This window comes from Pantoea sp. X-Soil-YNGN-844 (genome assembly GCF_059730595.1).
In genome coordinates this window covers 346,030-403,700 of sequence record NZ_AP036007.1, presented here as the reverse complement: position 1 = coordinate 403,700, position 57,671 = coordinate 346,030, and the positions used below count along the sequence as shown (strand labels likewise).

Sequence of the window (57,671 nt, the reverse complement as noted above, 5' to 3'; positions counted from 1 at the left end):
CAGCTGTGGCAAGCCGATCGCGCGTAATATCTGATCGATGGGGCCAAACGCCGGGTTATAGAGCCAGCGCCACACCACGCCCAGTACCGCCATCGGCATAATGTAGGGCAGGAAAAAGAGAATGCGCAGCACGCTGCGTTCGCTGTTGTTGCGCGTGTCATAGAGAAAGCTGCAGAGCAGCAGGCCGACGCCAATCGGCAACAGGGTATAGAACAGCATCAGGATGGCGTTGTTGCCCAGCGCAATCCAGAACACCGGATCGCTGAACATCCGCAGATAGTTGCTGATGCCGCTAAACACCGGCAGCGAGGTGCCGTCCCATTCGGTAAAACTGATGCCCAGCGAGGCCAGCAGCGGGAACAGCAGAAACACCGCATAGACCAGCACCGCAGGCAGAACATAGAGAAAATTACGCCAGCTGCTTAAATTCAACATAACCCTACTCGTGGTTCAGAACGATGCTCAGGCCCGGCTGTGCGCCGGGCCTCCGGCTTAATGCTTCAGGGTTTTCAGGTAACGCTGATAGTTGTTATCAAAATTCACCACCATCTGATCGGCAGTCTGACGACCCGCCAGCAGCAGCTGGACGTTCTGATTCAGCTCGGCATTCATGGTCGGCGTGGCCCAGTCTACATAGTGACCTAAGCCATCATAGTCATTGAGCGTCAGCCAGACCTGATACGCCTCTGCCAGCAGCGGATTATCCGCCGGCATTTTGGCCGCTTTGTTGGTGCTGGCCGGCAGGAAGCCCACTTTCAGCCAGCGGTTCGCCATGGCATCCGAGACCATATAGTTGATGAACTTTGCCGCGCCCTCCTGCTGATCTTTGCCTTTGGCGGTGCTGGTAATCGAGAACGCCAGATCGGTTCCGCCTACCATCAGTGGCTGCTTCACGCCGTCACCGGCAGGCATCGCAGCGAAGTGAATATCCTTGTTGTCTTTAAACTGGCCGAGATACCAGGTGCCACTGACCAGGAACGCCGCCTGGCCGTTCTGGAACAGCGTCGCCGCATCGTCGTGACCAATGCCCTGGAAACCCGGGAAGAAGTACCCTTTGTCGGTCCAGCTTTTCATCATGGTGGCGGCATTGACCAGCTTGCTGTCTTTGAATGTGCCACCCACATCGTAAATCAGATTATCCAGCGTCTTGCGGTCGTGGCTCTCAATCTGCGCCTGCCACAGGGTGCTGAGCAGCTGCTGGCCCATATTGCCATCGAGCAGGCCCAGCATCATCGGTGCGGTGCCCTGCTGTTTCAGTTTCACCATGGCACTTTCCAGCTCGGCCAGCGTTTTTGGCACCGCGATGCCCGCTTTATCCATCAGCGCTTTGTTGTAATAGAGGCCGACCATTTCGCCCAGGCTGGCGACGCCGTAAAGCTTGCCGCTGCCGAACTCGCCGCTGTCTGACCAGCGGTTACGTTTCAGAATCGAGTCCGGAAAGCGGGTGGTCCAGCCGTAGCTGGCGGCATAGCCGTCGAGTGGCAGCAGCAGCTTATCTTTAACCAGCGACCCCATATCACCGCCGCCCTGATTGACCTGGGCGATCTGCGGGCCATCACCGGCAGTCAGTGCCAGCTTCAGCGGAATACGGGTATCTTCAAAGGAGTGAACCGAACGGTTAATCACGATGCCGGGATTCTGCTGTGAGAACTCTTTAATCCCTTCATCCACCGCGGCAGTCTGCTCCGGGTAGTTGTAGATATCCCACTCATTCAGAGTAACAGCGGCGTGAGCGGCATGAGAAACGCTGCCCGCCAGCAGGCCCGCTGCCAGCAGCCGACCCACATTGCGAATTCGGAACGAACGAACGGAGGAAACAGACATTATGCTCACCTTCTTCAGACCAGGATCGGCATCCTTTCATCTCACCGCCTGACATCCTGCAGGCTGCAGCCGCACACAAATGCACTCACTCATACTTACTTTAATAGAAAAATAAAGTCAAACAGCCTGCATTGGGAATTGCAACGCTGTGAGCACGCGCAAATAAACAGCGACATAGCGCGAAATTCAGCACACCGCGCTGGCTCTCACACGATTAACCGTGGCGGCACGTCGCCAGCCGCTTTTTCTTCAGCAGGAGATACCTCTACGATAATCGCAAAATAACGTCCTGATAAAACATATGAAAATCCTATCACGCTCACACTTTTCTCTTTTGGACAGTCTTAAAACATCGGCCAGCCGCCGCGCTGCGGGCGTGTTGGCGATCACAGTTGTGCATCCTGACGCCGGTAAACGTTGCCGAACCGCCCATGTTAGTGCGATAAGGTAATTATTCTATCTTGAAAACTAAGTCCACTTTCATTAACGTAACTTTCATCTGCGGATCTGTTCAATCCCTGACCGGTTCCCTCACTCACGAGAATTCACCATGGCGAATCAAGGTGTCATTCGTCCGGCCACGCCGGCGGACTACCCGGCGCTCTACCGCATCTGCCTGGAAACAGCCGATGCGGGCGGCGATGCCCGCACGCTCTACTCCGATCCTGACTATCCCGGCCAGCGTTTTGCCGTCCCCTATGCGCGCTTCGCGCCTGACTTTGCTTTTGTGCTGGAGCGGGACGGTGAGGTGCAGGGGTATGTCGTTGCAACACCGGATACCCGCGCGTTCGAAGCACAGCTTCAGGCCGAATGGTGGCCGCAGCTGCAGGAGAAATATCGCGACCGCAGCGCCAGCGCCCCGCTCGACAGCAAGGTGCTCGACGCGATACGCCATCCCGATCAGGCGGCTGACCCCCTGGTGACGCAGTGGCCCGCGCATCTGCATATCAACCTGCTGCCGGCAGCACAGAAAGGCGGCTGGGGTCGCCGGATGATTGAGCATGAACTGGCGGCGCTGCGCGCTGCTGGTGTCAGCGGTGTCCATCTTGGCGTGAGCCTGCAGAACGAGCAGGTCTGTGCCTTCTATGCGCGCATGGGGTTTACCCCCATCCTGCGCAGCAATGCCATCTACATGGGCCAGTTACTCTGAGTGAGGTAGCCGATGACCAGCCTGCGCTTGCAGAATGTGAAGAAGTCGTATGAACACGTTAATGTCATTCATGGCATCGATCTGACCATCAACAGCGGTGAATTTGTGGTGTTTGTCGGGCCATCCGGCTGCGGTAAATCGACGCTATTGCGGATGATCGCCGGGCTGGAAGAGATCAGCAGCGGACAGTTGCTGATTGAGGAGCAGGACATGACGCAGCAGCCCGCCACCGAGCGCGGCATCGCGATGGTGTTTCAGTCTTATGCGCTCTACCCCAACATGACGGTGCGCGGCAATCTGGCCTATCCGCTGGAGGTGATGAAAAAGTCCAAAGCGGAGATCAATGAGGCGATCACGCAGACGGCAGCCCGTCTGCATCTCACCGAACTGCTCGATCGCCTGCCGCGCGCGCTTTCGGGCGGACAACGGCAGCGCGTGGCGATTGGCCGGGCGATTATCCGTCATCCGCGCATCTTCCTGTTCGATGAGCCACTCTCTAACCTCGATGCCGAGCTGCGTCTGCAGATGCGGATTGAGATCGCCCGGCTGCACGCCTCGCTCGGTAACACGATGATTTATGTGACCCACGATCAGCTGGAGGCGATGACGCTGGCTGACCGCATTGTGGTGCTGCGTCAGGGCCGCATTGAGCAGGTCGGCGCGCCGCTGACGCTCTATCACGACCCGGATAATCTGTTTGTCGCTGGCTTTATCGGCTCGCCAAAGATGAATTTCCTGCGGGCGGAGATCAGCGCCACCGGCGAAGGTGAAGTGCAATTGCGGGTGCCGGAACTGAAGATTGAGGGGCTGGTGCTGAAAATCGCCGCCGACTGCCGCGAGGGCCAGACCGTGACGCTGGGCATTCGTCCTGAGCATTTCCAGCCTGCCGCGCAGACGCCGCAGGCACAGCGCTTTCACGGCGAGCTGGCTTATGGCGAGATGCTGGGCCACACCAACTATATCTACCTGGATATCGGACGTGAACAGATGCTGGTGGTGGAAGAGCGCGAGGCGACTACGCGCGATCTGGGCACGCAGGTTGAACTGGGCTTTTCTGTCGCACACTGCCTGCTGTTTGATGAGCAGGGAATGCGCCTGCGCTAAGAGAAATGCAGAAACAAAAACGGGCGCCGCGGCGTCCGTTTTTATTCGAGGGTTAACTCAGGTGACCGGCTCTTCGTTGGCCTGCGCCGCCAGCAGATCCAGCAGCCGGTTGACGGCAAAACCCGCCGCGCCCAGCGCCCACATCCGGTTCGATTCCGTCAGGAACTGCAACGGCGTCATGTGCGGCGTCAGTTTGAGCCGGTAAGCCTGGAAGCTCTGGGTGATGTGATCGAGCAGAATGCGTGAGGCCATGTGCGGCTCCATCGCCAGATAAACCACATCCGGGTCGTAGGCCACAGACAGGTTCGCCAGCGAAATCCCCAGCTCGCGCCCCGCCTCTTCCAGCACCGCCAGCACCTCAGGCGTGGGCCGCTGGTCCAGCGCTTGCAGCGTGAGGCTCTCCACCGGTTCCTGCTCCGCCAGCTGCTGCAGAATGGCGCGCGATGAGGCGACATCCTCCAGCAGACGCAGCGAGCCGTCGCCCACCAGCCCGTTGCCAATCTCCCCTGCCTTGCCGTGACGACCGCGGTAGAGCTGACGATTCAGGATGATGCCCGCCCCGATCCCTTTGCCGTAGGTCGCGATCACCGCCGACTGGGCGTTGCCGAGCTGACCAAACACCAGCGCCGCCATTGCCATAGCGTTGGCGTCGTTCTCGATAAAGACCGGCAGCGAGAAGCGTTCTTCCAGCAGGCGTGCAATCGGGACGTTATCCCAGTCGAGCACTTTAGAGCGGATGCAGTAGCCATTTTCGGCATCGACCAGGCCCGACAGCGCCAGGCCTATCGCCCCGACCCGCCTCTCCTCCACGCCGCGCAGGAACTTCGCCAGCGCATCGCCCAGCTGGCGCGGTGTCAGCGTACCTTTCGGCATCTGCTGTTCGCCCAGCAGGTTGCCGCTGAGATCGGTCATGACGATCAGGTTACGTTCCGCATTGAGCTGAATGCCAATCACGCTGGCGCGATCGGGATTGAGGCCCAGCAGAGTTTTTGGCCGCCCCATCGACACGCGACGCAGCCCCAGCTCCTGCACAATCTCCTGCGCCAGCAGCCGATTAGTGGCCTGCGACACGGTCGACATGCTCAGTCCGCTACGAACTTTCAGGTCTGACTGGCTGATCGGCGCATTTTCAACAATCAACCGCAGAATGCGCGCGGTTACGTTGGGAGCGGTCATAAATTCCTCGGGTTATCTGGCTGAGAAAGCTCAGCCAGTTTCAGATCGGTAATCGGACAGAGGTCAGCTGCTGCGCCAGTATCAGCGCCCCGCTCAGGGCATCGCCCTGTGGCGTCACCAGCCGGGCCTGGATATCGTCGTCCAGCCAGCGCTGAATTGGCGTCGCCAGGCCACCCATCAGCGCCACCCGTCCGCTGCTCAGCGCAATCAGACGGCGTACCATCATGCCGATATCGGCGGCGGTCTGATGCAGCAGATCCTGTGCGTGACGATCGCCCGCGTCGGCGGCTGCGAAAATCTGTGGCACCACGCGCGCCCAGTCAGCTGGCGTCGCGGAGCGCGTCCAGAGCAGCATCGTTTCCGGGCTGTCACCGAACTGTGCCATCAGCTGCCGGGAAAAGGCGGTCGGCGGGATAATCGCCTCATGGGCCAGCAGCGCCAGACGCAGCGCACGGCGGCCCAGTTCCGCACCCGATCCCTGATCGGACAGGGCAAAGCCCCAGCCGCCAAGCAGCGTAAAGCGTTCGCCATCCCAGGCCGCGCCCTGACTGCCGGTGCCGATGATAAAGACGGCGCCAGGAGCGCCAGCATGCGCGCCCGCACAGGCGATCTCCACATCACTGACCACCTGTAACGCGGCGCAGGCGGGCTGCCAGCTGGCGAGCCGCGCCTGCACCGAAGCGACATTGGCACCCGCTAATCCGGCCACCAGCGTAGTCTGCGCCAGCGCCTCCGGCGCTAATCCCGCCAGTGACAATACCTGGTCAATCAGCTGTCCGGCGCAGGTCAGCGCCGCGTCATAGTCTGACCAGACGTTGGCAGGCCCGCCGGTGGCTTCCGCCAGCACGCGGCCCTGCAGATCGGTTAACCGCGCGCGACACTGTGTACCGCCGCCATCAATGCCAAGAAGATAGTGTGGTTGCACGCGCTTCCTTCCCGATTTTGGGTTATAGCCATAATGAGCGAACGATAGGATAAAAAAACTTAAATCGCAATAACAAATAAATATGGCAAAAATATATTGACGTTTTTTGTTTATTTTACATTAAGATAACAAAATGTACGCCGCAAAACGCGCAGCGTGTTATTGACATTAGTTTTTCTGTCGTAATAAGTTGGTGGTCAGATTATCAACAGGCGCGCCCGATCACAGGCGGGCTATGCATTATCCGATTTCAGGAGCAGGGGTTTAACATGAAAGTAGGCATTATCGGTCTCGGCTTTCGTCTGTCCCACGTGATCAAAGAGTTCAGCAACGCCGACGACGCCTTCTCGGTAGTGGGGTATTACGATCCGGCCCCGGCCGGACTGCCTAATCTGCACAGCTTTGGTATCGCGCCCGGCCAGGCCTTTGCATCCATCGACGCGCTGCTGGAACACGGCGGCATGGATGTGGTGCTGGTTGGTTCCCCCAACTTCCTGCATCTGGAGCATGTAGGTCAGGCGCTGGCGGCGGGCTACACCGTATTTACCGAAAAGCCGGTAGTGATCAATGAAGCGCAGACCATGGAGATGGCGAAGCTGGTGCGTCAGTATGGCGAGGCACGCATTCTGGTCGGCCTGGTGCTGCGCTACTCCCCGCTCTATCACGATCTGCTGGCGGCACGCGATGCCGGGCAATTAGGTGAAATCACCTCGATTGAGGCGACAGAACATATCAAGCCTTACCACGGCGCCTTCTTCCAGCGCGACTGGCGGCGTCTGGAGAAGTATGCCGGCCCTTACATTCTGGAGAAGTGCTGCCACGACATCGACCTCTATCAGGGCCTGTTACAGCAGCGTCCGATCCGCGTTGCCAGCTTTGGTGGCCGTAAATCCTTTACGCCTGCTCATGCGCCGCAGGGGGCGATCACCGCTGAGTCAGCGCTCTATCACGAGAAGCCCAGCGGCTGGTCAGGCACCGATGCGGTCTTCGACAGCGACGCCGATATAGTCGACTACCAGACCGCCCTGATTGAGTACGAAGGCGGGGCGACGCTCGCCTTCCACGCCAACCTGAACGTGCCGGATGAGTTCCGCCGTTTCTGCGTCATGGGCACCGACGGCATGGCCGAGGGCGACTTCGTACGAAACTACTTCCGCGTACACAACGCACGCAGCGGTGAGAAAGAGGTCGACACCGCCTACAGCGGCAATGCGTATGATGGCCACTACGGCGCAGATGCGCTGATGGCAGAAGAGATCGTTAAACATATTAAACAGGGAACACCGCTGAAAGTTTCAGTTGTGGACGCGCTGGAAGCGGGCCTCACCGCCATAAAAATCGATGAGGCGCGCAAAACCCGCAGCGTAGTGGACATGCGTGAAAGCTGGCTAACATTTGACGCCAACCTGGGAAAAACCGGGGCCTGATGGTCCCAGCCTGCGGGTCAGACTCCCCCTCTGACTCCGGGTTTTGAATGGCAGTATGACTGGTAACTTCCTGTACTGGCCTTCGGGCCAGTTACATTATTGATGTTGATCGCCACCTTAATAGCTCTTCCCAAATCTCAAACACCACTCTGAAGGTTCAGGCCGCTTACATTCTTAAGGCGATGGGAGCATACGCCTGTAGCAAAGCATAGCGGGCCAGGGATGGCCCGCGCTGAGCTTGCCAGGGATGGCGTTTTTGCGTCTTTGCGAAAGGCGTATGTTCCCTGAGCGCGCACCGTAGCCCATAACCACACAAATCCCCTCAGCCAATCCAATCAGCCCCAACACCACTCCTAAACCGGATCCCCCTCATTCTCCAGCTTCTGACGCCGCCGAAGATGCGGAAACAGCTTCATCCACAACGCCACCACAATCAGCGTACCGATGCCGCCAATTGCTGCCGCGGGTGCCGCTCCCATCCAGGCTGCCAGCAATCCCGACTCAAACTCGCCCAGCTGATTCGACGTATTGATAAAAATAGCGTTAACCGCATTCACCCGTCCGCGCATGGCATCCGGCGTATCCAGCTGCACCAGCGCACCCCGGATCACCATACTCACCATATCAAAGCCGCCCAGCGCACAGAGCGCAATCAGCGACAGCCACAGCTGCGTGGACAGCGCGAATACCAGCGTGGCCACGCCAAAGCCCGCTACTGAGCCAAACATAATCATCCCGACATGCTTGTCCAGCTTGTGACGGCTCAGCCAGATGCCCACCAGCAATGCGCCTACCGAGGGCGCACCGCGCAGCATCCCTAACCCCCACGGCCCGGTATGCAGAATATCTTTGGCAAAAATCGGCAGCAGTGCCGTTGCGCCACCGAGCAGCACCGCAAACAGATCGAGCGAAATCACCCCAAGCACATCTTTGCGCTCACGGATAAAGTGAATCCCGGCAAACAGATTCTTCATATTCATCGGCAGACGGGTCTGCACCGGACGCTCATAACGCAGCAGACTCACCAGCGTCAGCGAAATCAGATAAAACAGCCCGGAAACGCCATACACAACATGCGGCCCGGCAACATACAGCAAGCCGCCCATCGTCGGCCCGACAATCACCGCCGCCTGGCCCCCTACCGAGTTCATCGCCATCGCGCGCGCCAGAATCGAGGGCGGCACCAGCGACGGCAACATTGAGGACATCGCGGGCCACTCCAGCGCCTTCGCCACCGCAATCATAAACACCAGCCCCCACAGCGCAGTCTTATCGGCGGTATGCAATAAGGTAAGCACCACTAATGCCACCAGTGCAGCAAATTCCACCAGTTGCCCCAGCAGCACAATGCGCCGCCGGTCATATTGATCCGCAAGATGACCGGCAGGTAGCGCCAGCAATACCGACGGAAGAAACTGCATCAGGCCAATCATCCCTAACGCCATTGCGCTGTTGGTCAGCGCATAGATCTGCCAGCTGATTGCCACCGAGAACATCTGAAAACCAAATGATGAGCAGGTACGCGCCAGCCAGAACGCGACAAATGTCCGATGTCGCCACAGCGATTCTTCCGCTGTTGATGCCATAAATCCCATGTCTTATCCCAAATCAGGTGAGGAAGCCCGCATCGTTGCGCGGTGTTATTGGTGTGGTGATTGATGATGTTAAATTAACAGACCGGATGAGACCTGAATGGCTGCGGCTCCAGCCCTGGCTCTCTGCCCAACAAAACGCATACCTGTCCGGCACAGGCACGTCCGACCTCTCCTGACTATTACCAGCCTATTGGTCCCGACTATTGAATATATTCCAGCATATCATCAGACGCCAAAGGAATTATGATCGTTTTGCTAATGAGTTTATTTACCTTCTCAGGTAATAAAAGGATGATTTGCATTAAAGAGATGATCTATATTTATTCACGCGTTTAAAAAAATGCGACTTTTTATATGATTAATTATCAACAAATCCTTTTTTATTGCATTTCATAGAGATAATGAGAAACAGTTTATATAACCCCTATGTTACTGAACCTATCCATCACGTTAGGCGTAATGTCTCTGGCATTTGCTATAGCGTGCCTTATCTTCAACAAAACCAGGAAATCGGCAATACACTTAATACAAACAACATTATTTCATTGCACAATCAAATCGCCACTGAAGCAGCATTAATGATTATTCCAATCGATGATATGCGATTACGGGGAATGATTGCTGTACCGGATGCTTATTCACATTTACAGAATGCGCGTATCCGGATTGGAATCAATTATTCCAGTTTAGCGGCACACTATGCGCCACTACTTGAATTAACTAAGAAATTTGATTTCTGGCTTTATGATTTTGCGCCGCCGGGAGCAGACTGGCGACTACTGGAATCTTTTCCTTTTTCAGGGATTGTTTTAAACGAAGCGTTCTTTAATGACAATTATGAAAAATTTACCTTTCCCTTTTTCATGGCGACATTTCGTGAAAAAGGGGCAGAGGTCATCGTACGAAGTCATACGCCGACTTTAACGGCTGAGCAGTTTGCTGAGATAAATATCAGCGGCTGGCAACAGCAACGCTCGGACGGCGATCTTATTAGCTGCTGATTCACAAATCCTGCCTTCCGGCGTTAAGGGCACACGGCGGTGCGCTTAACGTCCTTTAATCCCCCATAAAATGTCGTATTATTCCGGTTGTTAAGCGATTTAAGCCAAAAAAATCAAATCTCGATCTGATTTTGCTATAACATTTAACACAAAGGGATCGTCTGTCTTAACGGAAGAGATACTTCAGAACACCCTAATCATTTGTACTTGATAACTGGAAACAGCCTATCTGGTTGTTTTCGTGTGTTTTATGGCAACGAAACGAGGTCGATATTATGGGGAAAAACTCCTCATCATTTGGCGTAATTCGTTTCCTGACAGTGCTGTTCGCAGTACTGACGGGCGCGTTTATGCTGATTGGCGGTGGCTGGTTAGCCGCCATTGGTGGTTCCTGGTATTACGTTTTCGGCGGTGTGGTGATGCTTATCACCGCTTATCTGCTTTCCCGTCGTAAAAGCACCGCGCTGGTTCTCTATGCGCTGCTGTTGATCGCCACCCTGATCTGGGGTGTATGGGAAGTGGGTACGGACTTCTGGGCACTGGCACCGCGCACCGATGTGCTGGTGATCTTTGGTGTCTGGCTGATCCTGCCGTTTGTTTATCGCAGTGTTAACGCGGGCAGTAAAGCCGCGCTAGGTACGATGGCTGTGGCGCTGGTTGCCAGTGCTATCGTGCTGGCCTATGCGGTGTTTAACGACCCGCAGGTGATAAACGGTTCAGTGCCAGAAACCGCTGACAACGCCCCGCAGGCTGCGCCGCTGAGCAACATCCCGGATGCTGACTGGCCCGCTTATGCGCGCGATCAGCAGGGAACTCGTTTCTCGCCGCTGAAGCAGATCAATCACCAGAACGTGAAAGAGTTGCAGGTTGCCTGGCAGTTCCAGACGGGCGACATGAAAACCCCTAACGATCCGGGTGAAATCACCGACGAAGTTACCCCGATTAAAATCCGCGATACGCTTTACCTCTGCTCGCCACACCAGATCCTGTTTGCGCTGGATGCGGCCACCGGTAAGCAGAAGTGGAAATTTGATCCGGGCATGAAGGTTAACCCAACCTTCCAGCACGTGACCTGCCGTGGAGTTTCTTATCACGAAGTACCGGCAGCCGCCGATGCGGCAAACACACAGCCTGCGCTTTGCTCACGTCGTATCTATCTGCCTGTCAACGATGGCCGTCTGTTTGCGCTGGACGCAGAGACCGGCGAACGTTGCCCGTCATTTGGCGTTAACGGTGAGCTGGATCTGCAGCACAAACAGCCTGTTACCACTGCGGGTATGTATGAGCCGACCTCTCCACCAGTCATTACCAACACCACCATCGTCATGGCCGGTGCAGTAACCGATAACTTCTCAACCCGCGAGCCGTCAGGCGTGATTCGTGGTTTTGATGTGAATACCGGCAAACTGCTGTGGGTGTTTGATCCAGGCGCGAAAGACCCGAATGCCATTCCGGCTGATGAACACACCTTTACCATGAATTCACCGAACTCATGGGCACCGGCCGTTTACGATCCGAAACTGGATACCGTTTATCTGCCAATGGGTGTGACCACACCGGATATCTGGGGCGGTAACCGCACACCAGAGCAGGAGCGTTATGCGAGCAGCGTGCTGGCTCTGAACGCCACCACCGGTAAGCTGGTCTGGTCATATCAGACCGTTCATCACGACCTGTGGGATATGGATCTGCCGTCGCAGCCAACGCTGGCTGACATCACCGATAAAGATGGCAACACCGTACCGGTGGTTTATGCGCCAGCGAAAACCGGCAACATCTTTGTCCTGGATCGCCGTACCGGCAAGCCAGTGGTCCCTGCGCCAGAAACGCCAGTGCCACAGGGTGCTGCCAAAGGCGACCACGTTGCCGCCACTCAGCCCTACTCTGAGCTGACCTTCCGTCCGAAGCAGAACCTGACGGACAAGGATATGTGGGGCGCAACGATGTTTGACCAGCTGGTGTGCCGCGTGATCTTCAAGCGCCTGAGCTATGAAGGTCCGTTCACTCCGCCATCTGAGCAGGGTACGCTGGTGTTCCCGGGTAACCTCGGTATGTTCGAATGGGGTGGTATTGCCGTCGATCCACATCGTCAGATTGCGATTGCTAACCCAATGGCGCTGCCGTTTGTCTCGAAGCTGGTTCCACGTGGCCCGGGCAACCCGATTGAGCCGCCGAAAGGCGCAGAGGGTGGTTCAGGTACGGAAACCGGTATTCAGCCACAGTATGGCGTGCCGTATGGCGTCGAGCTGAATCCGTTCCTGTCACCGTTTGGTCTGCCATGTAAACAGCCTGCCTGGGGTTACATCTCCGCGGTGGATCTGAAGACCAACGACGTGGTCTGGAAACAGCGTATCGGTACCGTTCGCGATAGCGCACCGGTTCCGTTGCCGTTCAAAATGGGTATGCCGATGCTGGGTGGTCCTATCACCACTGCCGGTAAGGTGTTCTTCATTGGTGCGACAGCAGATAACTACCTGCGTGCGTTCAGCACCGATACCGGCGAGCTGTTATGGCAGGCGCGTCTGCCAGCAGGCGGCCAGGCGACCCCAATGACCTATGAAGTGAATGGCAAGCAGTACGTTGTCATCGCAGCAGGCGGTCACGGTTCGTTTGGTACTAAGCTGGGCGATTATGTGATTGCCTACGCCCTGCCAGACCAGAAGTAATTCACGACGCTGTGAATAAACTAAGGCGGACTCCGGTCCGCCTTTTTTGATCGCGTTATTTACGCATCCCGCGCCAGTTGAGCCAGGCGCAAAACAGCATCACTGCGCAGGTCGCCAGAAACACTGGCCGCATCCCGAATGTCCCACCCACCAGTCCACCAAAAAGCGGACCGCTGACCTGGCCGATATACTGCGCCGACGTCGAATACCCCAGCATCCGCCCGACCTGTGAACCCGGCACGTTATGGCGGATTATCGCCGTAATGCACGGCATCAATCCGCCCAGCGCCATCCCCATCAGAAAACGCAGCAGCACCAGTTGCCAGGCCGCTGTGATAAACGCCTGGGGAATCAGCAGCAGTCCGCTGACCACTAATCCGCCGGTCAGAACCCGCCAGTGCCCTACCCGATCGGCCAGACGACCCAGCCGGGGTGCCGCCAGCACCGTACCCAGCGCCGCCGCAGACATCACCAGTCCGGCGATCATCGTGATTTGATGGTCGCCCTGCACGAACTCGCCCACGTAGAGCGTGATGATCGGCTCAATCGACATGCTGGCGAAGATCAGCAACATGCCAGAGAGCCACATCAGCCGCACCAGGGTGTGATTCACCGGCTTGCCTGCGGACTGCGCTTGCTGGCTGGCACGCGACCACGCGGCAGCACGCGGCTGCTCTTTAAGTAAAAAGGTGGTGGCGAGGAAGGCGAGAAAGATTACCGCCCCGGTCAGCCAGAACGTCTGACGGATGCCGATCAGCGGTGGTAACACTCCACCCAGCAGCGGCCCGACCACGTTGCCCGCCATAATGCCGGAGGACAATACGCCCAGCGCCCAGCCCGTCTGCGCTTTTGGCGTCTGCGCCGCCACCAGAATGGTCGATCCCGATGCGTAGCCACCCAGCAGCCCGGCCAGCAACCGCAGCGCCACCAGCTGCCACGGCGCGGTCGCCATGCCAATCAGCGACATCGCAATCGCCATTCCCAGGCTGGCCCGGATCAGCATCAGCTTACGACCATAGCGGTCAGCTAGCCTGCCCCACAGCGGCGCAGTCAGCGCGGCGCTGAAAAAGGTCGCGCCATAGGCCAGCCCGGACCAGCGGGCAATAGCGGCGGGTTGCTCAACGCCGAGTTGCTGCACATAGAGCGGCAGAAACGGCAGCAGCAGCGTCATCGCCACGATGGTGGTAAAAGAGCCGACGACGCAGACCGCTAAGTTACGTCGCCAGTGCTGAAACTCTGCCGTTTCAGGTGACTGTTGCATGGGGATATCCGTTGAATGATCAGGGATACAGGCTAACCGGAGTCGCAGAGTAACAACAGTCGTGGCGGAATAGTTACTCTGTGGCGCTGATTGTTGTCAGCAGGCAACAGTCAGCCCGGATTGAGCGCCGTAATCAGGGCATCGCACAGCAGTGTCACCGGCGACGCCGGTTCAGGCGTGTTGTGCAGCAGCAGATAGCTTTGCAGACGATCCATCTGCCACTCCGGCAGCAGTTGCTGAATATCACCGCGTGCCATCGCCTCCTGCGCCATGTAGGAGGGAAGATAAGCGATGCCGCTGCCTGCCAGTGCGGCATTGAGCAGCGCCATACTGTTATTGGCGCGAAAGCGGCTGCGCACGTCTAGTGCCAGCCGCTGTTTATCACGGCGGAATGGCAGCGCAGCGGTGTGCGCCGGACCGTGAAACATCAGCAGGTCATGGCGCGGCAGCATCTCAGGATGCGTAATGGCGGGTCGCTGCGCCAGGTAAGCCGGCGCGGCATAGAGTCCCCACTCGATATCGCTCAGCACCCGGAAATTGCCCTGCTGCGGCGAGCGGGATCGGATCACAATCGCCAGATCCACCTGATCGTCCAGCCGATCGTAATTGCGATCGGTCAGATCGAGATCGACGTTGATATGCAGATGGCGGCGCAGGAAACGATTGAGAACGGGAACCACGCACTGGCAGCCAAAGGTGACGGGCGCCTGCAGCCTGACATGCCCAGTGGGCTGCTGATGCACCTGCTGCACAAACGCCTCGGCACGCTGCACTTCAGCCAGCATCCGCACACAGTAGGGATAATAAGCCTGGCCTAGCTCAGTCAGTGCCAGCCGCCGGGTGGTGCGCTGTAGCAACCGGATACCGAGCCGCAGCTCCAGACGGGCAATTTCCCGGCTGACGTGAGATTTGGACAGGCCAAGCGCGCGTGCCGCCTCGCTGAAACTCTGTAATTCCACAACCCGTGCAAATACCAGCATGGCGGTTAAGTTCGCGCCATTTTCCATGTTTCCCGACTCCAGCAGTAAAAGGGGCTGGCAACAAACTAACACGTTCGGTCGGGTTCACTGTGGCTGACGGGCAAAAAAGGCGAGGCGAAGTTCAGGAGGAGATCGGCGCAGAACGCGGGCTGACCTTCCCGTCTGCATCTGTGACGGGAAGGTCTTATCAGGCATCAGCTGGCCATCGCCAGAGGGAACAGCAGCCGATCCGGCTCGACGCGACGCTGACGGCGCAACTGGCCTGGCGTCATCATAAAGTAGTTTTTAAAGGTGCGGGTATAGGCCTGCTGGGTATCGAAGCCGTAGTTCATCGCTACCTGCAGTATCGCTTCGTTGCTGCTTAGCAGACTGAGTGCAGACTCGGTTAAGCGACGCTGACGGATATATTCTGCCAGTGAAAAGCCGGTGTGCTGGCGAAACAGGCGTTGCAGATGCCAGCGCGAATAGCCCGAGCGGCGTGCCACCTCATCCAGATGCAGATCGTGTCCTAAGTTGTTCTCAATCCAGTCCAGCAAACTCCGAATAAACTCGCGCTGATTCATGGTTCCTCCTGTTGATGCTGATGTGCAGTGGAGTCACTCTACCCGCTAAAATTTATCCCTTAATTAGCAGAAAATTAGCGCAGAATTAGCAAGGGAGAGAATGGGCGAGGCCAGCGGGCTTTGGGGGAATCAATCGTGCGATTGTTGATAAAAAAGAGGCAAAAATAAAAATTTTACGTCAGGGGTGATGAGGGCGATCCGGAGCAGCAGTCTGTACACTATGAGGCGAACCACTGTGTTCAGCATGTGTCACCATTACCACAGTTAAACTCTTTACATTTCACGACAAAATGTATTTCTCGTTTTACTGGTTTAGTTAAATTTAAAGGGGCCTAAGCCCCTTGCGGTATAAAATGGATTTTATCTGAAGCGTCTTATCCTGGGGATCATTGATATTAGAAAACAGATCACTCCTGCTTCGAAAAGAGTAAAAGAAGAACCCAGTCAATAAATTTAACAATACTAATCGCAGTACAAATCATGATTAAGAATTCTGACATTCCCTTGGGCGCAGCATACCAATGTTCAAACATCACGTTAGCCCCACTCAACAATGAGAACGAAATAAGAATTCCGACAAATATTGATATACACCTAATGATATTTTTTTTCATTATAACTACCAGTTACATTCAGAGCCACTGCTGCAATTAGATGAACCACTGCCGCCACCATTTCCATTACCATTGGTGAAACAACCGCCACTGAATGCACCGCCAATCACCCCAACAGCAAGGCCAGGCACTCCCCCCCAAACTCCGGCTATCATTCCACCAATAATTCCGTTATTGCAGGAAATGACGTCAGGATGATTAGGGTTGAATGCTACGCCGCCTGAGTGTCCACTCGATGTACTTCCATGCTGACTTTGTTTAGCTGACGCTCCAGCATAGGCAGGGTCATATGCACCGCTTGCACCTGTAACGAAAAGACATTGATTATTTTCTAAGATTTTCATTTAACAAATTCCTTCTGTTTTTTTATCTTTAGCAATCTCTATTGCCAGCACTTTTATATCAATTGAGCTTTTTATGAGCAACTACTTATTATCCTTAATGAAATTTAGAAAAAAACAATTAATATCAAATAGATTCACGGATATAAAAGGTTTTTTTGAGTTCCTTCCTGTCTAATTACCTTGCCAGAATATTAATATTTATGTGCTTTTGTGACATCGAGCACAATTCGTTCGCAGAGTTAATTTTCATTGCATAGTTTTAACATTTTTGCGCTGAGTTTGATTATCGAAAACTAAGTCCGTATTTAATAAAAATCATTTTAATGTAATTGTGTCATTAAATAACTCCTGCAGATTCTGGATAGTGTTTACTTAATAATGAAAACATCAAAATTTCATCCTGAAACATGTGGTTTTGCCCTCGTTTAATTTGGTAAATGCGGGTAGGGTTCTGATTGAGCACTGTAGATGCAGCCAACGCCGCCACAGTGCCAGGTATGAAGACTGCAATCCGCCAGAATAATTCGTGCTGTGCCAGGGCGGCCAGACGCAGCCGTCCCAGAGAGCTGACAAAAGTCAGTGACCTGGACGGTAAGTCGCAGCCAACGCCGCCACAGCACGAAGTATGACGGCGGAAGGATAATTCTGGCCTAACAATTGGTGAGTAAACTCTCTCTTATCTTTATGAAGGAGATCAGCCATGCGCGTGTTACTGGTTGAAGATGATGAAATGATCGGCGCGAACCTGCAACAGGCACTGCAGGGCGCGGGCTGGTCAGTAGATTGGGTGCGCGATGGCGTTTATGCCCAGAATGCCTGGAGCGAAGGCGGCTACAGCTGCGTGCTGCTCGATCTCGGCTTACCGCGCGATGACGGTCTGCAGGTTCTGCGCCGGGCGCGCGGGCGCGGCGACGCGACGCCGGTGCTGATTCTTACCGCACGCGACACCGTGGCGCAGCGGATACAGGGACTCGACAGCGGTGCGGACGACTACCTGCTTAAACCGTTCGATCTCCAGGAAGTCATGGCCCGGATGCGTGCCATTACGCGACGCAGCCACGGCGCAGCAGACTCGGTGCTGGGCAGCGGCGATGTCCAGCTGGATATGATGACCCGCGAGGTACTCTACAAAGGCCAGCGCGAGCAGCTGACGGCGCGGGAATATGCCCTGCTCTACGCGCTGCTGGAGCGGCCGGGCGCTATTCTGTCGCGCGAACAGCTGGAAAACCGTATCTACGGCTGGGGCGATGAGGTCAGCAGCAATGCAGTAGATGTGCTGATCCACGGCATGCGTCGCAAGCTCGACAACGACGTGATCCGTAACGTGCGCGGGCTGGGCTGGCGGGTTCCGGCAATATGAAACCTTTCCGCTTTATGCGCTCACTGCGCAACAAACTTCTCTCTACGCTGCTGGTTATTCACCTGCTGATGATCGGCGGCGTCACATGGTATTTCTTCAGCTGTTACGGCGATATGGTCGGTACCATGAAGGACGATCAGCTGGCAAAAATCGCTGATGCCTGGTCCACTAATAAACAGATGCCCGCCCTGATGCCGATGCTCATTGCGCCGGACAAAGCAAAAAGCGCCTTTGTGGTTCAGCTCTGGGACGATCAGGGCCAGTTGCGGGCCAGCTCATGGCCGGAGTTACAGGCTCCGCTGCAAAATCAGCGCGGATATCACGATGTGCATGTGGGTCAGTGCGACGACTGTGAATGGCGTATTTTTACCCGGCCAGGCATGCCCGGCAGTGAGATTAAAACCATCCAGGTGATGCACAACCTCAGCTACATGAAAGCCTCGATGGTTAAGCGGGCGCTGTCGGCGATCATTCCGATGATCCTGATGATGCCACTGTCGCTGCTGGTGATCTGGCTGGTAGTGCGCAAGATCACGCGCGATCTGCAGGTCGCTTCACGTCAGATTGCGGCACAGGAAACTCATCATCCACACAATGTCTCACCGGAGGGCTTACCGGATGAGATCCTGCCGCTGGTAGCCGCTTACAACTCGCTGCTGAGTAAGCTGCGTGACGCCTGGTCGTCGCAGCGTCAGTTCCTGGAAGATGCCGCCCATGAGCTGCGTACGCCGGTAACAGCGGTGACGTTACAGCTGGAAAACCTGCGTCAGCATATTCAGCCGGGTGAAGCGAGCCGTCAGTTCAGCCAGCTGGAAGCGGGCGTCACGCGCACCCGTCACCTGGTCACGCAGTTACTCAATGTCTCACGTCAGGATGACCAGAGCGTGGTGTCCAGCGTGGAGCATATCGAACTGGAAAATCTGCTGAAAGAGAGTATTGAGCAGCTGATGGTGGTGGCGGATAAGCGCGGCATCGATATCGGCTTTAATGGCTCCACGCAGTATCGCCTGCAGGCCAGCCGTTCCGAATTGCGCAGCCTGTTCGACAACCTGATTGGTAACGCTATGTTGCACACGCCGGAAGGCAGCCTGGTTGATGTGCTGCTGCATCGGGTCGCGGGCAAAACGGTGGTCGATATTGTCGATAACGGACCGGGCATGCCGGAATCCTTTATCGAACGCGCGTTCGACCGTTTTACCCGTTCGCCTGACGTCAAAGCCCAGGGCAGCGGGCTGGGACTCTCCATTGTGCGTAATGTCGCAGAGAAACATCAGATACATGTCGCCCTTTCCAATTGCCTGACACCACAGGGTGCTGTTTGTGGTTTGCAGGTTCGCGTCACCTTTCCCTGATCCCGCGCGTTTGATCACGAACCAGACAACGTAAACGGTTGCCTGGTTCCGTTCGATCCTGGTCATTATTGTGAAGTGCATCACATTTTAGCGGAATTGTAATGCAACACTTTTTGACAAACGTGAGCAAAATCTATTTTCTATCGATCTGTTACAGGCACGCTACGCGGGCTGAAGAACTGGCTGTTTTTTGCTGAATACCTCACTCCCCTCCAGGGACCGACTTCTCTCTGACTGCGTCTGCTGTGCGGCGGTCAAAAGCATGTGGCTGATGATAATGAAATTTAAAACGTTGATAGCAGGTGCCGTGCTGGCATGTTCATTGAGTGGTGCTGCGCAGGCTGCTGAAAGCGATCCGCAGTACCTCTCCGACTGGTGGCATCAGAGCGTTAACGTGGTAGGCAGCTACCACACGCGTTTCGGACCGCAGTTTAACAACGACGTTTATCTGGAATATGAAGCGTTTGCGAAGAAAGACTGGTTCGATTTCTACGGCTATCTGGACGTGCCTAACTTCTTCGGCGTGGGCAACAGCAATGCCAACGGCGTCTTCGACCACGGTTCACCGATGTTTATGGAGATTGAGCCGCGCTTCTCTATCGACAAACTGACCGGCACCAGCCTGGCCTTTGGTCCGTTCAAAGAGTGGTATTTCGCTAACAACTACATCTACGACATGGGCCGCAACAGCGATAACCGCCAGAACACCTGGTATATGGGTCTGGGCACCGATATCGATACGCACAGCGATGTCGGCCTGTCGCTGAACGTCTATGCCAAATATCAGTGGGAAAACTATGGCGCGGCGAACGAAAACAGCTGGGATGGCTATCGCTTCAAGGTGAAATACTTCGTGCCTATCACCCAGCTGTGGGGCGGTAATCTGGGCTATGTGGGCTTCACCAACTTCGACTGGGGTTCCGATCTCAACGAGAAAGGCGGTTCATCACGCACCAGCAACTCCATCGCCTCCAGCCACATTCTGTCACTGGGTTACGATCACTGGCACTTCTCTGCGGTGGCACGTTACTTCCACAACGGCGGACAGTGGGCGGATGGTCAGGAGCTGAACTTCGGCAAAGGCCCGTTTGAAGTGAAATCGACTGGCTGGGGTTACTACCTGGTAGCGGGTTACAACTTCTGATAAAGATAACGGGCGGCTGAAAAAAACGCCCGTCACGCAGGAAAGCTGGCCTGGAGCGTTATCTCCTCCAGGCCAGCTTTTGAGAGGCAGTGTTAGCAACTCAGTCCTGCATCTTATCTTCGGTTATTCCTGTGGCTTCTCAACGTTAATGCGCCACGGGATGTTGAACTTATCGATAAACATCGCGAATCCGTTCGACCAGAACGTCTCCTGCCACTCCGTTGTCACCTTCCCGCCTGCCGACAATTTCTCAAACCAGGCTTTCCCCTCTTCGACATCATTGGTAGAAAGACTGACCGCGTAACCGGCATGTTCAGACGCGGGCGGCTGCTCGGTGTTGCCGTCGCTGAGCATTAGCTCACCGTCACCGATACGCAGCTGGGCATGCATGATCTTTTCTGGCGGCTGCGGTGCAGCAGACTGATCGCCGACCTGCTCACCCTGATCCGGCATATCACCAAATTTCATTTTAGAGAGCAGCTCTCCCCCGGTCGCCTGCAGGTAAAAGTCGATAGCCTCTTCACAACGGCCATAGAGAAACAGATAAGGACTGACTTGCATCGTAACCTCTATTTGTCGGGTGGATTTTTTACAGTACCCCTATAGTGTAGACGATCGACTTTACTCCCTGAATTTACTGGCAATAACGCCGAAAGAGTTGCGCCATATAACTGCTCATCGGCGTCAGCGCGGTGTCTTTGCGCTGGATCAGATAGAAGATGGCTTTCGGCAAGGGCTCGTCGAGCGTCAGCGCCACCAGCGACCGTCCCAGAATGGGATCGTCAATCACGTCGACCGACAGAATACTGATGAAATCGCTTTGCGCCACCAGGCTCGTGCAGGCCATAAAGGTTTCACAGGTCACCACGATTTTGGGTGCCATGCCGCGCTCGCCAAACAAATCGTGCAGCAGCCGGTAGTAACTCCCTTTTGGCGTTGGCATCGTCCAGTCCGCCTGCTGTAACGCCGCCAGAGAACGGGCCTTTTCCAGCGGGTGGCCTTTGCGCACCACCACTTTGTACTCGCGCTCCATCACCCGTTCATACATCAGCTCCTGATCGAGATGGCTCTGATCGTAAGTATTGATGGTGAAATCGAGCGCCCCCTGACGCAGTTCGTGCACCATCGACACCAGCTGTCCTTCGACAATGCGTACCTTAACCAGCGGGTATTCGCGATGAAACTGGTTTATCACCTGCGGCATGATGGTGCGTGCCACGCTGCCCCCCACGCCGATGTTTACCTGACCGCCACCCAGTCCCAGCCGCTGCTGGATATCTTCTTCTGCGACCCGCAGCTCTGCCAGCACCAGGCTGGCATGACGAAAAAAGTTATCACCGATATCGGTTAACACTACGCCCTGCTGACGGCGGATAAACAACTTTGCGCCCAGCTCTCGCTCCAGTTCCTGAATCGCTTTGGTTAACGCCGGTTGCGACAGCCCGGACAGCCGGCTTGCCGCCCGGATACTGCCCTGTCTTGCCACGTCAGTGAAGGCGCGCAGCTGATGAAGTTTGAGATTGGCAGACATAGTTTTGCGATAACCGTTGTTTATCAGTCACAAGATATTCGCATCTTATGCCGCCCAGTACCATTGTGTAGATTCGACGCAGTGCATAAAAAATCAACAATGAGGAGAGAGCCGATGAAATCCCTTTCAGACCGCATCAGCGCCCTGCTGCCACAGCTGCAACAGTGGCGTCGCGACTTCCATCACTACGCCGAATCGGGCTGGCTGGAGTTCCGCACCGCGACGTTAGTCGCAGAAGAACTGCATAAGCTCGGTTATCAACTGAAGCTGGGCCGTGAGGTCGTAGATGCCGATGCGCGGATGGGCTTGCCCGACGAAGCCATACTGAAGCAGCAGGAGGCGCGTGCGTTGCAACAGGGCGCGCTGCCGCAGTGGATCAGTCACTTCTCCGGTGGATTCTGCGGCATCGTGGCGACGCTTGAGACCGGCCGTCCCGGTCCGGTGATGGGCTTCCGGGTCGATATGGATGCACTGGATCTCAATGAAAGCCAGGCAGCCGATCATCTGCCGCAGCGCGAAGGGTTTGCCTCCTGTAACGCCGGGATGATGCACGCCTGCGGCCACGATGGTCATACCACCATTGGGCTGGGCCTCGCCTCAGTGCTGATGGCGATGAAAGATCAGCTCAGCGGCACGATTAAACTGATCTTCCAGCCCGCCGAAGAGGGCGTGCGCGGCGCAAAAGCGATGGTCGCCGCGGGCGTGGTCGATGACGTTGATCGTTTCACCGCAATTCACATCGGTACAGGCGTGCCGGCAGGTGAAGTGGTGTGCGGCAGCGACAGCTTCCTGGCTACCACCAAGCTGGATGTTCACTTTACCGGCGTCGGTGCCCATGCGGGCGGTCGCCCTGAAGAGGGTCGCAATGCTCTGCTGGCCGCCGCACAAGCGACGCTGGCGCTGCATGGCTTAACCCAGCACAGCGGCGGCGTGGCGCGGGTCAACGTGGGCGTTTTGCAGGCGGGAACCGGACGCAACGTGGTAGCCGACTGCGCCCTGCTGAAAGTCGAAACCCGTGGCGTGACCAATCAGGTTAATGACGATATTTATCAGCAGGCGCTGCGGGTGATTGCCGGTGCGGCGGCGATGTATGGCGTTGAGCAGCGGGTCTCGCTGATGGGGGCCGCGCGCAGCTGTACCCCGACGCAGCCGTGGGTCGACTTCATCCACCAGCAGGCGGACGCACTCGGTATGTTCGACTCGGTCGTCGATCGTAAAGCGCAGGCAGCAGGTTCGGAAGATGCGACCTACATGATGGAGCGGGTAAAACAGCGCGGCGGCCAGGCCTCTTACGTTATTTTCGGCTGTGCGCTGGCGGCGGGTCACCACAATGCGAAATTCGACTTTAATGAGCGGGTGATGCCGGACGCCATCACGCTGCTGGCAACCCTGGCGCTGAACCAGGCGCAGTTTGGGGGCTCATGATGATAGAAGACTTTATTGCCGACTATATCAATCGTCATCAGCTTCGTTTCAGCACGCTCAGCGACGCCATCTGGGACACGCCTGAGACCCGCTTCGCCGAGACCCGTTCCTCTGCTCTGCTGGCTGATGCGCTGCAGGAAGAGGATTTCACAGTAGAGCGCGGCGTGGGGGGCATCGACACCGCCTTTATCGCCAGCACGGGCAGCGGCAGGCCGGTGATTGCCATCCTCGGCGAGTTTGATGCGCTGGCCGGTCTGAGCCAGCAGTCGGGCTGCGCCCGGCCACAACCGCTGGAAGCCAACGGCAACGGCCATGGCTGCGGTCACAACCTGCTCGGTACGGCAGGTGTTGCTGCAGCCTGCGCCGTGAAAGCGTGGATGGAACAGCATCACACGGGCGGCACGGTTCGCTTTTATGGCTGTCCTGGCGAAGAGGGCGGCTCGGGCAAAACCTTTATGGTGCGCGAAGGGCTGTTTGACGACGTCGATGCCGCCGTGACCTGGCATCCTGAAGGTTTCAGCGGGATGTTTAATCTGCGGACGCTTGCCAATATACAGGCTGCCTTCAGCTTCAAAGGTGTCGCCGCTCACGCCGCCAACTCACCCCATCTAGGCCGCAGCGCACTGGATGCCGTCACGCTGATGAATACCGGGGCCAACTTCCTGCGCGAGCATATCGTGCAGGAGGCGCGTCTGCATTACGCCATCACCAACAGCGGCGGCGTCTCACCGAATGTGGTGCAGGCCGATGCAGAAGTGCTCTACCTGATTCGCGCCCCGGAACTGCCTCAGGCGCAGGCGATCTATGAGAGAGTCATCAATATCGCCAGGGGCGCAGCGCTGATGACCGATACCACGCTGACCGTGCGTTTTGACAAAGCCTGTTCGGACTACGTGCCTAACCGCGCGCTGGAAGCGGTGATGGAGCGTTATTTGCATCAGTTTGGTTTGCCCGACTACAGCGACGAAGAGCGCGCGTTTGCGGCCGAACTGCGTGCCACCCTGACCGATGACGATCTGCGCAATGCCCGGCTCAATGTCGCCCGCACTGGTGGCGAAGCCGGTCATGCCTGGGCTGAACAGCTGGGCGATAAGCTGTTTATGGATGAGGTCGCGCCCTATGCGGTCACGCGCGAGCTGCTCTACGGCTCCACCGATGTCGGCGATGTCAGCTGGGTGACGCCGACCGCACAGTGCTTTGCGCCCTGCTTTACCTTCGGTACACCGCTGCACACCTGGCAACTGGTGGCGCAGGGTCGCACCAGTATCGGGCATAAGGGGATGTTTCTGGCGGGCAAAGTGATGGCGGCCACGGTGTTAACGCTGTTAACAGAACCGCAGGCACTGGCTGGCTGCAGGGCCGAGTTCGAACGGGTACGTGGCGCGCAGCCTTATATCTGTCCGATCCCGGCGGGGATCACACCCACAAAACTGGCCGAATGAGCCAACGGCCGTGTCTCTGACGCGGACCATTATAAAAATATTGCAAACACTTCCCTGATTCAGCGGAGCCGGAACTGAACTCACCGTCTGTCGTCTACCACGACCGGCGTCAGATCGGACCTCCGCCGATAAGGGGAATACAAGACGAGAACCAATACCATGGAAGCAACCTCCGGGAACCGCAGCCCTGGCCGGCTTTTCAGCTGGATCGAGCGCGTGGGCAATAAAGTGCCCAACCCTTTTTTACTGTTTGTCTATTTGATTGTTGTTCTGATGGTGGCGACCGCCGTTATCAGCGCGCTGGACCTGGCGGTAAAAAACCCCAGCAACGGCGAACTTGTCCGGGTGAACAACCTGCTGAGCGTTGCAGGCATTCAGTGGATACTGCCCAATATCATTAAGAACTTCAGCAGCTTTACCCCACTGGGATCGATTCTGGCGCTGGTGATTGGTGCCGGACTGGCAGAAAAGGTCGGCCTGTTACAGTCGCTGATGGTAAAGATGGCATCGCGCGTCAGCCGCCGCTATGCCAGCTACATGGTTCTGTTTATCGCCTTCTTCAGCCATATCTCCTCGGATGCCGCGCTGGTAGTGATGCCGCCGTTGGGGGCGCTGATCTTCCTGGCGGTAGGGCGTCATCCGGTGGCGGGCCTGCTGGCCGCGATTGCCGGTGTGGCTTCTGGCTTTACCGCCAACCTGCTGATTGTCACCACCGATGTGCTGCTCTCGGGGATCAGCACCGAGGCGGCTAAAGCGGTCAGCGACACAGTGCACGTCAGCGTCATCGATAACTGGTTCTTTATGGCTACCTCGGTGATTGTACTGACGATTGTGGGTGCGCTGCTGACCGACAAATTTGTCGAGCCGCGCCTGCCAGAGTGGCAGGGCAATGGTGAGAAGCTGGCGGCACTGACGCCGCTGGAGAACCGCGGCCTGCGGGCCGCCGGGATCGCCGCATTACTGTTTATCGCCGTGATGGCGCTGCTGGTGGTGCCGGAAAATGCGCCGCTGCGTAACCCCGCTACCGGCGCCATTATTCCCTCGCCGTTTATTCAGGGCATCGTACCGATCATCATTCTGTTCTTCTTTGTGGTCGCCATTGCTTACGGCGTGGTCACCCGGCAGATCCGCCGTCCGGATGATATCCCGCAGCTGCTGGTCGATCCGATGAAGGGCATGGCGGGCTTTATCGTGATGGTCTTTCCGCTCTCGCAGTTCGTGGCGTTCTTTAACTGGAGCAACATGGGCAAGTTCATGGCAATCGGGCTGACCGACGTGCTGGAGAGCGCAGGCGTCAGCGGTGCGCCCGCGTTTCTCGGCCTGATGTTCCTGTCGGCGTTTCTCTGCATGTTTATCGCCAGCGGCTCAGCAATCTGGTCGATTCTCGCCCCGGTCTTCGTGCCGATGTTTATGCTGCTCGGCTTCCATCCCGCCTTTGCCCAGATGATTTTCCGCATCGCCGACTCCGCCGTGCTGCCGCTGGCACCGATGTCGCCGTTTCTGCCGCTGTTCCTGGCCTTTTTGCAGCGCTACCAGAAAGATGCGCAGCTCGGGACCTATTACGTGCTGATCTTCCCCTATCCGCTGGTGTTCTTTATCAGCTGGATAGCACTGCTGGTCGCCTGGTACTGGCTGGGACTGCCGATTGGACCCGGCGTCTGGCCGCAACTGCCTTAAAGTAACGTGCCACCGATGCGGGCATTATCGGTGGCGCTTTCTCTCTTTTCCGGCTGGGGGATATCGGGGCGTGAGTTGAGTGCCCCGATAGTCTTCACATCGGCCACCGCATAGTGGGTAACACGACCAGGCACCCGGACGCCGCTTTTGATCTCAACAGCTTCTTCCAGCGATGCTTTCAGCTCGTTAAAAAAACTCACGTTAACCTCATCTTTCTGTAATTGGGTCTGCTTCTTCAGCTCAGCTTTTTCCGCGTCCGTGAAGAAGGTGTCACAAAGCGGGCCTATGCTAACGCAGGAACGTCATTTGCCTCCATGCGGGCCTGCAATCGTGTGACCGAAATGAGAGACAGCGCTGAGTTTGCAGGCAGATGCTGGCCTGGCCGCCGCTGTCGGGGTGCCCGCCACGAATGGCAAAACCTGCAATGTATCTTGCTAAATCGTCAGCAACGACGCTCTCGGCATTGGCAGATGAATTGATTATTCTGCTATCTCTTCGCTTGCTAACGGTATAAGCCTCTGACCGGCTGCGAGTCGTGTCCACACTGCCTGAGGTTCACGCTGATATGACCACCACTTCTACCAGCCTGCCGCCGATGCACGCTTTATCGGCGGCCCGTAACAGCTTAGCCGCACGCGTTGATGCGCTGCCCTCCTCTGCCGGATTATGGCGCTTTATCACGCTGCTGGCGCTGGGCGGTTTTTTTGAACTGTATGACCTGTTTGAAACCGGGTATATCAGCACCGGCCTGCTGTCGGCGGGCGTATTTCACACGGGCGCGGCGGGCGTGCTGGGTTTCTCCGATCAGGCGGCATTCGCCTCGGCCACCTTCCTGGGTCTGTTTTTCGGTGCCAGCCTGCTCGCCCCCTACGCTGACCGCTTTGGCCGCCGCCTGACCTTTATGTGCGCGCTGCTCTGGTACGGGCTGTTTTCACTGCTGATGGCGTTCCAGCAGAGCGCGGAGATGATCATTCTGTTCCGCTTTCTGGTAGGGATCGGGCTGGGCGTCGAGCTGGTGACCATCGATACTTATCTGTCGGAATGGGTGCCGAGCCATCTGCGCAGCCGCGCTTTTGCCTTCTCCTTTTTCGTGCAATTTTTGTCGGTGCCTGCGGTGGCGCTGATGTCCTGGTGGCTGATTCCGCAAACGCTGTTCAGTCTGGAAGGCTGGCGCTGGGTAGTGATCGCGGGCGCGGTCTGTTCGCTGGTGATCTGGCTGGTGCGCAGAAATCTGCCGGAGTCGGCGCGCTGGCTGGCGCAGCAGGGTCGTCATCAGGAAGCGAATCAGGTGTTGTCCGCGATGGAGCAGCGCTGTGGCATCTCGCCCGGTCCTGCTGTTCAGGCCGATGACGCGGCGGCGCAGCTGCCAAAACAGGGGCGTTTCAGTGAGATCTGGTCACCCGCTTACCGCAAGCGCACCCTGATGCTGGTAGTGATGAACTTCTTCCAGGCGATTGGCTTTTTCGGCTTTGGTAACTGGCTGCCTGCACTGCTGTCAGGACGTGGTGCCACGGTGACGCACAGCCTGCTCTATGCTTTCTTCATCACACTGGCCTATCCGCTGGGATCGCTGATCTGCAGCCGCTACGCTGATAAAATGGAGAATAAGTGGCAGATCGTCCTGTCGTCGCTGATGACGGTGGTGTTCGGTACGCTCTTTGCCTTCCAGACGCAGCCGGTATTGCTGATTATGTGCGGCTTCCTGATCACCTGGTCAAATGCCTGGCTGACCTTCAGCTTCCACGCTTATCAGACCGAGATCTTCCCCACCCACATTCGGGCGCGGGCGGTCGGCTTCTGCTACTCCTTCAGCCGTCTCTCAACGGTCTTCAGCAGTATTCTCATCGGGGTGATATTGCAGTACGCCGGAACGCCAGGTGTGATTACCTTTATCGTGCTGAGCATGGTGATGGTGATACTGTCAGTAGGGATTTACGGGCCAAAAACGCGCGGAATCGATCTGGAGAATATTTAAAAGAAAAGGCCGTCATCCTGATGATGACGGCCTCTATTACTGCCGGTTATTTGCCTTCCAGTACGTTGATATCTGCACTGCCCAGCCGATCTTTCTCATCTTTACGCAGCGCCGCGACCTGTTTCGCGCTGACCTGCTCTGTCGCCTTGTTGCCCCAGCTGTTACGCACGAAGTTCACGACGTCCGCCACCTGCTGATCATTCAGACGCCAGCCGAATGCCGGCATGGTAATGGTCGACGGCGCGCCATTGACGCCAGGCAACTGTCCGCCCACCAGCACGATATGGATCAGTGAGGTCGGGTCATCCGCCAAGATGACCGGATTGCCGCGCAGCGCCGGATAGAAGCGTTTATAGCCGCTGCCATCGGTTTTATGGCACGCCGCACAGCTGTCGACGTAGGTCGCTGCACCGGTCTGGCTGTCATCGCCACGCCACAGCGCTTTTGCCGTGGCATCATCCACGCTGAATCCCGCCTGATGCGGGTCTTTTGCGCCCAGTGACTTCAGATAACGTGCAATGGCGGTGATATCGGCTTCGCTCAGATGCTGCAGACTGTGTTCCACCACGTCGGTCATGCCACCGAACGCAGCGGTCTGATCGTTGCGGCCATAACGCAGGAACTGACGCAGGTCCTCTTCGCTCCAGCGACCCAGCCCGTCACGGTTGTCACCGCGCAGATTACTGGCAGTCCAGCCATCAATGGGTGCGCTGCTGCCCGCCAGATAGTCGTTGCCCTCCTCGTTGGTCAGCGCCTTCTCCTGCATGGTAATGCTGCGCGGCGTGTGACAGGCCCCGCAGTGTCCCAATCCTTCAACCAGATAACGACCCCGTGCCAGCACCGGATCTTCCTGAGCGGCAGGCTGGAAGGCTTTTACATCGGGCGCAAAAATTCCGCGCCAGATCGCCAGCGGCCAGCGCATCGACAGCGGCCAGGGAATGTCGCTCTCCCGGTTGGGCTGGCCGACAGGCGCAACGCCATGCATGAAGTAAGCGTAAAGCGCCTTCATGTCCTCATCGCTGACCACCGCGTAGGAGGGGAATGGCATTGCCGGATAGAGCGTATCGCCATTTTTCGCCACGCCGTGACGCACCGCTTTCTGGAAGTCGTCGTAGCTGTATTCGCCAATGCCGGTGTCGCGATCGGGCGTGATGTTGGTGGAGTAGATGGTGCCAATCGGTGTCGCCATCGGCAGACCACCGGCAAACACCGCGCCGCCTTTGCTGGTGTGGCAGGCCACACAGTCACCGGCGCGCGCCAGATATTCACCCCGTTTAACCAGATCGTCCTGACTGCTGTCCGCCAGGGCGGCGAACGACAGGGAGCCGAGAATCAGAGCCAGAATGCCATTTTTCATCGCCATCTCCTTATGCCTGCACCAGTGGGCCGGGGTTTTTCAGGTAGTGTTCGCGAATCGCTTTGGCTGACCAGTAGGTCAGTGCCGCCACCATGCCGGTCGGGTTATAACCCAGTCCCTGCGGGAAGGCGGATGCGCCTGGTACAAACACATTTGGCACGTCCCAGCTTTGCAGATAACGGTTCACCGCACTGGTTTTAGGATCGTTTCCCATGATCGCCCCGCCACTGATGTGGGTGGTCTGATACACCGTCGAGTCAAAATGGGTGCCCGGCTTTTTCGCGCCGCCGATGAGCATCTTCGGATTCATCGCTTCCGCGATATTGCGCATCTTTCCGACCATAAACTGCGCCATTTTGATGTCGTTATCCTGCCAGTCAAAGGTCATGCGCAGCAGCGGCTGCCCATAGGCATCTTTGTAGTTGGGATCGAGATCGAGGTAGTTGGCGCGATAGGACTGATGTGCACCGTGCGCATCCATCGACAGATGGTGGGTGTAGGTATCCGCCACCGCCGCTTTCCATTTGCTGCCCCAGTTAGGTGTACCCGCTGGCACCGGCAGGCCAGAGATCGGTTTAGTGCCCGCCTGGTTAACCCAGAATGGCGAACCGCCGACAAAGCCCAGCGGTCCGTGGTCGAAGTTGTCTGCGTTGAAATCATCAACCGCTACGCCCGCACCACCCGCGCCGATAAACGGATTAGTGGTCGTGTTTTTGTCAAACAACGCCTTGAGGGTTGAGAGATTCTGATAGGCGAAGTTGCGGCCTACGGTGCCTTCGTTGGTGATCGGGTTGTAGGGTTTACCAATGCCTGACAGCAGCATCAGATGCACATTGTGGAACTGGAAAGCGGAAAGGATCACCAGATCAGCAGGCTGAACCTGCTCACGACCCTGACCATCCACATAGGTCACGCCAGTTGCGCGCGTTTTGTCATCGCTGAGATTGACCCGCAGTACATAAGAATTGTTCCGCAGCTCAAACTTCGGCTCCTGACGCAGCGCGGGCAGGATGTTGACGTTAGGCGACGCTTTGGAATACATGTAACAGGCGTAGCCGCTGCAGTAACCGCAGAAATTGCACGGCCCCATCTGCGCGCCATAGGTGTTGGTGTAAGGACCCGAAGTATTGGCGGACGGCAGATCGTAAGGGTGATAACCAACCGACTCGGCCGCCTGAGCAAACAGCTGTGACGAATAGGTGCGCTTCTGCGCGGGCAGCGGGAAGTTATCGGAGCGATCCGGCGCAAACGGGTTGCCGCCTTTATCTTTGCCGACCACTTTCCCCTTGATGCTCCAGGCGCTGCCGGAGGTGCCAAAGACTTTTTCTGCTTTGTCGAAAAACGGCTCCAGCTCATCGTAGCTGACGCCAAAATCCTGAATCGTCATGCCTTCCGGGATGAAGTTCTTGCCGTAGCGCTCTTCGTAATGGCTGCGCATCCGCAGTTCAACCGGATCGACACGAAAATGGACGCCGGACCAGTGCAGGCCCGCGCCGCCAGTACCGGTGCCGGGCAGAAACGCCGCCAGCTGGCGATAGGGAACGGCCGTCTGCGAAGCGTCATGACGAATGGTCACGGTGCTTTTCGACAGATCCTGGAACAGCTTTTTGCGGATGTTATAGGTCAGCTCATCAATTGACTGCGGATAAGAGCCATCAGGATAGGTGTCGCGATGCGGTCCGCGCTCCAGCGCCAGCACGTTAAGGCCCGCTTCGGTCAGCTCTTTCGCCATAATTGCGCCTGCCCAGCCGAAGCCGACAATCACCGCATCCACTTTTTTCATTTCGTTAGCCATACTTAGCTTCTCTCCCCGCGAATCGACACTGACGGGAACGGATACCGTTCGCCGCGCTCTACCCAGTCCATAAAGTCGGCGCGTGCGCCAGGGAAGTTGATCAGTTTCCAGCCGACCATGCCCTGATTTCCGCCGTGGATGGGATCGCTGAAGAAGCCTTCGCGGGTGTTCTGCAGCAGGAAACTGAAGAAGACTTTTGATGGCAGCTGACTGAATTCAGCGCTGCCACTTTCCATTGCCTGCAACAGGGCATCCTGCTGCTCGCCACTGATCTGGGCGAACACCTTGCCGTGCTGCTTTTTACTGTAGCTGTCGGCATCGGCCAGCCCGAGACGATAGATCTGCTGAGGTACCAGCGGCAGCTGATAGCCCAGCTCTTTCGGCAGATCGGCATTAAACGGCCCCTGCATATACCAGTTCGAACCCGTGGCATACGGCGTGTTCATCTGACGATCGATAAACTCCGGCACGCCGGCTTCCAGCGCACCCGGCCCGCGTTCATCGCTGGGGATCAGGCGAGCTACGGCGGCAGTAATAAAGGCAAACTCTTCGGCGGTAAACCAGGCTGGCTGGTAGTCACGCGCCTGCTGTGGACCCGCTGGGGTTTCAGCCGCCTGCGCAGCGAGCGGCAGGGAGAGCGCGCCCATCGCTGTGGAACCTACCGCCATTGCAGGCGCAAGGGTAATCGTCTTCAGCAAAAAATCCCTGCGTGAATGACCTTTTTTTTGTTCTGACATGACATTGCCTCATTCCCGCTATCGTGAGCGGTATGAAAAAGTAGAGGGTTGCGTTGTAATGGTTTTTATAAGCAAATTCAGGGTGACAGATTTTTGTTACCGGTAACAAAGCACCATATTGTAACACTGCCATTCACAAAGATTTAGTTCCACGAAACAAAACCGCACAATTTCATTAACATCTATCACCGTCCTGTCATGAGCAGAAACAACAGACTACAGACAGCGACCCGCCAAAAACGTTATAACAGGCAACACACAACAGCGGAGTGCCTATGTTTAAGTCTTTTTTTCCGCGGCCAGCGCTGTTTTTCAGCTCTGCGGCTGTCTGGAGCTTAGTAGCGATTTTTGCCTGGTTCGGCTTTGCCAGCGATTTGCCTGCTCATTTTTGGCCTGCTTTTCAGGCTGCGATAAAGCAGCCTTTGCCTACAACAGTGATGCGCTTCATTGCACCAGGTGAGTTATGGTTTTATGCCTATTACTGGATAATGGTTGCCCTGTTCGCACTAGCCTGGCGAGTGATTGATAACCATCCCTGGCAGCGTTGGTCAGTGTGGGGCTCTGCGCTAATTATTTTTGTTACCTGGTTTGGGGTTCAGGTCGGCGTAGCAATTAACGCCTGGTATCAACCCTTTTACGACTTGATCCAAAAGGCAATAACAAAAGCCGGTTCTGTATCAATTAGCCAGCTCTATTCTGAAATTGTGGGCGTAGCAGGCATTGTTATGGTTGCTGTGACTATTGGCGTAATAAATGCCTTTTTTATTAGCCACTGGGTATTCCGCTGGCGTACCGCGATGAATAATTATTATATGCACCACTGGCAGCGATTACGTCATATTGAAGGCGCAGCGCAGCGTGTGCAGGAAGATACGATGCGCTTTGCTCTCACACTGGAGGGATGGGGAGTCAGTTTCATACAGGCTATCATGACGCTCATCGCTTTTTTGCCAGTACTGGTTCAGCTGTCACACCATGTAAAAAGCGTACCGATTCTTGGCGCCATACCTTATGCATTGGTCATTGCCGCCGTTGTCTGGTCTGTACTGGGAACAGGACTGTTAGCAGTAGTCGGATTAAAATTACCAGGCCTGGAGTTTCGTAACCAGCGAGTAGAAGCAGCTTATCGTAAAGAACTGGTTTACGGCGAAGACAATGCTGACCGCGCTACACCGCCGACGGTAAGAGTGCTTTTTGACAACGTCAGACTGAATTACTTTCGTCTCTATTTTCATTATCTGTACTTCAATATCGCCAGAATGTTCTATTTACAGATAGATAATCTCTTTGGCCTGGTCATGTTGTTCCCATCAATCGCCGCAGGAACGATAACACTGGGTCTGCTCAATCAAATTAGCAACGTGTTCGATCAGGTTCGCGGTTCTTTCCAGTATCTGATCACCTCGTGGTCAACGCTGGTTGAACTGATGTCGATTTACAAGCGTCTGCGCAGCTTTGAGCAGATTCTGGATGATGTTCCGCACGATGAGATGATGCGCGAAGCGTCGGAAGAGGTGTAACGACTTAAGAATGGCGGCACGGATCGATTGCCACCCCACTCTCCTCAGCCACGGATCATCCCGCAAAGAACCTGCAGGACTCCTGTAACAGCAGAGATGTGCTGCTCCTGGCCCGCGAAAGCGGGCTTTTTTTAATGCTTAAATCAGCTGTCATGCGTGTTCTCTGGCTTGAATTTATAAGCTGTAGCTTATAATCTGTACCCTGTATCACGGAATATATACAAGGAAGTATGTCATGTGGACCGTACTCCTGAGCCCGCGCTTTGAAAGCTGGCTAAGTGAGCAGGAAGAAGCCCTGCAGGAAAAAATGTTAGCGGATCTGGGAAAGTTAAAAGTATACGGCCCTGATTTGCCTCGCCCTTATGCTGATACTCTCAAGGGCTCGCAGTACAGGAATATGAAAGAACTCCGCGTACAGTTTTCAGGAAAGCCAATTCGGGCATTTTATGCATTTGACCCTGTCCGCCAGGCTATTGTGTTATGTGCCGGAGATAAGAGTCATGACAAACGTTTTTATATCCGAATGATACGCATCGCTGACGATGAATTTTCAGCCTGGCTGGCTGAACAGGAGAAGGGAAATAATTAATGAGAACCCTGGATGATGTTATCGCCGACTTCTCCCCTGAGAGTCAGGCGCGAATCAAAAAAATGTCTGATGAAATGATTCTGGAAGTCGGGCTTCAGATGATTCGCGAAGAGCTTCAGTTATCACAAAAGACGCTCGCCGAGGCCATGGGCGTGCGTCAGCCTGCCGTTGCTCAGATTGAGCAACGCGGAAATGAGATTAAGGTTGCCACGCTGAAACGCTATGTCGAAGCAATGGGCGGAAAACTCAGTCTTGATGTGGAACTTCCGACCGGAAAAAGAGTGGCCTTTCGCATCTGAACCCTCAAAACGGCGAAAGCGATTCTGTTTAAATAAAAAAGCCACTCGTCAGAGTGGCTTTCTCGTTTACAACGACCGGATGTAAAACAGCTTCAACACAGTAGTGTTCGGGACGTCACGCCTTACAGTACAATACGCATCACGCTGTCAGGATTATTTGGCGGTTCCTTGCGCGAGCCGGGCTGTTTTACGCTGACGTACAGCACCTTACCATCCGCCGAGAGCGCCAGGCTGTTAGGCAATGCCGGGGTTTTTACCGTGCGCTTCACCTTATAGCTACTGGCGTCGATGATGCTGACTTCACCGGCTTTGCGGTGGGTAACATAAAGCTCATCACGCTGCGCATTGAACAACACCGCCAGCGATTCAGGCACATCAATCCGCTGAATTACCTGCTGATTACGCAGATCCACAACCAGCACCTGCGCCTGCTTTGAATCTGTCAGGAAAGCGCGCTGACCACCGGTATCCAGCGCAAGGTTCAGGAAGAAGTGCTCTTTATCGCCGTCAATCTTCTGCTTCTTCTCAACCGCATTTGTACGCGCATTAATCGTGACCAGTTCGCCATCGGCATTGGTGACGTAGACCTTTTGCGCATCGGCATCCACAGCCAGACCGGTGCCCATTTTGCCGGTATTCGGAATGGTGCTGACAAGCTTCATCGTGCTGCCATCCACCACCCAGACCACGCTCTGCGGTCCCAGTCCGGTGATATAAACCCGGTTAGTTTTCGTATCAACCGCCACCTGACGCGGCTGCAGCGGACGCACGGTCTCACTGCGCGGACGGCTATCCAGCACCAGCGTATTCAGTACCTTACCGCTACTGGCATCGATAGCGGTGACCGAACCGTTTACGGTATTACCAATATAAAGCAGGTTGGTTTGTGGATTGATTGCCGCACCAAAGGATTTCAGCTCAGTGTTGATTGCCTGCTGTACCGCCAGCGTAGACGGGTCGAGACGGAAAACCGTACCGCCGTTACCGCTGCTGTTCTGCGCTGTCGCCACAAACAGCGCGTTGTCTTTCGGGCTGACCACCAGTTCATAAACACCTTTACCCACGGACTGATTAAGATCCGCCGCCTGCGCTGCCAGCCATCCTGAGGCAGAGAACAGGGCCGTAGCCAGTAACAGCGGACGCAGGGTCCGGCGCGTAATGGTAATCGCTTTCATAACTTCTCCAGAGTTAATCCACTGCAGACGCAGTGATAAGAAAGCCCGACATTGCAACCAGAAAGGCCTGTCGCACAGGCTGATGTACGTTTTTTTGAGAATGATAATTATTTATGAAGAAAAGGGACAGGATTATTCGCGGAGAAACGAAGCCAGGACGCCCGGAGGCGTCCTGTCAGCACAAGAGGGTAAAGCGTTTTATTTCAGCAGCTCAGCGGTCATGTGAACGCCGTTGTTGGTGTAAGCTTCAGTGATTTTATATGAAGCACCAGCTTCCTGCGCCTGTGCAGCAATTTTCGCTTCTGCACCATCCAGCGTAGAGTCGATAGCGGTCACAGATTGCGCGAAGCTGGCGAATGGCAGAACAGAAAGCGCGATAACAGCTGCAAAAGTTTTGATAGATTTCATGGTCAATTCCTCGGTTAATTTTTATCAGGTAAGGCGTGCTGCCTTGTTGATATATATATTAGTCCGGAAGTTGATCAGTAAAAAGCGGAGGGTTTTGCTTATCTCTTTCAGTAAAATTGAACATAAAAAGCACGTATCGCACAGTTATCGCTCAAAAGGTTAATAACCCAATTCGATAAAAAAGGCAGCATAATGCGCTGCCCTCAGAAGATTAACCGTGATGCCGCACCCGGATGAAGATGGTCAGTGCAGCCAGCAGCATCAGCACGCCACTGGCAACGAACACGCCGCCTGCGCCGCGCAGGTCAAACATCCAGCCGCCCGCAGCCGCGCCGACGGTAATCGCCAGCTGAATGGTGGCGACCAGTAACCCGCCGCCCGATTCCGCGTCATCGGGCACCGCGCGCGAAATCCAGGTTGACCAGCCGGTTGGCATCGAACCAAATGCCATCCCCCAGATTGCCACGCCTGCGCCTACCATCCAGCTGACATCGCCAAAGCTCACCAGCATCAGCGCCGTGACGCTCATTAACAGCGCCATCCCGCTCAGCGTCAGCGATACGCTACGGGTGACCAGGAAACCCGCCAGCGAAGTACCAAAGAAGTTCGCCACGCCAAAGGCGAGCAGCGCCAGCGACAGCTGATTAAGGTTGAGCTGTGCAACGCCTTCCAAAAATGGACGCAGATAGGTGAAGAAAGCGAAGTGGCCGGTAAACATCATGATCACCGCCAGCATGCCCCAGCGCATCACGCCGATACGCAGGAGCGCCAGCACGCCGCCGTTGCGGGCTTTGTTCTCTGCTGGCATGGCGGGCAGGGTAAAGAACTGCCACAGCAGCGCCACCGCACCCAGTCCGGCGGTCAGCATAAAGATGTTGCGCCAGCCCACCAGTCCGCCGAGATAGCTGCCAAGTGGCGTGGCGATAATCGTCGCCAGCGAGATCCCGCTGAAGACAATAGAGAGCGCACGCGGTACCTGATCGGTGGGTACCAGACGCATGGTGATGGCCGTTGAGAGCGTCCAGAAGCCGCCAATGGCCATCCCCAGCAGTACCCGCGCCAGCAGGATCACCTTCAGGTCAGCCGCAAACGCCACCATCAGCGCCGAGGCGATCAGCAACAGCGAAAACACCAGCATAACGATGCGGCGATCGATGCGCCGCGTGACGCTGCCGGTAACCAGACTGGTAAACAGCGCCACCAGCGCGGTGATGGTGACGGTCTGTCCCGCCTGCCCTTCTGAAACGCCCAGGCTGTGGGCCATTGGCGTCAGCAGACTCACGGGTAAAAATTCGGCGGTAATCAGGCTGAACACCCCAAACGCCATAGCAAATACCGCGCCCCAGGCGGGACGGGTCGGCGAGGAAACCTCATCAGCCACTTCGGTTGTCAGACTCATGCTGCTTCTCCGGAAGATAAAAAAGTGAGTGAGAGCATAGAGTGGAGCGTCAGGACGATCTATGATGCTTACACCTTCATTTTTGATAATTCGTCTGGAATCGTATGAGCCACTATGGAGATCTGACCAGTGAGCTGCTGATGGGAATGCGTCTGTATGGCGTGAACTATCAGCGTATCGCGGTAAGCGCGCCGTTCGGGCTGCATTATGAGCACGCGCCGGGGCGGGCGCAGTTTCACTTTGTCGGGCGCGGCTCACTGCTGGTGCGCGGCGCCTCCGGCGAACTGTTCCAGCTCAACAGCGGCGATGCGCTGCTGGTGCCACACGGTAAGCCGCACAGCCTGATCTCCAGTGAGGAGGCGGACTGCCAGTGTATTAAGAACATGGCGAGTAAGCCGATTTGCGACAGCGTCTGTGCGATTGCTGCACCGGAAGATGCCTGTGATGACGAGCACAGCGTGCTGCTGTTCAGCGCCTGCATGGCGTTTGAGCTTGGCGGCATGCAACCGCTGATCAACACCATGCCGGATGTGATGCTGGTGAGTACGCTGCTGTCGCAGTACCCGGAAATTCAGCCGATTCTGGCGGCGATGGAGCGGGAGTCGCGGACCCGCCAGGCGGGATTTGCCGGGATTCTGTCGCGTCTGGCTGATGTGGTTGCCGCGCTGCTAGTTCGCGGCTGGGTAGAGAACGGCTGCGGCCAGAGTAGCGGGCTGGTGCAGGCGATGCGCGATCCGCGTCTGAGCCAGGCGATTGCCGCGATGCATCGGGAGCCGGGCGAAAACTGGACGGTGGCGCGACTCGCCAGCGTAGCGGGCTGTTCGCGTTCGGTGTTCGCCGGACGTTTTCTCACGGCTACCGGCATGACGCCGCTGCGATATCTGACCGAATTGCGAATGCGGCTGGCGGTGAAGCGGATTGTAAACAATGGCGAAGCGGTGGAAGCCGTCGCTTATCATCTCGGCTACGGCTCGATTGCGGCGTTCAGTCGCGCCTTCAAGCGGATTGTCGGGCAGTCGCCAGGCGCGCTGCGTGCCGGACGCGACGGCACGCAGGCGCTGGCCTCGTAATCTTATCTCTTAACGAAACACGCTAATCGCTTCCACCAGTCGGTTAGCCTGGTGGGTCATGCGACCTGAAGCCTCGGCGCTTTCTGTTACGCGGGCGGCGTTCTGGTGGGTGATGTCATCGAGATCTTCCACCGCTGAACTGACTTCGCTGAGCGCGGTTGCCTGTTCGGCCGTGGCGGCGCTGATCTGAGCGATCAGGGCAGTCACATTCTGTACCTGTGACACGATATCCTGCATCGTCCGGCCTGCTGCGCTGGCGTGCTCATTGCCCGACTGAACGCGGCTGGCGCTGGTTTCGACCAGCATTTTGATTTCGCTGGCGGCTTTGGCGCTGCGCTGTGCGAGGCTACGGACTTCGCCTGCCACCACCGCAAAGCCTTTGCCCTGCTCACCGGCCCGTGCCGCTTCTACTGCGGCGTTCAGCGCCAGGATATTGGTCTGGAATGCAATGCCGTCAATAACGCTGGTAATATTGGCAATCCGCTTTGAACTGTCAGCAATTTCGCCCATCATGCCCATCATCTCGGTCATCACCTCGCCCCCTTTGCTGGCAGCCTGGCTGGTGTCGGCTGACAGGGTATTCACCTCGTTCGCAGTGTCAGTATTGCTCTTCACCGTGGCGGTCATTTCGTTCATGGTGGCTGCGGTCTGCTGTACGTTGGCCGCGGCCTGCTCGGTACGGCGGCTGAGTTCGTTGTTGCTGCGAGCAATGGCGTCGCTGGCGCTTAACACATTGATCGCCTGACCGCTGACATCATCCACCAGCCAGCGGAACATCAATCCGAGCTGACCGATAGCGCGCAGCGTGACGCCGACTTCATCAACGCGGTCCATCTGCTCGACCTTGTGACTCGCACCGGTCGCCACGCTCAGCGCCTGTTTGCACATCCGCTCGATAGGCCGTGAAATCTGCTGCTCCAGCCACAGACTGCTCAGTGTGAGTAGCGCCGCCATGCCTGCGGCAAAGCCGGCCAGTGCTGCGTGCGTCATACCCAGCGCCCAGACGCCTGCCACCGAGAGGGGCAGTAATGCCAGCAGCGTACTGCGGATCCGCCAGCGCAGGGACAGCGTTTTCAAAATGGAGGCGGGACGACGCCAGCCGCTGCGAACCAGCAGGCCTTTGTGAAAACGTCGCCCTCTGGCCCGGCCTTCACGAAAATCCTGATAGAGCGCTTCGGTCTGACGGACTTCCTCTGCCGTGGGTTTGGTGCGTACTGACATATAGCCCTGCACCTTACCGTCGCGCACCACCGGAATGGCATTAGCCCGCACCCAGTAGTGATCGCCATTTTTACGGCGGTTCTTAACCAGTGCAGTCCAGGGTTCACCCTGTTTCAGCGTCGCCCACATGTCGGCAAACGCTTCTGGTGGCATATCGGGGTGACGCACCATGTTATGCGGCTGGCCGTTAATCTCTTCGGCGGAGAATCCACTCGCTTCGATGAAGGCGTCGTTGGCATAAGTGATGTGGCTGTTGAGATCGGTGGTCGACATGAGTGTCGCATGTTCGTCAAACTGATATTCACGCTGAGAGACAGGCTGGTTGTTACGCATCAAAAGTCCTTGAAGACCCGACGTCCTGCACGTGACAGTCTGCGTGTCAGCGTGAAAACGGTGGGCTGAGAAATAACGATTACCTTTTTTTATGTTTTCGGCATGCGTCCGCCTACTCTTTAGCGATTAAGTTAAATTACTGGCAATAAAAAGCCGCTTTGCAGCGGCTTTCACATTTTTGGGTGATTATTCATCCGTTAGCCGGATTTGAGGATTGCGGCAGTCGGCTAGCTGAGGTCGACATTCCGGGTGCCGAACCACCAGGTCAGCAGAAATCCGCCGCTCCAGGCCACCATCAGCCCGGCCAGGTAAACCGCCATACCGGCGAAGATTCCCTGGCTGGAGGTCATCAGCGGCAGCGTGACCAGGCCGGAAGGGCCGAATACCGTATTCATCCCGACCGGCAAACCCAGCCACGCTACCAGCCCGATAAAGAACCCGCCCAGCGCCCCGCCACCGCAGGCGGTGATAAAGGGTTTGAGGCGCGGCAGCGTGACGCCGTAGATCAGTGGTTCTCCGACGCCCAGCAGGCCGGGCACAATGGCACCTTTGATCTGCGCCCGCAGCAGCGCTCCTTTTTCTGCTTTGCACCACAGCGCCAGTGATGCGCCGACCTGACCTGCGCCTGCCATCGCCAGAATCGGGAACAACGAGTTAAAACCCTGCGTTTCCATCAGCGCAAAGTAGACCGGAATAAAGCCCTGATGGATGCCGAACATCACCGCGATCAGGAACAACCCGGCCAGCAGCGCACAGCCAAAGGGATTGTTATTGAGATGGATAAACAGCCACGACATCCCCTTAAACAGTTCACCACCCAGCGGCATGATAAGCAGATAGGTGATGGCCCCGGTAATCACCAGCGTAAACAGCGAAGTCAGGATCATATCGAGGTTATCGGGAATGATTTTGCGCAGCTGTTTCTCAATCCACGCCCCGATAATCGCCGCCATCAGCACACCAATAATGTTGCCGCGCGGGTCGATCGTCAGGCCAAAGAAGCTCTCCATGCCGCTGTAGTAGCCGGTGGTGGCCGTGGGCACATAGCCGAGCACAAACAGCGAAGCGATGATGGCACCATTGACGCCGCTGCCGCCAAAGGCTTTTTGCGCGTTGTAGCCGATCAGGATGCTGAGAAAGGTGAACAGCCCTTTGCCGAACACTTTCATGTACGCCACGGTGTGCAGCAGCCAGGGCGCATGGTCGCCGGGCGCATTGAGGTGGAGGCTCTGTTCAATCAGCGTGGCAAAGCCCAGCAGCAGCCCTGCGCCGATAAAGCCCGGAATCAGCGGGGTGAAGATGGTGGCGAAGCGCGACAGGAACTGATGCACGCCGCTGGTCTGTTTCGCCTTTAGCTGCTGCTTCTGCTGCGCCGCCCGCTGGCTTAGATCGGCTGTTTCGTCCTGTGGTGCCGGTGTGCTTTCATCCTGCACCAGCAGGCTCTGCATCCCCTCGGCGGCGGTTTGCGCTTTGCCTGGCCCCAGCACAATCTGTAACTGCGCCTCGCTGTTGATAACGCCCAGCACGCCCGGCAGGCTTTTTAGCTGAGTCAGATCGGCCAGTTCCGGCTGATTGAGTGTCAGGCGGAGCCGTGTCATGCAATGACCACAGGCCGCAATATTTTGCGCGCCACCGACCGCCTGCAGGATGTCACGCAACAGTGCTTCGGTGATTTTCGCCATTAGCGTGCTCCCGCTGCCTGCAGAGCCTGACGGATAAAGCCCTGATGCTGACTGAGCAGCGCTTTCGCCTCATCGGCGGCCAGGTCAGCCAGCACCATCAGGATTGCGGTTTTGCAGTGTCCACCGCAGGCGGTGAGCGCAGCGCTGGCGGTCGCATCATCACAGTCCGTGGCCTGCATGACAATGTTGATCTGACGCTGCACCAGTTTCTGGTTGGTCGCTTCCACATCAACCATCAGATTGCCGTAGACTTTTCCGCTGCGGATCATCGACCCGGTGGTGAGCATGTTGAGCACCAGTTTTTGTGCGGTGCCCGCTTTCATGCGGGAGGAGCCGGTGACCACTTCCGGGCCGACCACCGGCGTGAGCGCAATCGCAGCGACCTGCGACATGGCGCTGCCGGGATTACAGGTGAGCGACACGGTGGTTGCGCCAAGCTCGTTAGCGTAAGCCAGCGCGCCCAGCACATAAGGTGTGCGGCCGCTGGCGGCGATACCCACCAGCACATCGTGGCGGCTGAAGTGGATATCTTTCAGATCCTGCGCGCCCTGCTCCCGGTTATCTTCGGCGTTTTCTACCGCCTGTAATATAGCGGTATGACCGCCGGCAATCAGGCCGATGACCTGCTCGCGTGGCGTACCAAAGGTAGGTGGGCATTCGCTGGCATCCAGGATGCCGAGTCGCCCGGAGGTGCCCGCACCGCAATAGATTAATCGCCCACCCGCCTGGAACGCAGCGCAGATGGCGTCAACGGCGTCGGCGATCTGCGGCACGATGGCCTCGACCGCCAGTGCCACCTTTTTATCTTCATCATTAATGACGCGCAGCATCGCTTCGGTAGAGAGTTCATCGATGTTCTGGCTGGCCGGGTTGCGGCCTTCGGTGATCATCTGGCTGAGGTCGAGTTTCATGGCGGGCTCCGTTAAGGAATAAATTATTCAAATTACCAAACATCATAACGAATGATTAATTCATTGGGTGAGATCTTTTTTCAATGGATGTGGGGTGAATCATGTTGCGGGGAGTGGGCTGAATGAGTGATATCGGGCATTCGGCATTTGATCGCTGCGCATGCTTGCTCAGGCGCAGAGTATTTGAACGGAGTTGCTTTGAAATCCCGCCGGGTCAGAAAAGCTTCACCTGATCGTAAAGACGCATTCGTCATCCATGACGCTCGGCCCACGCCGTCCCTGGCGTGGGACGCTTTACTTTTCAGGTGAACCTTTTCTTCCCTCAGGCTGTTTTACTGCTGTTTGAAAAGAAGTTTTAGCCGGACATGGTTGCGAAGGCGGATATCAGTAGTAGCGGAGTAAAGCGTCCGCTGCATGGACAAAAACGCTGGAGCGTTTTTGAACAACGTAAAGCGCTGGCCCGCTTGCGGGCGAGCCTCATGGATGAGGCGAGTAACCGGCGGACGAGGCCACAGGGAGGGGTTTACGCCGACTTTACGCAGTCACTGCGGGTATCCGACTGAACGAAGTAATGTTTTCCATTCAAAGACTTCACCTCCCATACTATGTCACTCATCCAGAAGACAATAAAACCCCACGCATTACGGGTTAAAAGCACATTCATTTAATCAATATAAAGTTGTGACGTTCTGCAGCCATATAAGGCAGCCAGCTTCTCAAGCGTCTGTTTTTGAGGTTTCTTTCTCGACTCTAACTTCGAAACGCCAGCCTGCGTGATGCCTAATTTATTCGCGACCTCTTCCTGCGACATTTGCCGATGCAAACGCCACGCAACATGCAAAGGAACAGATTGTCTCCGGCTGATTTTCATGACGTCGTGGGGAATAGTCTCATCGTCATCCGATCCCGCTTTATAGGGCAGAGGCTCAAACACATCGTCTAAATGACGTTCGGCCATGAGCCTGTTAAACAACTCAATGGGGATGACGGCACCAGTGCGGTTCCCGCGCTCGTCTGTCAGAAACTGTATCGCATTCATGGGTAATCACTCCTTACTGCCGCGGCAGAGCAGACCTGTGTTCATCTGCTGGCGCGGCTTAGCTATGTTCTTATCTGCTTTAAACTCAATGGTAACGCAGGCTAACCCCAACCGCCTGCTAGCGTTTTTTGTACGTGGTTGATGTTCTTCTTACAACTTCCAGAATAGCTATCACCACGGGCTGACCTTTCTCTATCTTCCACAGCACACGATAGTGACCCACCACCAGCTTCATTCGCTTCTCTTTATCATCCGTCAGCTTTTCCACTTTCAGATGGGGGATATCAGGCCACTTAGCCAACGCCTCTACAGCATCTTCAATGGCGTTACCGTCTTTCTGAGGCAGTCCATATAGCTGTTTCAATGCCTTTTTCGTCCAGTTAATTTCTGGCATTCATCAACACTCCATGTTGTCAAAGCACGCATTCAACTCATCTCCAGAACATAACCAAACCTGGTTATTAAAGCAACCATATGGTTATTTAAAGCGAATTTTAGTTATTATTATATAACCATTAATATGAAGCCTCATCCTCCCAGAGACAGCCACCAGAAGCCACTCAAACAAAAAGGGCCCAACTTTCGTTGAGCCCTTTTTTACGCTAACGCTGTTCTCAGCTTGCGGTCTGCGTCCGCAGCTGCAGCTCATACGCTTTTGCCTGCTCGGCGTCAAACTGGTTTTCCCAGCGGGCAATCACCAGCACCGCCAGCGCGTTACCGACCACGTTCAGCGCGGTACGCGCCATGTCCATGATGCGGTCAACACCGGCGATAAATGCCAGACCCTCCAGTGGAATGCCAACGCTGCCCAGCGTAGCCAGCAGCACCACGAAGGATACGCCTGGCACGCCAGCGATCCCTTTCGAGGTCACCATCAGCGTCAGGACCAGCACAATCTCATCGGTCAGCGACAGGTCAATGCCATACAGCTGCGCAATAAAGATCGCCGCGATACTCTGATACAGCGTTGACCCGTCCAGGTTAAATGAATAACCGGTCGGCACCACGAAGCTGGTGATCGCTTTCGGCGCACCGTAGGCTTCCATCTTCTCCATGATGCGCGGTAACACGGTTTCCGAGCTGGACGTGGAGTAAGAGAGAATCAGCTCATCTTTCAGAATACGCATCAGCGTGGTAATGCGCAGCTTGCAGAAGCGCGCTACCCCGCCCAGCACCACAAAGGCGAAGAACAGAATCGCCGCATAAACCAGCAGCACCAGCTTAGCCAGCGGCCACAGCGAGGCAAAACCGAAGTTAGCAATCGTCACCGCGATCAGCGCAAACACACCGACCGGCGCATAACGCATGATCATGTGCGTTACTTTAAACATCGCTTCAGAGATGCCACGGAACAGGTTCACCAGCGGATCGCGCTGTTCTGACGGCAGGGACGACAGGCCTAAGCCAAACAGCACCGAGAAAAAGATAATCGGCAGCATGTCGCCCTTCGCCATCGAGGCGAAAATATTCTGCGGGATCAGCGACAGAATGGTGGTTACCAGGCTGTGCGGACCGCCCTGTACCTCTGCCGTTGTCGCTTCATATTTAGAGATGTCCACCGTTGCCAGCGTTGACATATCAATGCCGGTGCCGGGTTGAAATACGTTGGCCAGCGTAATACCGACCACAATGGCAATGGTGGTGATCACTTCAAAGTAGAGAATCGTTTTGACGCCGATGCGTCCCAGCTTCTTTGCATCACCCACGCCAGCGATGCCGACAATCAGGGATGAAATCACAATCGGTACCACAATCATCTTGATAAGATGAATAAAGATATCGCCTGCAGGACTGAGAATGTTGGTGACTAACCATTCACGATTGTCTGGCTGATTATGCAACACAGCACCCACAACGATGCCGAGCACCAGGGCTGTCAGAATCTGCCAGGCCAGGCTGATTTTAAAACCTTTCATAACGCGTAATTTCCTCAGTCAAAACCCGTTTCTCTCTACTGCGAAGGTGCAGAAGACAATACACACAGGGAGTGAGCAAAAAGCCCGGTAAATTAGAGGGTGTTTAGAAACAGCGCCTCGTATGAAAATCTGATGATTCCCATACCCATTTTCAGACGCGGTCTGAGTTGATACCTGCAGAACAGGGGCGAGATAAGTACCATTTTCACTGTGGTAAATGCAACCCCTGGCGAATCCGATTAAAAGTTAGCCACCTGAGTAGCATAAAGTGCTGCCGGAAGTAAAAATCCCTAACCTGCTGTTATGAAAAGTAATACTTAGATGAATTTCCGCATAGCTATGCAGAGTTGGTTAAAAACGCGTCCGGCGCGTTTGCTTGCTTTTTATCCAGCCTAATCCCGGATGACACCGCTTCTTAATTCCCCCTCGCCGCCAGAGAGTTAACCGGAAATATCAGAACGGCTTCACGCTTCTCCCGAAGAGGTTTATCTCGTGATCTGTGGCGCAAAAAAGAAACAAAGCTATGGCGCATGCTTCAATTAACCATTGATTGACATATCATTAACATCTTCAAGGAGATCCGCCATGAGCCAAATACATAAACATCCCGTTCCAGAGAACATTGCAGCAAACACCCTGATTACGGCTGAACAGTACCAGGCGATGTATCAGCAATCTGTCGACGATCCAGACAGTTTCTGGGGCGAACAGGGCAAAATCCTTGACTGGATTAAACCTTACAGCAAGGTGAAAAATTGCTCGTTTGCGCCAGGTAACATTAACATTCGCTGGTACGAAGATGGCACGCTCAACCTGGCGGCAAACTGCCTTGACCGTCATTTAGCGACGCGCGGCGATCACCCGGCGATTATCTGGGAAGGCGACGACGCCAGCGAAAGCAAAACCCTGACCTTCCGCCAGCTGCATGCTGAAGTCTGTCGCTTCGCCAATGTGCTTGAGTTGCTGGAAGTGAAAAAAGGCGACGTGGTGGCAATCTACATGCCGATGGTGCCGGAAGCGGCGGTGGCGATGCTGGCCTGTGCGCGTATCGGCGCCGTTCACTCCGTGATCTTTGGCGGCTTTTCACCGGAAGCGGTCGCTGGCCGCATCGTCGACTCCAGCGCCTCGCTGGTGATTACCGCCGATGAAGGGATCCGCGCCGGTCGCAGTATTCCGCTGAAGAAAAATGTCGATGACGCGTTAAAAAACCCGAATGTCACCAGCGTGAAAAACGTGGTGGTGTTCCAGCGCACCGGCAAAGATGTAGGCTGGGTTGAAGGCCGCGATCGGTGGTGGCATGACCTGATGCGGGACGCCAGCACCAACCACTCTGCAGCCGAAGTCGGCGCGGAAGATCCGCTGTTTATCCTTTATACCTCTGGCTCTACCGGCAAACCCAAAGGCGTGCTGCATACCACCGGCGGTTATTTGGTCTATGCCGCCACCACCTTTAAGTTCGTCTTTGATTATCATCAGGATGACATTTACTGGTGTACCGCCGATGTCGGCTGGGTAACAGGACACAGCTATCTGGTTTATGGCCCGCTGGCGTGCGGTGCCACCACGCTGATGTTTGAAGGGGTGCCAAACTGGCCAACACCGAGCCGCATGGCAGAAGTGGTTGATAAACACAAAGTCACCCTGCTCTATACCGCACCCACCGCTATCCGTGCACTGATGGCCGAAGGAGATAAGGCCATTGAAGGTACCGATCGCAGCAGCCTGCGTATTATGGGATCGGTCGGTGAGCCAATTAACCCGGAAGCCTGGGAGTGGTACTACAAAAAAATCGGCAACAGCCGCTGCCCGATTGTGGATACGTGGTGGCAGACCGAAACCGGTGGCTTCATGATAACGCCATTGCCGGGTGCGACCGAACTGAAAGCGGGTTCCGCCACCCGACCCTTCTTTGGTGTGCAACCGGCGCTGGTGGATAACGAAGGTCAGCCGCAGGAAGGTGCCTGTGAAGGCAATCTGGTGATCACCGAGTCCTGGCCAGGACAGGCGCGCACCCTCTTTGGCGATCATGACCGTTTCGAGCAGACCTACTTCTCCACCTTTAAAAACGTCTACTTCAGTGGTGATGGTGCCCGTCGCGATGAAGATGGCTATTACTGGATCACCGGACGTGTTGACGACGTGCTCAACGTCTCCGGTCATCGTCTTGGCACCGCCGAGATTGAATCGGCGCTGGTGTCGCATCCTAAAATTGCCGAAGCTGCCGTGGTCGGGATTCCGCACAGCATTAAAGGTCAGGCGATTTACGCCTATATCACGCTGAATCACGGCGAAGAGCCGTCGCCAGAGCTCTATACCGAGGTGCGACAGTGGGTCCGCAAAGAGATCGGCCCGCTCGCCACGCCTGATGTGCTGCACTGGACCGACTCACTGCCGAAAACCCGCTCCGGCAAAATCATGCGGCGTATTCTGCGCAAAATTGCCACCGGCGATACCAGTAACCTGGGTGACACTTCTACCCTCGCCGATCCTGGCGTTGTCGAAAAATTGCTTGAGGAGAAACAGTCGATCAAAATGCCTTAAGCGCACGCTGTCCGGCGGGAAGATCGCTTCCCGCCACACCCGCCCTACGCAGTCTGTTTCGCTAGTCACAAAAATTATAACCAGCTGAATCCGCGCCCTGTCGTGAGGTTCTCGCCTGCAAGCCCTCTGGAGAAAATGTGATGAATGACGCCCTTTCGAATCAGGATGCAATCAATCAGCAGATTGAACGTAATCCCCGTTTTCATGAGTTAGTCCGTAAGCGCCAGTCGTTCGCGACGCTGCTGTCGCTGATCATGCTGGTGCTCTATGTCGGCTTTATCCTGCTGATTGCGTTTGCCCCCGGCTGGCTCGGCACGCCGCTGCATGCCGGCACCAACGTCACGCGCGGTATCCCGATTGGTGTCGGGCTGATTGTGATGTCGTTTGTGCTGACCGGCGTCTATGTCTGGCGCGCCAACGGTGAGTTTGACCGTTTAACCAAAGCGATCCTCAGCGAGGTGAAATCATGACCCGTCTCACCTTATGGCTGCTGGCCTTAATGTTGCCGTTTTCAGCGCTGGCTGCCGATGCGATCACCGGTGCGGTGCAGCGCCAGGCGACCAACTATCAGGCGATTATCATGTTTACGATTTTCGTCGGTGCCACGCTGGGGATTACGTACTGGGCGTCAAAGCGAACCCGTTCGCGTAACGACTACTACACCGCAGGCGGCAATATCACCGGCTTCCAGAATGGCCTGGCGATGGCGGGCGACTTCATGTCAGCGGCCTCGTTCCTGGGCATTTCGGCGCTGGTTTACACCTCCGGCTATGACGGGCTGATCTACTCGCTCGGCTTCCTGGTGGGCTGGCCGATGATTCTGTTTTTAATCGCCGAGCGGCTGCGCAACCTGGGTCGCTATACCTTTGCCGATGTCGCCTCCTATCGTCTGAAGCAGATGCCAATCCGTACGCTGTCAGCCTGCGGTTCGCTGGTGGTGGTGGCGCTCTACCTGATCGCCCAGATGGTGGGAGCCGGTAAACTGATCCAGCTGCTGTTCGGCCTGAACTACCATGTCGCGGTAATTCTGGTCGGCATTCTGATGGTGATGTATGTGCTGTTTGGCGGCATGCTGGCGACCACCTGGGTGCAGATCATCAAAGCAGTGCTGCTGCTGTTTGGGGCCTCCTTTATGGCCATAATGGTGATGAAGGCGGCTAACTTCAGCTTTAATACGCTGTTCACCGAGGCAATGGCGGTCCATCCCAAAGGCATCGCGATCATGCAGCCTGGCGGGCTGGTCAAAGATCCTATCTCGGCGCTGTCGCTGGGGCTGGGGTTGATGTTTGGTACGGCCGGATTGCCGCATATCCTGATGCGCTTCTTCACCGTCGCCGATGCCAAAGAGGCGCGCAAAAGCGTCTTCTGGGCCACCGGCTTTATGGGCTACTTCTACTTCCTGACCTTTATTATCGGCTTCGGAGCGATTCTGCTGGTGGGCGCGAACCCGGCCTTCAAAGATGCCAGCGGCGCGCTGATTGGTGGCACCAATATGGCGGCAGTGCATCTGGCTAACGCGGTCGGCGGTAGCACCTTCCTGGGCTTTATCTCTGCGGTGGCCTTCGCCACGATTCTGGCGGTAGTCGCAGGCTTAACCCTGGCGGGTGCGTCGGCGGTGTCGCATGACCTCTACGCCAGCGTCTATCGTAAAGGCCAGGCGAGCGAAAAAGATGAGCTGCGGGTTTCCAAAATTACCGTGCTGGCGCTGGGCGTGGTGGCGATTGCGCTGGGTATTCTGTTTGAGAAGCAGAACATCGCCTTTATGGTCGGGCTGGCCTTCTCGATTGCGGCCAGCTGTAACTTCCCGATCATCCTGCTCTCGATGTACTGGTCAAAACTCACTACGCGTGGCGCGATGGTGGGCGGCTGGCTGGGTCTGCTGACCGCGGTTATCCTGATGATCCTCGGCCCGACCGTGTGGGTACAGGTGCTGGGCAACGCGCAGCCGATTTTCCCGTATGAGTATCCGGCGCTGTTCTCGATGGTGGTGGCCTTTGTCGGTATCTGGCTCTTCTCGATTACCGACCATTCGCAGCAGGGCGCAGAGGAGCGTTCACGCTTCCGCGCGCAGTTTATTCGCTCGCAGACCGGGACCGGTATTGAACAGGGCAAAGCGCACTGATCGCCGTTTTTCACGCCTGACGATCGGACAATAAAAAAGGGCGGCTACCGAGGTAGTCGCCCTTTTCTTTCACGCAGCAGAATCAGAAGCGCAGTGATGCACCCACGTACGGGCCATCGACCAGCACGTTATCTTTGCGCCCATCTTTGTTGTTCAGTTCGATGTACTGATAACCCACACGCAGGTTAAGCAGTGAAACCGGCGTGAAGCTCAGGCCGCCAGCGGCTTCCTGATAGCTGTCGAGCTGATCGGTGAACGACTCTGGCGCATAATAATATTCGCCATACAGGCCCCACATGTTGTTCAGGCTGTAGTGCGCTGCACCACCCACCGCCACCGCAAACCCATCTTTTCCATCTTCAGGATGGGTGAAGATCGCTTTTGCGGTCGGCGCCAGACGCAGCGGCCCGAAGTCAACGTTATAGCCCAGACCGGCTCCGTAGGTGCTGCCGTCATGGTCGCTACGCAGCCAGTTACCTTTCAGAAACAGACCGGGAGTAGTGGTGCCCAGGCCCAGATTCAGGTTGGTGTTGTGTTCGCTGACATCAACACTCCCTTCAATCGCCTGAGCGGCACCGCTCAGTAAAACCAGCCCGAGGGCGCTCCCGGTAACAAGTTGCTTAAACATGATTCCACTCCGTGAAGGACAATTAATTCGGCCGCAAGGTTAACAGCCTGAAACGGGGAGACAACAAAATCCGGGAAACTTTACGTAAAAATACGTGTCGCGTTCAGAATTGCAGCTGTCCCTGCGCAACGCAGTGTAGACTATATTGTCCACATCAGGTGTCCAATCACCGGAGCCAGTATCACGGTCACCGCCCCCGAGAGCATCATGACCAGGCTGGCGACGACGCCCTCCTGCTGCCCAAGCTGATAAGCGCGAGCTGTGCCGGCACCGTGCGACGCAGCCCCAAACCCGGCCCCTTTTGCCACCCCCTGCTTAATCGCGATGCGCAGAAACAGCACGTCACCCACCGCCATGCCAAACACGCCGGTGATGACCACAAACAGCGCCACCAGATCGGGCTGACCGCCAATCGGCCCGGCGGCGGCCAGCGCAAACGGCGTAGTAATGGAGCGTACGGCCAGACTGCGCTGAATTGACTCCGGCAGCGTCAGTAGCCGCGCCAGCCAGACCGAACTGCAGACGGCGACCAGCGTGGCGGTCAGAACACCCGCACTCAGGGAGAGCCAGTGGCGCTTAATAATCTCCACGTTCTCATAGACCGGCACCGCAAACGCCAGCGTCGCGGGTCCCAGCAGCCAGAGCAGCCAGTGGTTTTCTGCAATGTAATCCTGCCAGCTGATGTGGGTCAGCAGCAGCAGTGCCACCAGCACCAGCGGCGTCATCACCAGCGGCATTAACAGCAGCGTCCGCCAGCGGCGGTAAAGTCGTTTATTCAGCGCATACACCAGCAGCGTAACCGCCACACATAGCAGGCTGAGCAGAAAATCACGCATGAGGATCCTGCTTACGCGCGGCGCGCGCGACTTCATAGTGATAAAGCCGATCCACCACCCAGGCGGTAGAGGCCAGCACCAGCAGCGTGCTGACGCCGATCACCACGCAGATGCGCCAGCCATCGACCCGCAGCAGATCGCCATAATTCACCACCGCCACCACCGCCGGAATAAAGAACAGCAGCATCTCGGCCAGTAGCCAGCGCGATCCGGCTTTTACCCAGTTCAGCGGCACAACCCGCGTCACGATTAACGCCAGCAGCAATAGCATCCCGACAATGTTGGCGGGCAGCGGCAGGTGCAGCCAGCTCACCAGCCGGTCACAGGCAACAAACAGGCCGATATAGAAACCCAGCTGCAGCGGCAGACTGATCCACTGCACTGTGCGGTTGCTGCGTAAAGTGAGTGCTGACGCCATCACCTTGTCTCCCCGATTAAATTGATGTCACCAGTATAAAACGCCCGCACAAGGTGAAAAAAATGAATTAAAATTATCGCAATCATGCCTTAAAGGAATAGTTATGGATGTCCGCGCCCTGCGTTACTTTACTGAAGTGGTCCGCCAGCAGAGCTTTACCCGTGCGGCGCAAAAGCTGTTTGTCACGCAGCCGACTATCAGCAAAATGCTGCGTCAGCTGGAGGAGGAGCTGGGCTGCACGCTGATCCTGCGGGATGGCCGTCGTCTGCACCTTACCGACAGCGGCCAGGCGGTTTATCAGCGCGGCCTGGCGATCCTGCAGGAGTTTCATCAGCTGGAGGCGGAGATTGGTGACATCAACCAGCTCAAAACCGGCGAGCTGCGGCTTGGTATTCCGCCGATGGTGGGTATGCAGATAGCGGGATCGATTTCCGCCTTTCGCCGTCGCTATCCCGGTGTGAAGCTGAAAATTTCAGAGTTCGGCGGCCTGACCGTTCAACAGGCGGTGCTGGCGGGCACGCTGGATATCGCCCTGACTGCGTTGCCGGTTGACCCTGAGCTGCCGCTGAACACGCTGCCACTGATGCATCATCCGCTCTGCGTGCTGTTGCCGCGCCGCCCGGAGTGGCTCAGCCGCCAGCAGATAGGACTGGCAGAGCTGGCAGAGCATCCCTTACTGATTTTCAATGAGGAGTTCTCGCTGAATCGTCAGCTGATGCAGGCTTTTCAGCGGCTCAGCCTGACACCAACGGTGGCGGTGCGCAGCGGTCAGTGGGATTTTCTGGCGGCGATGGTGCAGGCGGAGATGGGGCTGGCGATTCTGCCGGAGCCGATCTGTCAGCGGCTGGATAAGCAGTCATTAATGTGGCTGCCGCTGGAGTCGGAGCTGAAGTGGAGTCTGGGATTGATCTGGCGGGAAGGGAGTTATCTGTCGCGCAGTGCGCAGGCGTGGATCAACTGTTGTCGCGAGCACTGGCCGGATGAACCGCCGCGCCTGTCGGTATGAAATGCTGGCACGCCTGCATGAATCCACAGGCGTGCCAGTCAGAGGCTTACTCTTCTTTTTCGATCAGCAGTGCTTCCAGCAGATCCAGGTCGTGCAGTAACGTCTGCATCGTCTCATTGGAGATCTGCTGGGTGGCGCGCAGATGATAGACCTCTGCGCGTTCGGCACGCAGCCCGGTCAGGCGGAAGCGACGCTCAAGGTTCTCAGCGTAAAGCGCATGCTCAAGATCATTCTTCCCTTCAGCGCGACGGCGTAAGTTGCCAATCACGCGCAGACTGACCTCTTTCAGCAGTTCCGGATCGATGTTCTCTTCCGACTCATTCTCCAGCCGATCTTCCATCTTATGCAGGCTCTCAATGGCGGCACCCGCCATCACCGCACGGGCATTCTGCAGCTCACGGCGATGGGCACCTTTATCGATGCTATCAATGCCGCGCAGCAGAATCGGCAGGATCACGACCCCTACCAGCAGCGAGACCAGAATCACGCCGGTGGCGATAAACACCAGCTCATAGCGCGCCGGGAAGGGATCACCCGTGGTGAGGTACAGTGGAATCGACAGCACACCCGCCAGGGTAATCGCCCCGCGCACCCCGGCAAACGTGGCGATCAACAGCTCACGCAGCGAGTAGTTAGCGAACTCCAGCGGCTTCTTCTTCAGCAGGCGTTTGCTCATACGCTGCATGATCCACAGCCAGCCAAAACGCACCAGCATCAGCGCGGCATAGACCAGCCCGATATCGGCGAACAACATCCACAGCTCGACGTTAGTATCGGCCTGCGCCTGATCGATTGAGGTCTGCAGAATGTCCGGCAACTGCAGGCCCAGCATCAGGAAGACCATGCCGTTGAAGATGAATTCCAGCATCTGCCAGACGCTGTTTGCACGCAGGCGCATCGCCAGCGGTGCCTGACGAATAATGCCGGAACGGGTGATAGTCATACCGGCCGCCACGGCCGCCAGGATGCCTGAGACACCCAGATGTTCGGCAATCAGGTAAGACGCAAATGGCAGCAGCAACAACAACACGGTCTGGGTCGCCGGATCGTCACCGCTCCAGCGGCTGAACAGGCGCAGTGATTTCCCGTACAGCCAGCAGATGGCCACACCGGCAATCAGGCCACCAATGGCGACTTTCATGAACTCAACGCTTGCTCCGCCCCAGGTAAACACCATGGTGCCCATGGCCACGGCCACGGCAAACTTCAGTGATACCAGGCCCGATGCATCGTTCATCAGGGCTTCACCCTGCACGATCGACATAATCTTCTTAGGAATGCGGCCTTCACCGACAATGCCGGAGAGCGCCACGGCATCGGTCGGCGACAGCACCGCCGCCAGCGCAAAGGCCGGGATCAGCGGGATACCCGGCACCATCCAGTAGATCAGATAGCCGATACCAATCACGGTAATCAGCACCAGCGCCAGTGCTAAGCCGATGATCTCGCGACCATGATGCAGGAACTCACTGATCGGCGTTTTCCAGCCATCTGCGAACAGCAGCGGCGGGATGAACAGCACCAGAAACAGCTCCGGATCAAAGTCGACATGCAGACCAAACGTTGGCCAGGCCAGCATCGCACCTACGGCGATCTGCACCAGCGGCAACGGGATCTGAAAAGGGAGAATGCGGGCCGCGACGCCAGAGAGCGACACGACCAGCGTCATGATGAGAATAGTAAAAAAGATTTCCATGCTTTCCTTAGGCGTCGTTTCTTTCAATCATTGGTTAAGCGCTAAAGTGTAAAACAAACGGCGGTGAAGGTTGTCAGCTACGCGTGCGCCGGGCGGGAAAAAAGTGAAAAATTCCGGGCGCGCAGTCGCAGGCCCGGTTATACAGTCAGATCGCCCAGCCACCGGCGTAAAACGCCACCAGCGCGACGGCAATGATCACGGTGCCGACGTTGAGCTTACGCCATTCACCGGCGAAGAGACGCCCCACTACCAGGCTGGCGAAACCGATCATGATGCCGGTCACGATGTTGCAGGTAAGCACGATGATCACCGCCGTGAGCAGGCCCGACATCGCATCAACAAAGTCACCGAAATCGACTTTTGCCACATTACTGAGCATCAGCAGACCGACATACATAAGTGCAGGCGCAGTCGCGTAAGCGGGAACCAGATAAGCCAGCGGCGACATAAACAGGATGGCGAGGAACAGCAGGCCCACCACAATCGCGGTGAGGCCGGTTTTACCGCCCGCCGCCGTGCCAGCCGCCGATTCGATATAGACCGCAGCCGGTGACGCGCCTACCAGACCTGCGAACAGGCTGCTGACGGAGTCGCTGGTCAGCGCACGACCGCCATTGATAATCTGGCCCTGTTTATCCAGCAGGTTAGCCTGCCCTGCGACCGCACGGATGGTGCCGGTGGCGTCAAAGACTGCCGTCATCACCAGTGCCAGCACGCTGGGCAGCACCACAGGCTGCATCGCGCCCATGATGTCGAGGCTGAACAGCAGCGACTGACCGCTGGCATCACGCAGGCTCGGCAGGGCAAACAGTCCCTGCCAGGTCACCGACGGGTCAAAGATCAGCCCGAGCAGCGAAATAGCGATAATGGTCAGCAGGATGCCGCCCGGTACCCGGCGCTTCTCCAGTCCGATAATCGCGGCCAGTCCCAGCAGCGTCATTATCACCGGGAAAGTGGTGAAGTGACCCAGCGCCACCGGCAGGCCCGGAGCCGGGTTTTTTACCACCAGACCCACGCCATCAGCGGCGATGAGCAGCAGGAACAGGCCAATCCCGACGCCGGTGCCGTGCGCCACGCCCATCGGCAGGTTGCGCAAAATCCAGGCACGAATGCCGGTCACGGAGATCAGCGTAAACAGCAGGCCCATCAGGAACACTGCGCCCAGCGCCACCGGCACGCTGATATGCTGACCCAGTACCAGACTGAAAGCGGTAAAGGCGGTTAGGGAGATCGCACAGCCAATCGCCATCGGCAGGTTGGCCCACAAGCCCATAAGGATGGAACCAAAGCTGGCGACCAGACAGGTGGCGACAAACACGGCGGAGGGGGAGAAACCGGCTTTGCCCAGCATCCCCGGTACCACGATGACGGAGTAAACCATCGCCAGGAAGGTGGTGAGTCCGGCCAGAATTTCCTGACGCACGCTGCTGCCGCGCGCCGAGATCGAGAACCAGGCGTCCAGTTTTCCACTGGCCGGGCGTGATTCAGTTGACATAGTTGAGCCTCAAAAAATTTTTGTTGTGTGGATCGCTCTGCGACCATCGCTGTCCCTGGAATAAGCGGGTAAACGGCGTCACTGTCAGGATTAATCCGCCAGGCAAACGTTTACCTTGCCGCAGATAATTAGCCGTCAAAAGCGGCCAGATAAAAAGGCATGCGATTATCCGGCGTTTAGCGCCACGTTTTCAACTCTAAGAGGGAGATTCTTTGGCATAAAGATTGGGCGTAACAGGCTGGCAGAGACCCGTCTGAAACGCTGAGGCCATAAACTTAATGTTATATAAAGAGAGGATTTGCACCGGCGCAGCGGTGATCGTACAGCACGCGCCGGTGGAGAGAGACGATTAACCTGGCAGCGAAAGCTCGCCGCCCTGCGCAATCGCGCGTTGCCAGGCGGCGCGCTGCTGCACCGTCTGCAACCATTTCCCGGTGGCGGGCATCTGATCCAGTCCGGCACGCCGCGCCAGTGCCAGCAGCGGAAAGCTCATCTGGATATCCGCAATGGTGAAACGCTCACCGGCAAACCACGGATTGGCTGCCAGATGCTGTTCGATCATCTGCCTGTGCGGCTTAAGCTGTTTATCCAGGAACGCCTTCTGCACCCCTTTGCCAAATGCCGCGCCGACCGGACGCAGCAGCCACGGCACCGGCGCTTTGCCCATCTGCCCGAAGATCAGCTTCATTACCAGCAACGGCATTAGTGAGCCTTCAGCATAGTGCAGCCAGTAGCGGCACTGTAATCGTGAAGCCTCATCACTCACTTTCAGCCGGAATTCGCGATCATATTTCTCTTCAAGGTATTCGAGAATGGCACCCGATTCAGCTACCACCTGGTTTCCGTCAGTAATGACCGGCGATTTTCCCAGTGGATGCACTTTTTTCAGCGCCTCCGGGGCCAGCATGGTGGGTTCGCGTTGATAGTGTTTAATCTGGTACG

Annotated in this window: 49 protein-coding genes and 1 pseudogene (2 of these 50 only partly in view); 20 read left to right on the top strand and 30 right to left on the bottom strand. The window is 56.4% G+C overall.

Features of this window, described 5'->3' with window-relative positions; translation table 11 throughout:
* Positions 1-435, bottom strand: the 5' portion of a protein-coding gene (locus AC6I8C_RS01740) for a carbohydrate ABC transporter permease (RefSeq protein WP_013359841.1). The gene continues 438 nt to the left of window position 1, outside the view; the window shows 435 of its 873 coding nt (coding positions 1-435); its start codon is at positions 433-435; its stop codon lies off the left edge, out of view.
* A 57-nt stretch (positions 436-492) separates the two neighbouring features.
* Positions 493-1,824, bottom strand: coding sequence for an extracellular solute-binding protein (locus AC6I8C_RS01735; protein WP_497821439.1), 1,332 nt, complete (start codon positions 1,822-1,824; stop codon positions 493-495).
* A 550-nt stretch (positions 1,825-2,374) separates the two neighbouring features.
* Between AC6I8C_RS01735 and AC6I8C_RS01730 the strand changes: the two genes are divergently transcribed.
* Positions 2,375-2,974: a GNAT family N-acetyltransferase gene (locus AC6I8C_RS01730; RefSeq protein ID WP_497821438.1), complete on the top strand. Its 600-nt coding sequence runs from the start codon at positions 2,375-2,377 to the stop codon at positions 2,972-2,974.
* A 12-nt stretch (positions 2,975-2,986) separates the two neighbouring features.
* Positions 2,987-4,078 (top strand): ABC transporter ATP-binding protein, encoded by a 1,092-nt coding sequence (locus AC6I8C_RS01725; protein WP_497821437.1) that lies wholly within the window; start codon positions 2,987-2,989, stop codon positions 4,076-4,078.
* Positions 4,079-4,135: 57 nt separating this feature from the next.
* On the opposite strand, the gene AC6I8C_RS01720 is transcribed toward AC6I8C_RS01725, so the two are convergent.
* Together AC6I8C_RS01720 and AC6I8C_RS01715 are read right to left on the bottom strand one after the other, a co-directional pair.
* On the bottom strand, positions 4,136-5,254 hold the full coding sequence (locus tag AC6I8C_RS01720) for an ROK family transcriptional regulator (protein ID WP_497821436.1): 1,119 nt from the start codon (positions 5,252-5,254) through the stop codon (positions 4,136-4,138).
* 40 nt (positions 5,255-5,294) lie between these two features.
* Positions 5,295-6,179, bottom strand: coding sequence for a glucosamine kinase nucleotide-binding domain-containing protein (locus AC6I8C_RS01715; RefSeq protein WP_497821435.1), 885 nt, complete (start codon positions 6,177-6,179; stop codon positions 5,295-5,297).
* A gap of 269 nt (positions 6,180-6,448) precedes the next feature.
* On the opposite strand from AC6I8C_RS01715, the gene AC6I8C_RS01710 reads away from it, so the two are divergent.
* Positions 6,449-7,606: a Gfo/Idh/MocA family protein gene (locus tag AC6I8C_RS01710; RefSeq protein WP_497821434.1), complete on the top strand. Its 1,158-nt coding sequence runs from the start codon at positions 6,449-6,451 to the stop codon at positions 7,604-7,606.
* 353 nt (positions 7,607-7,959) lie between these two features.
* On the opposite strand, the gene AC6I8C_RS01705 is transcribed toward AC6I8C_RS01710, so the two are convergent.
* Positions 7,960-9,201: an MFS transporter gene (locus AC6I8C_RS01705; protein WP_497821433.1), complete on the bottom strand. Its 1,242-nt coding sequence runs from the start codon at positions 9,199-9,201 to the stop codon at positions 7,960-7,962.
* A gap of 401 nt (positions 9,202-9,602) precedes the next feature.
* Between AC6I8C_RS01705 and AC6I8C_RS01700 the strand changes: the two genes are divergently transcribed.
* Positions 9,603-10,202, top strand: a complete 600-nt coding sequence (locus tag AC6I8C_RS01700) for a hypothetical protein (protein WP_497821432.1) — start codon at positions 9,603-9,605, stop codon at positions 10,200-10,202.
* Positions 10,203-10,477: 275 nt separating this feature from the next.
* Positions 10,478-12,868, top strand: coding sequence for a glucose/quinate/shikimate family membrane-bound PQQ-dependent dehydrogenase (locus tag AC6I8C_RS01695; protein WP_497821431.1), 2,391 nt, complete (start codon positions 10,478-10,480; stop codon positions 12,866-12,868).
* A 55-nt stretch (positions 12,869-12,923) separates the two neighbouring features.
* On the opposite strand, the gene AC6I8C_RS01690 is transcribed toward AC6I8C_RS01695, so the two are convergent.
* The 4 genes from AC6I8C_RS01690 to AC6I8C_RS01675 all read right to left on the bottom strand — a co-directional run bounded on the left by AC6I8C_RS01690 (position 12,924) and on the right by AC6I8C_RS01675 (position 16,630).
* Positions 12,924-14,129 carry an MFS transporter gene (locus tag AC6I8C_RS01690; protein ID WP_497821430.1) on the bottom strand — a complete coding sequence of 402 codons (1,206 nt, stop codon included), beginning with the start codon at positions 14,127-14,129 and terminating at the stop codon, positions 12,924-12,926.
* Between the two features lie 110 nt (positions 14,130-14,239).
* Positions 14,240-15,136 carry a LysR family transcriptional regulator gene (locus AC6I8C_RS01685; protein WP_497821429.1) on the bottom strand — a complete coding sequence of 299 codons (897 nt, stop codon included), beginning with the start codon at positions 15,134-15,136 and terminating at the stop codon, positions 14,240-14,242.
* A 167-nt stretch (positions 15,137-15,303) separates the two neighbouring features.
* Positions 15,304-15,672 carry a helix-turn-helix domain-containing protein gene (locus AC6I8C_RS01680; protein WP_013359828.1) on the bottom strand — a complete coding sequence of 123 codons (369 nt, stop codon included), beginning with the start codon at positions 15,670-15,672 and terminating at the stop codon, positions 15,304-15,306.
* A gap of 619 nt (positions 15,673-16,291) precedes the next feature.
* Positions 16,292-16,630 carry a hypothetical protein gene (locus AC6I8C_RS01675; RefSeq protein ID WP_440829818.1) on the bottom strand — a complete coding sequence of 113 codons (339 nt, stop codon included), beginning with the start codon at positions 16,628-16,630 and terminating at the stop codon, positions 16,292-16,294.
* A gap of 700 nt (positions 16,631-17,330) precedes the next feature.
* Between AC6I8C_RS01675 and AC6I8C_RS01670 the strand changes: the two genes are divergently transcribed.
* The 3 genes from AC6I8C_RS01670 (at position 17,331) to AC6I8C_RS01660 (ending at position 20,486) form a co-directional block, all read left to right on the top strand.
* On the top strand, positions 17,331-17,990 hold the full coding sequence (locus AC6I8C_RS01670) for a response regulator (protein WP_003855687.1): 660 nt from the start codon (positions 17,331-17,333) through the stop codon (positions 17,988-17,990).
* Entirely contained in the window at positions 17,987-19,342 is a 1,356-nt protein-coding gene (locus AC6I8C_RS01665) for a sensor histidine kinase (RefSeq protein WP_497821428.1), read from the top strand. The genes AC6I8C_RS01670 and AC6I8C_RS01665 overlap by 4 nt, the downstream gene beginning before the upstream one ends.
* 277 nt (positions 19,343-19,619) lie before the next feature.
* The gene (locus AC6I8C_RS01660; RefSeq protein ID WP_497821427.1) at positions 19,620-20,486 is read left to right on the top strand and encodes a nucleoside-specific channel-forming protein Tsx; all 867 of its coding nucleotides are present in this window, start codon (positions 19,620-19,622) and stop codon (positions 20,484-20,486) included.
* A 123-nt stretch (positions 20,487-20,609) separates the two neighbouring features.
* Here the strand turns inward: AC6I8C_RS01660 and yjdN are convergent, their stop codons facing one another.
* Both yjdN and AC6I8C_RS01650 read right to left on the bottom strand, forming a co-directional pair.
* Positions 20,610-21,047: a VOC family metalloprotein YjdN gene (gene yjdN, locus AC6I8C_RS01655; RefSeq protein WP_266307335.1), complete on the bottom strand. Its 438-nt coding sequence runs from the start codon at positions 21,045-21,047 to the stop codon at positions 20,610-20,612.
* Positions 21,048-21,120: 73 nt separating this feature from the next.
* Complete coding sequence (locus tag AC6I8C_RS01650; RefSeq protein ID WP_497821426.1) at positions 21,121-22,017, bottom strand: LysR family transcriptional regulator; 897 nt, start codon at positions 22,015-22,017, stop codon at positions 21,121-21,123.
* A 114-nt stretch (positions 22,018-22,131) separates the two neighbouring features.
* On the opposite strand from AC6I8C_RS01650, the gene AC6I8C_RS01645 reads away from it, so the two are divergent.
* The 3 genes from AC6I8C_RS01645 (at position 22,132) to abgT (ending at position 26,561) form a co-directional block, all read left to right on the top strand.
* Complete coding sequence (locus tag AC6I8C_RS01645) at positions 22,132-23,442, top strand: amidohydrolase (RefSeq protein ID WP_497821425.1); 1,311 nt, start codon at positions 22,132-22,134, stop codon at positions 23,440-23,442.
* Entirely contained in the window at positions 23,442-24,884 is a 1,443-nt protein-coding gene (locus AC6I8C_RS01640) for a M20 family metallopeptidase (protein WP_497823294.1), read from the top strand. The genes AC6I8C_RS01645 and AC6I8C_RS01640 overlap by 1 nt, the downstream gene beginning before the upstream one ends.
* 159 nt (positions 24,885-25,043) lie before the next feature.
* A complete protein-coding gene (abgT, locus tag AC6I8C_RS01635) occupies positions 25,044-26,561 on the top strand; it encodes a p-aminobenzoyl-glutamate transporter (RefSeq protein ID WP_497821424.1) in 1,518 nt (505 codons plus the stop codon).
* A gap of 80 nt (positions 26,562-26,641) precedes the next feature.
* On the opposite strand, the pseudogene nadS reads toward abgT, so the two are convergent.
* Positions 26,642-26,761: pseudogene (gene nadS, locus AC6I8C_RS01630) on the bottom strand (NadS family protein); the annotation flags it as partial.
* 365 nt (positions 26,762-27,126) lie between these two features.
* Here nadS and AC6I8C_RS01625 point away from each other — a divergent pair.
* A complete protein-coding gene (locus AC6I8C_RS01625) occupies positions 27,127-28,536 on the top strand; it encodes an MFS transporter (RefSeq protein WP_497821423.1) in 1,410 nt (469 codons plus the stop codon).
* A 46-nt stretch (positions 28,537-28,582) separates the two neighbouring features.
* On the opposite strand, the gene AC6I8C_RS01620 is transcribed toward AC6I8C_RS01625, so the two are convergent.
* From AC6I8C_RS01620 to AC6I8C_RS01610, 3 genes are read right to left on the bottom strand one after another with little or no spacing between them, the layout of a single operon-like run.
* Positions 28,583-29,893: a c-type cytochrome gene (locus AC6I8C_RS01620; protein ID WP_497821422.1), complete on the bottom strand. Its 1,311-nt coding sequence runs from the start codon at positions 29,891-29,893 to the stop codon at positions 28,583-28,585.
* 10 nt (positions 29,894-29,903) lie between these two features.
* Positions 29,904-31,688 carry a GMC family oxidoreductase gene (locus tag AC6I8C_RS01615; protein ID WP_497821421.1) on the bottom strand — a complete coding sequence of 595 codons (1,785 nt, stop codon included), beginning with the start codon at positions 31,686-31,688 and terminating at the stop codon, positions 29,904-29,906.
* Between the two features lie 2 nt (positions 31,689-31,690).
* Entirely contained in the window at positions 31,691-32,425 is a 735-nt protein-coding gene (locus AC6I8C_RS01610) for a gluconate 2-dehydrogenase subunit 3 family protein (protein ID WP_497821420.1), read from the bottom strand.
* Positions 32,426-32,700: 275 nt separating this feature from the next.
* Here AC6I8C_RS01610 and sbmA point away from each other — a divergent pair, with 275 nt between their 5' ends.
* The 3 genes from sbmA to AC6I8C_RS01595 all read left to right on the top strand — a co-directional run bounded on the left by sbmA (position 32,701) and on the right by AC6I8C_RS01595 (position 34,833).
* The gene (gene sbmA / locus AC6I8C_RS01605) at positions 32,701-33,945 is read left to right on the top strand and encodes a peptide antibiotic transporter SbmA (protein WP_010252115.1); all 1,245 of its coding nucleotides are present in this window, start codon (positions 32,701-32,703) and stop codon (positions 33,943-33,945) included.
* A gap of 235 nt (positions 33,946-34,180) precedes the next feature.
* On the top strand, positions 34,181-34,534 hold the full coding sequence (locus tag AC6I8C_RS01600; RefSeq protein ID WP_010672045.1) for a type II toxin-antitoxin system RelE/ParE family toxin: 354 nt from the start codon (positions 34,181-34,183) through the stop codon (positions 34,532-34,534).
* A complete protein-coding gene (locus AC6I8C_RS01595) occupies positions 34,534-34,833 on the top strand; it encodes a helix-turn-helix domain-containing protein (RefSeq protein ID WP_010252120.1) in 300 nt (99 codons plus the stop codon). The genes AC6I8C_RS01600 and AC6I8C_RS01595 overlap by 1 nt, the downstream gene beginning before the upstream one ends.
* A 122-nt stretch (positions 34,834-34,955) precedes the next feature.
* On the opposite strand, the gene yncE is transcribed toward AC6I8C_RS01595, so the two are convergent.
* The 3 genes from yncE to AC6I8C_RS01580 form a co-directional block, all read right to left on the bottom strand.
* The gene (gene yncE, locus AC6I8C_RS01590) at positions 34,956-36,008 is read right to left on the bottom strand and encodes a 7-bladed beta-propeller protein YncE (protein ID WP_497821419.1); all 1,053 of its coding nucleotides are present in this window, start codon (positions 36,006-36,008) and stop codon (positions 34,956-34,958) included.
* Between the two features lie 198 nt (positions 36,009-36,206).
* Positions 36,207-36,416, bottom strand: a complete 210-nt coding sequence (locus AC6I8C_RS01585; protein ID WP_009092571.1) for a YdgH/BhsA/McbA family protein — start codon at positions 36,414-36,416, stop codon at positions 36,207-36,209.
* A 211-nt stretch (positions 36,417-36,627) separates the two neighbouring features.
* Positions 36,628-37,815: an MFS transporter gene (locus tag AC6I8C_RS01580; protein ID WP_497821418.1), complete on the bottom strand. Its 1,188-nt coding sequence runs from the start codon at positions 37,813-37,815 to the stop codon at positions 36,628-36,630.
* A gap of 104 nt (positions 37,816-37,919) precedes the next feature.
* On the opposite strand from AC6I8C_RS01580, the gene AC6I8C_RS01575 reads away from it, so the two are divergent.
* Positions 37,920-38,885, top strand: a complete 966-nt coding sequence (locus AC6I8C_RS01575; RefSeq protein WP_497821417.1) for a cupin domain-containing protein — start codon at positions 37,920-37,922, stop codon at positions 38,883-38,885.
* 9 nt (positions 38,886-38,894) lie between these two features.
* Here the strand turns inward: AC6I8C_RS01575 and AC6I8C_RS01570 are convergent, their stop codons facing one another.
* The 6 genes from AC6I8C_RS01570 to gltP form a co-directional block, all read right to left on the bottom strand.
* Entirely contained in the window at positions 38,895-40,439 is a 1,545-nt protein-coding gene (locus AC6I8C_RS01570; RefSeq protein WP_497821416.1) for a methyl-accepting chemotaxis protein, read from the bottom strand.
* A 227-nt stretch (positions 40,440-40,666) separates the two neighbouring features.
* The gene (gene murP, locus AC6I8C_RS01565) at positions 40,667-42,121 is read right to left on the bottom strand and encodes a PTS N-acetylmuramic acid transporter subunit IIBC (RefSeq protein ID WP_497821415.1); all 1,455 of its coding nucleotides are present in this window, start codon (positions 42,119-42,121) and stop codon (positions 40,667-40,669) included.
* Positions 42,121-43,032, bottom strand: coding sequence for an N-acetylmuramic acid 6-phosphate etherase (murQ, locus tag AC6I8C_RS01560; protein ID WP_497821414.1), 912 nt, complete (start codon positions 43,030-43,032; stop codon positions 42,121-42,123). The genes murP and murQ overlap by 1 nt, the downstream gene beginning before the upstream one ends.
* A gap of 664 nt (positions 43,033-43,696) precedes the next feature.
* Entirely contained in the window at positions 43,697-44,071 is a 375-nt protein-coding gene (locus AC6I8C_RS01555) for a helix-turn-helix domain-containing protein (protein ID WP_497821413.1), read from the bottom strand.
* Between the two features lie 118 nt (positions 44,072-44,189).
* Positions 44,190-44,465 (bottom strand): type II toxin-antitoxin system RelE family toxin, encoded by a 276-nt coding sequence (locus tag AC6I8C_RS01550; protein ID WP_336748223.1) that lies wholly within the window; start codon positions 44,463-44,465, stop codon positions 44,190-44,192.
* Positions 44,466-44,685: 220 nt separating this feature from the next.
* Positions 44,686-45,987 carry a glutamate/aspartate:proton symporter GltP gene (gene gltP, locus AC6I8C_RS01545; protein WP_013359809.1) on the bottom strand — a complete coding sequence of 434 codons (1,302 nt, stop codon included), beginning with the start codon at positions 45,985-45,987 and terminating at the stop codon, positions 44,686-44,688.
* Between the two features lie 585 nt (positions 45,988-46,572).
* On the opposite strand from gltP, the gene acs reads away from it, so the two are divergent.
* The 3 genes from acs to AC6I8C_RS01530 all read left to right on the top strand — a co-directional run bounded on the left by acs (position 46,573) and on the right by AC6I8C_RS01530 (position 50,650).
* Positions 46,573-48,528, top strand: a complete 1,956-nt coding sequence (gene acs, locus AC6I8C_RS01540; RefSeq protein WP_135910407.1) for an acetate--CoA ligase — start codon at positions 46,573-46,575, stop codon at positions 48,526-48,528.
* Positions 48,529-48,668: 140 nt separating this feature from the next.
* Entirely contained in the window at positions 48,669-48,998 is a 330-nt protein-coding gene (locus tag AC6I8C_RS01535) for a DUF485 domain-containing protein (RefSeq protein ID WP_497821412.1), read from the top strand.
* The gene (locus tag AC6I8C_RS01530) at positions 48,995-50,650 is read left to right on the top strand and encodes a cation acetate symporter (protein WP_497821411.1); all 1,656 of its coding nucleotides are present in this window, start codon (positions 48,995-48,997) and stop codon (positions 50,648-50,650) included. Before AC6I8C_RS01535 ends, AC6I8C_RS01530 begins: the two co-directional genes overlap by 4 nt.
* Positions 50,651-50,732: 82 nt before the next feature.
* Here AC6I8C_RS01530 and AC6I8C_RS01525 read toward each other — a convergent pair whose 3' ends face one another.
* The 3 genes from AC6I8C_RS01525 to AC6I8C_RS01515 form a co-directional block, all read right to left on the bottom strand.
* On the bottom strand, positions 50,733-51,278 hold the full coding sequence (locus AC6I8C_RS01525; protein ID WP_497821410.1) for a YfaZ family outer membrane protein: 546 nt from the start codon (positions 51,276-51,278) through the stop codon (positions 50,733-50,735).
* A 140-nt stretch (positions 51,279-51,418) separates the two neighbouring features.
* The gene (locus AC6I8C_RS01520; RefSeq protein ID WP_497821409.1) at positions 51,419-52,114 is read right to left on the bottom strand and encodes an LrgB family protein; all 696 of its coding nucleotides are present in this window, start codon (positions 52,112-52,114) and stop codon (positions 51,419-51,421) included.
* The gene (locus AC6I8C_RS01515) at positions 52,107-52,532 is read right to left on the bottom strand and encodes a CidA/LrgA family protein (RefSeq protein WP_497821408.1); all 426 of its coding nucleotides are present in this window, start codon (positions 52,530-52,532) and stop codon (positions 52,107-52,109) included. The genes AC6I8C_RS01520 and AC6I8C_RS01515 overlap by 8 nt, the downstream gene beginning before the upstream one ends.
* A 103-nt stretch (positions 52,533-52,635) precedes the next feature.
* On the opposite strand from AC6I8C_RS01515, the gene AC6I8C_RS01510 reads away from it, so the two are divergent.
* Positions 52,636-53,538, top strand: coding sequence for a LysR family transcriptional regulator (locus AC6I8C_RS01510; protein WP_497821407.1), 903 nt, complete (start codon positions 52,636-52,638; stop codon positions 53,536-53,538).
* Between the two features lie 46 nt (positions 53,539-53,584).
* Here the strand turns inward: AC6I8C_RS01510 and AC6I8C_RS01505 are convergent, their stop codons facing one another.
* The 3 genes from AC6I8C_RS01505 to AC6I8C_RS01495 all read right to left on the bottom strand — a co-directional run.
* Positions 53,585-55,234: a Na+/H+ antiporter gene (locus AC6I8C_RS01505; RefSeq protein WP_497821406.1), complete on the bottom strand. Its 1,650-nt coding sequence runs from the start codon at positions 55,232-55,234 to the stop codon at positions 53,585-53,587.
* A 145-nt stretch (positions 55,235-55,379) separates the two neighbouring features.
* Complete coding sequence (locus AC6I8C_RS01500; protein WP_497821405.1) at positions 55,380-56,729, bottom strand: NCS2 family permease; 1,350 nt, start codon at positions 56,727-56,729, stop codon at positions 55,380-55,382.
* 349 nt (positions 56,730-57,078) lie between these two features.
* A protein-coding gene (locus AC6I8C_RS01495) for a glutathione S-transferase family protein (protein WP_497823293.1) crosses the window boundary here: on the bottom strand, positions 57,079-57,671 show its 3' portion. The gene runs 73 nt beyond the window's last position; the window shows 593 of its 666 coding nt (coding positions 74-666); the start codon falls outside the window, past its right edge — the gene reads right to left on this strand; it ends in the stop codon at positions 57,079-57,081.

Coding starts and splice junctions, on each gene's coding strand:
- AC6I8C_RS01735 (WP_497821439.1), bottom strand. CDS start 1,824: ATGTCTGTTTCCTCCGTTCGTTCGTTCCGAATTCGCAATGTGGGTCGG.
- AC6I8C_RS01730 (WP_497821438.1), top strand. CDS start 2,375: ATGGCGAATCAAGGTGTCATTCGTCCGGCCACGCCGGCGGACTACCCG.
- AC6I8C_RS01725 (WP_497821437.1), top strand. CDS start 2,987: ATGACCAGCCTGCGCTTGCAGAATGTGAAGAAGTCGTATGAACACGTT.
- AC6I8C_RS01720 (WP_497821436.1), bottom strand. CDS start 5,254: ATGACCGCTCCCAACGTAACCGCGCGCATTCTGCGGTTGATTGTTGAA.
- AC6I8C_RS01710 (WP_497821434.1), top strand. CDS start 6,449: ATGAAAGTAGGCATTATCGGTCTCGGCTTTCGTCTGTCCCACGTGATC.
- AC6I8C_RS01705 (WP_497821433.1), bottom strand. CDS start 9,201: ATGGGATTTATGGCATCAACAGCGGAAGAATCGCTGTGGCGACATCGG.
- AC6I8C_RS01700 (WP_497821432.1), top strand. CDS start 9,603: ATGAGAAACAGTTTATATAACCCCTATGTTACTGAACCTATCCATCAC.
- AC6I8C_RS01695 (WP_497821431.1), top strand. CDS start 10,478: ATGGGGAAAAACTCCTCATCATTTGGCGTAATTCGTTTCCTGACAGTG.
- AC6I8C_RS01690 (WP_497821430.1), bottom strand. CDS start 14,129: ATGCAACAGTCACCTGAAACGGCAGAGTTTCAGCACTGGCGACGTAAC.
- AC6I8C_RS01685 (WP_497821429.1), bottom strand. CDS start 15,136: ATGGAAAATGGCGCGAACTTAACCGCCATGCTGGTATTTGCACGGGTT.
- AC6I8C_RS01680 (WP_013359828.1), bottom strand. CDS start 15,672: ATGAATCAGCGCGAGTTTATTCGGAGTTTGCTGGACTGGATTGAGAAC.
- AC6I8C_RS01675 (WP_440829818.1), bottom strand. CDS start 16,630: ATGAAAATCTTAGAAAATAATCAATGTCTTTTCGTTACAGGTGCAAGC.
- AC6I8C_RS01670 (WP_003855687.1), top strand. CDS start 17,331: ATGCGCGTGTTACTGGTTGAAGATGATGAAATGATCGGCGCGAACCTG.
- AC6I8C_RS01665 (WP_497821428.1), top strand. CDS start 17,987: ATGAAACCTTTCCGCTTTATGCGCTCACTGCGCAACAAACTTCTCTCT.
- AC6I8C_RS01660 (WP_497821427.1), top strand. CDS start 19,620: ATGAAATTTAAAACGTTGATAGCAGGTGCCGTGCTGGCATGTTCATTG.
- yjdN (WP_266307335.1), bottom strand. CDS start 21,047: ATGCAAGTCAGTCCTTATCTGTTTCTCTATGGCCGTTGTGAAGAGGCT.
- AC6I8C_RS01650 (WP_497821426.1), bottom strand. CDS start 22,017: ATGTCTGCCAATCTCAAACTTCATCAGCTGCGCGCCTTCACTGACGTG.
- AC6I8C_RS01645 (WP_497821425.1), top strand. CDS start 22,132: ATGAAATCCCTTTCAGACCGCATCAGCGCCCTGCTGCCACAGCTGCAA.
- AC6I8C_RS01640 (WP_497823294.1), top strand. CDS start 23,442: ATGATAGAAGACTTTATTGCCGACTATATCAATCGTCATCAGCTTCGT.
- abgT (WP_497821424.1), top strand. CDS start 25,044: ATGGAAGCAACCTCCGGGAACCGCAGCCCTGGCCGGCTTTTCAGCTGG.
- AC6I8C_RS01625 (WP_497821423.1), top strand. CDS start 27,127: ATGACCACCACTTCTACCAGCCTGCCGCCGATGCACGCTTTATCGGCG.
- AC6I8C_RS01620 (WP_497821422.1), bottom strand. CDS start 29,893: ATGAAAAATGGCATTCTGGCTCTGATTCTCGGCTCCCTGTCGTTCGCC.
- AC6I8C_RS01615 (WP_497821421.1), bottom strand. CDS start 31,688: ATGGCTAACGAAATGAAAAAAGTGGATGCGGTGATTGTCGGCTTCGGC.
- AC6I8C_RS01610 (WP_497821420.1), bottom strand. CDS start 32,425: ATGTCAGAACAAAAAAAAGGTCATTCACGCAGGGATTTTTTGCTGAAG.
- sbmA (WP_010252115.1), top strand. CDS start 32,701: ATGTTTAAGTCTTTTTTTCCGCGGCCAGCGCTGTTTTTCAGCTCTGCG.
- AC6I8C_RS01600 (WP_010672045.1), top strand. CDS start 34,181: ATGTGGACCGTACTCCTGAGCCCGCGCTTTGAAAGCTGGCTAAGTGAG.
- AC6I8C_RS01595 (WP_010252120.1), top strand. CDS start 34,534: ATGAGAACCCTGGATGATGTTATCGCCGACTTCTCCCCTGAGAGTCAG.
- yncE (WP_497821419.1), bottom strand. CDS start 36,008: ATGAAAGCGATTACCATTACGCGCCGGACCCTGCGTCCGCTGTTACTG.
- AC6I8C_RS01585 (WP_009092571.1), bottom strand. CDS start 36,416: ATGAAATCTATCAAAACTTTTGCAGCTGTTATCGCGCTTTCTGTTCTG.
- AC6I8C_RS01580 (WP_497821418.1), bottom strand. CDS start 37,815: ATGAGTCTGACAACCGAAGTGGCTGATGAGGTTTCCTCGCCGACCCGT.
- AC6I8C_RS01575 (WP_497821417.1), top strand. CDS start 37,920: ATGAGCCACTATGGAGATCTGACCAGTGAGCTGCTGATGGGAATGCGT.
- AC6I8C_RS01570 (WP_497821416.1), bottom strand. CDS start 40,439: ATGCGTAACAACCAGCCTGTCTCTCAGCGTGAATATCAGTTTGACGAA.
- murP (WP_497821415.1), bottom strand. CDS start 42,121: ATGGCGAAAATCACCGAAGCACTGTTGCGTGACATCCTGCAGGCGGTC.
- murQ (WP_497821414.1), bottom strand. CDS start 43,032: ATGAAACTCGACCTCAGCCAGATGATCACCGAAGGCCGCAACCCGGCC.
- AC6I8C_RS01555 (WP_497821413.1), bottom strand. CDS start 44,071: ATGAATGCGATACAGTTTCTGACAGACGAGCGCGGGAACCGCACTGGT.
- AC6I8C_RS01550 (WP_336748223.1), bottom strand. CDS start 44,465: ATGCCAGAAATTAACTGGACGAAAAAGGCATTGAAACAGCTATATGGA.
- gltP (WP_013359809.1), bottom strand. CDS start 45,987: ATGAAAGGTTTTAAAATCAGCCTGGCCTGGCAGATTCTGACAGCCCTG.
- acs (WP_135910407.1), top strand. CDS start 46,573: ATGAGCCAAATACATAAACATCCCGTTCCAGAGAACATTGCAGCAAAC.
- AC6I8C_RS01535 (WP_497821412.1), top strand. CDS start 48,669: ATGAATGACGCCCTTTCGAATCAGGATGCAATCAATCAGCAGATTGAA.
- AC6I8C_RS01530 (WP_497821411.1), top strand. CDS start 48,995: ATGACCCGTCTCACCTTATGGCTGCTGGCCTTAATGTTGCCGTTTTCA.
- AC6I8C_RS01525 (WP_497821410.1), bottom strand. CDS start 51,278: ATGTTTAAGCAACTTGTTACCGGGAGCGCCCTCGGGCTGGTTTTACTG.
- AC6I8C_RS01520 (WP_497821409.1), bottom strand. CDS start 52,114: ATGCGTGATTTTCTGCTCAGCCTGCTATGTGTGGCGGTTACGCTGCTG.
- AC6I8C_RS01515 (WP_497821408.1), bottom strand. CDS start 52,532: ATGGCGTCAGCACTCACTTTACGCAGCAACCGCACAGTGCAGTGGATC.
- AC6I8C_RS01510 (WP_497821407.1), top strand. CDS start 52,636: ATGGATGTCCGCGCCCTGCGTTACTTTACTGAAGTGGTCCGCCAGCAG.
- AC6I8C_RS01505 (WP_497821406.1), bottom strand. CDS start 55,234: ATGGAAATCTTTTTTACTATTCTCATCATGACGCTGGTCGTGTCGCTC.
- AC6I8C_RS01500 (WP_497821405.1), bottom strand. CDS start 56,729: ATGTCAACTGAATCACGCCCGGCCAGTGGAAAACTGGACGCCTGGTTC.